At 46.6% G+C, this 57,671-nt stretch carries 56 protein-coding genes and 1 riboswitch (1 of these 57 running past the window's edge); of the genes, 3 read left to right on the top strand and 53 right to left on the bottom strand.

The genetic code is table 11. From position 1 onward, the window contains the following. The 29 genes from Q9R46_RS26765 to pth all read right to left on the bottom strand — a co-directional run. Positions 1 to 31, bottom strand: the 5' end (the start) of a protein-coding gene (locus Q9R46_RS26765) for an aminotransferase class IV (RefSeq protein WP_311282420.1). It extends 863 nt beyond the left edge of the window; 31 of the gene's 894 nt are visible here — the first part of the coding sequence; it begins with the start codon at positions 29 to 31; the stop codon falls past the left edge of the window. Position 32: 1 nt separating this feature from the next. Further along, a complete protein-coding gene (pabA, locus tag Q9R46_RS26760; RefSeq protein WP_145336421.1) occupies positions 33 to 611 on the bottom strand; it encodes an aminodeoxychorismate/anthranilate synthase component II in 579 nt (192 codons plus the stop codon). A gap of 90 nt (positions 612 to 701) precedes the next feature. Next, positions 702 to 2,315 carry an anthranilate synthase component I family protein gene (locus Q9R46_RS26755; protein WP_311282419.1) on the bottom strand — a complete coding sequence of 538 codons (1,614 nt, stop codon included), beginning with the start codon at positions 2,313 to 2,315 and terminating at the stop codon, positions 702 to 704. A gap of 254 nt (positions 2,316 to 2,569) precedes the next feature. Further along, on the bottom strand, positions 2,570 to 3,508 hold the full coding sequence (cysK, locus tag Q9R46_RS26750) for a cysteine synthase A (RefSeq protein WP_145336417.1): 939 nt from the start codon (positions 3,506 to 3,508) through the stop codon (positions 2,570 to 2,572). A 584-nt stretch (positions 3,509 to 4,092) separates the two neighbouring features. Further along, positions 4,093 to 5,043, bottom strand: a complete 951-nt coding sequence (locus Q9R46_RS26745) for a peptidyl-prolyl cis-trans isomerase (RefSeq protein WP_311282418.1) — start codon at positions 5,041 to 5,043, stop codon at positions 4,093 to 4,095. A 23-nt stretch (positions 5,044 to 5,066) separates the two neighbouring features. After that, entirely contained in the window at positions 5,067 to 5,984 is a 918-nt protein-coding gene (hslO, locus tag Q9R46_RS26740; protein ID WP_145336414.1) for an Hsp33 family molecular chaperone HslO, read from the bottom strand. Between the two features lie 77 nt (positions 5,985 to 6,061). Beyond that, positions 6,062 to 6,832, bottom strand: coding sequence for a type III pantothenate kinase (locus Q9R46_RS26735; RefSeq protein ID WP_145336412.1), 771 nt, complete (start codon positions 6,830 to 6,832; stop codon positions 6,062 to 6,064). Positions 6,833 to 6,838: 6 nt separating this feature from the next. Continuing rightward, positions 6,839 to 7,705 carry a carboxylating nicotinate-nucleotide diphosphorylase gene (gene nadC / locus Q9R46_RS26730; protein ID WP_311282417.1) on the bottom strand — a complete coding sequence of 289 codons (867 nt, stop codon included), beginning with the start codon at positions 7,703 to 7,705 and terminating at the stop codon, positions 6,839 to 6,841. Continuing rightward, on the bottom strand, positions 7,702 to 9,339 hold the full coding sequence (gene nadB / locus Q9R46_RS26725) for an L-aspartate oxidase (RefSeq protein ID WP_145336408.1): 1,638 nt from the start codon (positions 9,337 to 9,339) through the stop codon (positions 7,702 to 7,704). The genes nadC and nadB overlap by 4 nt, the downstream gene beginning before the upstream one ends. A gap of 34 nt (positions 9,340 to 9,373) precedes the next feature. Continuing rightward, the gene (gene nadA / locus Q9R46_RS26720) at positions 9,374 to 10,312 is read right to left on the bottom strand and encodes a quinolinate synthase NadA (RefSeq protein WP_311282416.1); all 939 of its coding nucleotides are present in this window, start codon (positions 10,310 to 10,312) and stop codon (positions 9,374 to 9,376) included. A gap of 294 nt (positions 10,313 to 10,606) precedes the next feature. After that, positions 10,607 to 12,649: an ATP-dependent zinc metalloprotease FtsH gene (gene ftsH, locus Q9R46_RS26715; protein WP_145336404.1), complete on the bottom strand. Its 2,043-nt coding sequence runs from the start codon at positions 12,647 to 12,649 to the stop codon at positions 10,607 to 10,609. 100 nt (positions 12,650 to 12,749) lie between these two features. Further along, complete coding sequence (gene hpt / locus Q9R46_RS26710) at positions 12,750 to 13,289, bottom strand: hypoxanthine phosphoribosyltransferase (RefSeq protein ID WP_090924626.1); 540 nt, start codon at positions 13,287 to 13,289, stop codon at positions 12,750 to 12,752. Between the two features lie 52 nt (positions 13,290 to 13,341). After that, the gene (gene tilS, locus Q9R46_RS26705; RefSeq protein WP_311282415.1) at positions 13,342 to 14,781 is read right to left on the bottom strand and encodes a tRNA lysidine(34) synthetase TilS; all 1,440 of its coding nucleotides are present in this window, start codon (positions 14,779 to 14,781) and stop codon (positions 13,342 to 13,344) included. 43 nt (positions 14,782 to 14,824) lie between these two features. Next, positions 14,825 to 15,772 (bottom strand): protein kinase domain-containing protein, encoded by a 948-nt coding sequence (locus Q9R46_RS26700; protein ID WP_311282414.1) that lies wholly within the window; start codon positions 15,770 to 15,772, stop codon positions 14,825 to 14,827. Continuing rightward, positions 15,756 to 16,508 carry a VWA domain-containing protein gene (locus Q9R46_RS26695; protein ID WP_145415425.1) on the bottom strand — a complete coding sequence of 251 codons (753 nt, stop codon included), beginning with the start codon at positions 16,506 to 16,508 and terminating at the stop codon, positions 15,756 to 15,758. The genes Q9R46_RS26700 and Q9R46_RS26695 overlap by 17 nt, the downstream gene beginning before the upstream one ends. An 81-nt stretch (positions 16,509 to 16,589) precedes the next feature. Further along, on the bottom strand, positions 16,590 to 19,097 hold the full coding sequence (gene spoIIE / locus Q9R46_RS26690; RefSeq protein WP_311282413.1) for a stage II sporulation protein E: 2,508 nt from the start codon (positions 19,095 to 19,097) through the stop codon (positions 16,590 to 16,592). Positions 19,098 to 19,598: 501 nt separating this feature from the next. Beyond that, positions 19,599 to 20,126, bottom strand: coding sequence for a S1 domain-containing RNA-binding protein (locus tag Q9R46_RS26685; protein ID WP_090924622.1), 528 nt, complete (start codon positions 20,124 to 20,126; stop codon positions 19,599 to 19,601). A 198-nt stretch (positions 20,127 to 20,324) separates the two neighbouring features. Beyond that, complete coding sequence (locus Q9R46_RS26680) at positions 20,325 to 20,660, bottom strand: septum formation initiator family protein (protein WP_145336394.1); 336 nt, start codon at positions 20,658 to 20,660, stop codon at positions 20,325 to 20,327. After that, the gene (yabQ, locus tag Q9R46_RS26675; RefSeq protein WP_311282412.1) at positions 20,653 to 21,246 is read right to left on the bottom strand and encodes a spore cortex biosynthesis protein YabQ; all 594 of its coding nucleotides are present in this window, start codon (positions 21,244 to 21,246) and stop codon (positions 20,653 to 20,655) included. Before yabQ ends, Q9R46_RS26680 begins: the two co-directional genes overlap by 8 nt. After that, positions 21,243 to 21,527, bottom strand: coding sequence for a sporulation protein YabP (gene yabP, locus Q9R46_RS26670; protein WP_090924619.1), 285 nt, complete (start codon positions 21,525 to 21,527; stop codon positions 21,243 to 21,245). The genes yabQ and yabP overlap by 4 nt, the downstream gene beginning before the upstream one ends. A gap of 168 nt (positions 21,528 to 21,695) precedes the next feature. Then, positions 21,696 to 21,974: an RNA-binding S4 domain-containing protein gene (locus Q9R46_RS26665; protein ID WP_090924618.1), complete on the bottom strand. Its 279-nt coding sequence runs from the start codon at positions 21,972 to 21,974 to the stop codon at positions 21,696 to 21,698. Then, entirely contained in the window at positions 21,974 to 22,246 is a 273-nt protein-coding gene (locus Q9R46_RS26660) for an HU family DNA-binding protein (RefSeq protein ID WP_090924617.1), read from the bottom strand. The genes Q9R46_RS26665 and Q9R46_RS26660 overlap by 1 nt, the downstream gene beginning before the upstream one ends. 304 nt (positions 22,247 to 22,550) lie before the next feature. Continuing rightward, on the bottom strand, positions 22,551 to 24,044 hold the full coding sequence (gene yabN / locus Q9R46_RS26655; protein WP_311282411.1) for a bifunctional methyltransferase/pyrophosphohydrolase YabN: 1,494 nt from the start codon (positions 24,042 to 24,044) through the stop codon (positions 22,551 to 22,553). 306 nt (positions 24,045 to 24,350) lie between these two features. Further along, positions 24,351 to 26,126, bottom strand: a complete 1,776-nt coding sequence (locus Q9R46_RS26650; RefSeq protein ID WP_311282428.1) for a putative polysaccharide biosynthesis protein — start codon at positions 26,124 to 26,126, stop codon at positions 24,351 to 24,353. 224 nt (positions 26,127 to 26,350) lie between these two features. Further along, entirely contained in the window at positions 26,351 to 26,893 is a 543-nt protein-coding gene (gene spoVT, locus Q9R46_RS26645) for a stage V sporulation protein T (protein ID WP_090924614.1), read from the bottom strand. A gap of 343 nt (positions 26,894 to 27,236) precedes the next feature. Then, on the bottom strand, positions 27,237 to 28,382 hold the full coding sequence (locus tag Q9R46_RS26640; protein WP_311282410.1) for a peptidylprolyl isomerase: 1,146 nt from the start codon (positions 28,380 to 28,382) through the stop codon (positions 27,237 to 27,239). Continuing rightward, positions 28,366 to 31,893 carry a transcription-repair coupling factor gene (gene mfd / locus Q9R46_RS26635; RefSeq protein WP_311282409.1) on the bottom strand — a complete coding sequence of 1,176 codons (3,528 nt, stop codon included), beginning with the start codon at positions 31,891 to 31,893 and terminating at the stop codon, positions 28,366 to 28,368. Before mfd ends, Q9R46_RS26640 begins: the two co-directional genes overlap by 17 nt. Positions 31,894 to 32,232: 339 nt before the next feature. Further along, the gene (gene fin, locus Q9R46_RS26630; RefSeq protein ID WP_090924611.1) at positions 32,233 to 32,463 is read right to left on the bottom strand and encodes an anti-sigma-F factor Fin; all 231 of its coding nucleotides are present in this window, start codon (positions 32,461 to 32,463) and stop codon (positions 32,233 to 32,235) included. Between the two features lie 108 nt (positions 32,464 to 32,571). Then, positions 32,572 to 33,132, bottom strand: a complete 561-nt coding sequence (pth, locus tag Q9R46_RS26625) for an aminoacyl-tRNA hydrolase (RefSeq protein ID WP_145336384.1) — start codon at positions 33,130 to 33,132, stop codon at positions 32,572 to 32,574. A gap of 116 nt (positions 33,133 to 33,248) precedes the next feature. Here pth and Q9R46_RS26620 point away from each other — a divergent pair, with 116 nt between their 5' ends. Next, the gene (locus Q9R46_RS26620; RefSeq protein ID WP_090924609.1) at positions 33,249 to 33,449 is read left to right on the top strand and encodes a hypothetical protein; all 201 of its coding nucleotides are present in this window, start codon (positions 33,249 to 33,251) and stop codon (positions 33,447 to 33,449) included. A gap of 104 nt (positions 33,450 to 33,553) precedes the next feature. Here the strand turns inward: Q9R46_RS26620 and Q9R46_RS26615 are convergent, their stop codons facing one another. The 13 genes from Q9R46_RS26615 to Q9R46_RS26555 form a co-directional block, all read right to left on the bottom strand. Then, the gene (locus tag Q9R46_RS26615; RefSeq protein ID WP_017691370.1) at positions 33,554 to 34,507 is read right to left on the bottom strand and encodes a ribose-phosphate diphosphokinase; all 954 of its coding nucleotides are present in this window, start codon (positions 34,505 to 34,507) and stop codon (positions 33,554 to 33,556) included. A 99-nt stretch (positions 34,508 to 34,606) separates the two neighbouring features. Beyond that, a complete protein-coding gene (glmU, locus tag Q9R46_RS26610; protein ID WP_397386426.1) occupies positions 34,607 to 35,998 on the bottom strand; it encodes a bifunctional UDP-N-acetylglucosamine diphosphorylase/glucosamine-1-phosphate N-acetyltransferase GlmU in 1,392 nt (463 codons plus the stop codon). 354 nt (positions 35,999 to 36,352) lie between these two features. Further along, positions 36,353 to 36,637, bottom strand: coding sequence for a septation regulator SpoVG (gene spoVG / locus Q9R46_RS26605; protein WP_017691372.1), 285 nt, complete (start codon positions 36,635 to 36,637; stop codon positions 36,353 to 36,355). Positions 36,638 to 36,825: 188 nt separating this feature from the next. Next, positions 36,826 to 37,653, bottom strand: coding sequence for a pur operon repressor (purR, locus tag Q9R46_RS26600; protein WP_145336380.1), 828 nt, complete (start codon positions 37,651 to 37,653; stop codon positions 36,826 to 36,828). Positions 37,654 to 37,750: 97 nt separating this feature from the next. Then, positions 37,751 to 38,605 carry a 4-(cytidine 5'-diphospho)-2-C-methyl-D-erythritol kinase gene (gene ispE, locus Q9R46_RS26595; protein WP_145336378.1) on the bottom strand — a complete coding sequence of 285 codons (855 nt, stop codon included), beginning with the start codon at positions 38,603 to 38,605 and terminating at the stop codon, positions 37,751 to 37,753. A 148-nt stretch (positions 38,606 to 38,753) separates the two neighbouring features. Then, entirely contained in the window at positions 38,754 to 38,930 is a 177-nt protein-coding gene (locus Q9R46_RS26590; protein WP_090924606.1) for a small, acid-soluble spore protein, alpha/beta type, read from the bottom strand. Between the two features lie 219 nt (positions 38,931 to 39,149). Then, positions 39,150 to 39,425, bottom strand: coding sequence for a biofilm formation stimulator Veg (gene veg / locus Q9R46_RS26585; protein WP_145336376.1), 276 nt, complete (start codon positions 39,423 to 39,425; stop codon positions 39,150 to 39,152). A 198-nt stretch (positions 39,426 to 39,623) separates the two neighbouring features. Then, positions 39,624 to 40,520 carry a sporulation peptidase YabG gene (yabG, locus tag Q9R46_RS26580; protein WP_090924604.1) on the bottom strand — a complete coding sequence of 299 codons (897 nt, stop codon included), beginning with the start codon at positions 40,518 to 40,520 and terminating at the stop codon, positions 39,624 to 39,626. A 57-nt stretch (positions 40,521 to 40,577) separates the two neighbouring features. Further along, positions 40,578 to 41,480, bottom strand: coding sequence for a 16S rRNA (adenine(1518)-N(6)/adenine(1519)-N(6))-dimethyltransferase RsmA (gene rsmA / locus Q9R46_RS26575; RefSeq protein WP_397386425.1), 903 nt, complete (start codon positions 41,478 to 41,480; stop codon positions 40,578 to 40,580). A 4-nt stretch (positions 41,481 to 41,484) separates the two neighbouring features. Then, positions 41,485 to 42,030, bottom strand: a complete 546-nt coding sequence (rnmV, locus tag Q9R46_RS26570) for a ribonuclease M5 (protein ID WP_311282405.1) — start codon at positions 42,028 to 42,030, stop codon at positions 41,485 to 41,487. Positions 42,031 to 42,185: 155 nt separating this feature from the next. After that, entirely contained in the window at positions 42,186 to 43,370 is a 1,185-nt protein-coding gene (locus tag Q9R46_RS26565) for a resuscitation-promoting factor (RefSeq protein WP_311282404.1), read from the bottom strand. A gap of 269 nt (positions 43,371 to 43,639) precedes the next feature. Continuing rightward, positions 43,640 to 43,893: riboswitch (cyclic di-AMP (ydaO/yuaA leader) on the bottom strand. 241 nt (positions 43,894 to 44,134) lie between these two features. Then, positions 44,135 to 44,902 (bottom strand): TatD family hydrolase, encoded by a 768-nt coding sequence (locus tag Q9R46_RS26560; protein WP_311282402.1) that lies wholly within the window; start codon positions 44,900 to 44,902, stop codon positions 44,135 to 44,137. A gap of 378 nt (positions 44,903 to 45,280) precedes the next feature. Next, positions 45,281 to 46,558 (bottom strand): HD domain-containing protein, encoded by a 1,278-nt coding sequence (locus Q9R46_RS26555; protein WP_311282401.1) that lies wholly within the window; start codon positions 46,556 to 46,558, stop codon positions 45,281 to 45,283. 328 nt (positions 46,559 to 46,886) lie between these two features. On the opposite strand from Q9R46_RS26555, the gene Q9R46_RS26550 reads away from it, so the two are divergent. Next, positions 46,887 to 47,141: an AbrB/MazE/SpoVT family DNA-binding domain-containing protein gene (locus Q9R46_RS26550; protein WP_017691383.1), complete on the top strand. Its 255-nt coding sequence runs from the start codon at positions 46,887 to 46,889 to the stop codon at positions 47,139 to 47,141. A 234-nt stretch (positions 47,142 to 47,375) separates the two neighbouring features. Here Q9R46_RS26550 and rsmI read toward each other — a convergent pair whose 3' ends face one another. The 10 genes from rsmI to Q9R46_RS26500 all read right to left on the bottom strand — a co-directional run bounded on the left by rsmI (position 47,376) and on the right by Q9R46_RS26500 (position 55,815). Next, the gene (rsmI, locus tag Q9R46_RS26545) at positions 47,376 to 48,260 is read right to left on the bottom strand and encodes a 16S rRNA (cytidine(1402)-2'-O)-methyltransferase (protein ID WP_311282400.1); all 885 of its coding nucleotides are present in this window, start codon (positions 48,258 to 48,260) and stop codon (positions 47,376 to 47,378) included. After that, a complete protein-coding gene (locus Q9R46_RS26540; RefSeq protein ID WP_145336364.1) occupies positions 48,261 to 49,040 on the bottom strand; it encodes a tRNA1(Val) (adenine(37)-N6)-methyltransferase in 780 nt (259 codons plus the stop codon). A gap of 75 nt (positions 49,041 to 49,115) precedes the next feature. Beyond that, positions 49,116 to 49,484, bottom strand: coding sequence for an initiation-control protein YabA (locus Q9R46_RS26535; RefSeq protein ID WP_090924596.1), 369 nt, complete (start codon positions 49,482 to 49,484; stop codon positions 49,116 to 49,118). Between the two features lie 28 nt (positions 49,485 to 49,512). Then, a complete protein-coding gene (locus Q9R46_RS26530; protein ID WP_090924595.1) occupies positions 49,513 to 50,313 on the bottom strand; it encodes a PSP1 domain-containing protein in 801 nt (266 codons plus the stop codon). A gap of 114 nt (positions 50,314 to 50,427) precedes the next feature. Next, positions 50,428 to 51,399: a DNA polymerase III subunit delta' gene (gene holB / locus Q9R46_RS26525; protein WP_090924594.1), complete on the bottom strand. Its 972-nt coding sequence runs from the start codon at positions 51,397 to 51,399 to the stop codon at positions 50,428 to 50,430. Between the two features lie 9 nt (positions 51,400 to 51,408). Next, positions 51,409 to 51,852: a YaaR family protein gene (locus tag Q9R46_RS26520; protein WP_090924593.1), complete on the bottom strand. Its 444-nt coding sequence runs from the start codon at positions 51,850 to 51,852 to the stop codon at positions 51,409 to 51,411. A gap of 359 nt (positions 51,853 to 52,211) precedes the next feature. Beyond that, entirely contained in the window at positions 52,212 to 52,541 is a 330-nt protein-coding gene (locus tag Q9R46_RS26515) for a cyclic-di-AMP receptor (protein WP_047914178.1), read from the bottom strand. Positions 52,542 to 52,603: 62 nt separating this feature from the next. Continuing rightward, positions 52,604 to 53,251: a dTMP kinase gene (tmk, locus tag Q9R46_RS26510; RefSeq protein WP_311282399.1), complete on the bottom strand. Its 648-nt coding sequence runs from the start codon at positions 53,249 to 53,251 to the stop codon at positions 52,604 to 52,606. Positions 53,252 to 53,727: 476 nt separating this feature from the next. Then, a complete protein-coding gene (locus Q9R46_RS26505; RefSeq protein ID WP_311282398.1) occupies positions 53,728 to 55,440 on the bottom strand; it encodes an aminotransferase class I/II-fold pyridoxal phosphate-dependent enzyme in 1,713 nt (570 codons plus the stop codon). Between the two features lie 189 nt (positions 55,441 to 55,629). Beyond that, positions 55,630 to 55,815, bottom strand: a complete 186-nt coding sequence (locus Q9R46_RS26500; protein ID WP_090924590.1) for a sigma factor G inhibitor Gin — start codon at positions 55,813 to 55,815, stop codon at positions 55,630 to 55,632. A gap of 413 nt (positions 55,816 to 56,228) precedes the next feature. On the opposite strand from Q9R46_RS26500, the gene Q9R46_RS26495 reads away from it, so the two are divergent. Beyond that, positions 56,229 to 56,753 (top strand): hypothetical protein, encoded by a 525-nt coding sequence (locus tag Q9R46_RS26495; RefSeq protein ID WP_145336358.1) that lies wholly within the window; start codon positions 56,229 to 56,231, stop codon positions 56,751 to 56,753. A gap of 288 nt (positions 56,754 to 57,041) precedes the next feature. Here Q9R46_RS26495 and Q9R46_RS26490 read toward each other — a convergent pair whose 3' ends face one another. Then, positions 57,042 to 57,482 (bottom strand): hypothetical protein, encoded by a 441-nt coding sequence (locus tag Q9R46_RS26490; RefSeq protein ID WP_311282397.1) that lies wholly within the window; start codon positions 57,480 to 57,482, stop codon positions 57,042 to 57,044. Positions 57,483 to 57,671 lie beyond the last annotated feature (189 nt).

Below are 57,671 nucleotides of genomic sequence, written 5' to 3'. Positions count from 1 at the left end.
CCAGTTCTCCGTTAATCGCGGCATATTGCATATTATACGTTCGCTTTTTGCTGTGCTAGGAAATTGCGAAGCATCTGGTGTCCATGATCTGTAATAATGGATTCCGGGTGGAACTGTACCCCTTCAATCGCATACGTTTTGTGACGCAGACCCATAATCTCTCCCTCAGCGGTTTCCGCTGTAATCTCCAGACAATCCGGCAGGCTACTGCGTTCCACGATCAATGAATGATACCGAGTTGCCGTAAACGGAGAAGGCAGCCCTGTAAATACCGATGTACCCTGGTGATGCATCTCCGATGTTTTGCCATGCATCATCCGATCCGCCCGAATGACATTGCCTCCAAACGCCTGCCCGATTGCCTGATGTCCAAGACAAACGCCAAAGATGGGAATGCTTCCTTTGAAATGATCGATAACTGCCAAGCTGATCCCCGCTTCATTCGGAGTGCATGGACCTGGAGAAATCAGAATATGATCCGGTGCCAGTGCTTCGATACCTGCCAGATCAATCTCGTCATTGCGGCGAACTTCCACCGTCTCCCCCAATTCACCCAGATATTGAACCAGGTTGTAGGTAAAGGAATCGTAATTGTCGATAACCAGAATCATAGGTCTGCTCCTCCTCATATTCCACCGCAGATTACGGCGGATGCCTTGTTTATTTTAACTAATTTAGTTTGATTGCTTCATTCTGTCTCTTCATGTGGTTTCTGCTCGCGTCGGGATTACCCCTGCTGATGCCTGCGCTGTGTCAGCCTCGGCTCGTTCACTATAGTTCACTGCTCGCATCATTGCTCTAGCCTTGTTGGAACACTCCTTGTACTCGCGATATGGATCGGAATCAATGACAATACCTGCACCAGCCTGTACATACCCCGTTCCATCCTTGATTGCAAGAGTGCGTATGACGATATTCAGCTCCATATTTCCACTGTAGTCCATCCATCCAATGGACCCTGTATATGGCCCACGTCTTACCGGCTCTAGCTCTTCGATAATTTCCATCGTGCGTACTTTCGGAGCACCCGTTATCGTTCCACCAGGAAACGTTGCAGCAATGACATCAAACACAGTCAATCCTTCGGCCAGCCTGCCTTCCACCTGTGAAACCAGGTGCATAACATGCGAATATCTCTCGATTGTCATTAATTCAGGGACATGAACCGATCCATACGCAGCAATCCGCCCGATATCATTGCGCTCCAGGTCAACCAGCATAATATGCTCGGCCCGCTCCTTCTCACTACCAAGCAGCTCATCTGCCATCGCCCGATCCTCTGCTTCATCTCGTCCTCTTCTTCGTGTTCCGGCGATGGGCCGCGCACTGACTTTGCCGTTCTCGACTTTGACGAGCAATTCTGGCGATCCACTGACCAGTTGGAATTCGGGACTGCGAAGCATCCCCATATAGGGTGACGGGTTCACAATACGTAACCATTCATAGATATGCTCGCTACTGGATTGGAGTTGCTTTTCATGTCGCAGGGACAGATTAACCTGAAATACGTCGCCTTGCCTGATATACTCCTGTACTTTACGCACAGCTTGTTCAAAATCTTTTTGTGGAAAGGATGTCCTCCACCCCTCTGTTTCGCGTTCGGATTCTTCTCTTCGGAGGGCAAGATGAACCTGTCTGTGACGGAGCTCCAACGCTTGCTGTTGCTCCTCTGCCTGAGCAAAACCCATAATATGAAGCCAGCGTTGCTGCATGGCTACAGCACGTTTCCCAGCCGCAGCGTAGAGACTCTGCAGATCGGTCTGCTCCTGCTGTTCAGCACTTACCTCCAGATGCACCATACAGAAAAGAGCCTGCTGCTCATGGTCATATGCCCATATTTCCTCAAAACGCATCCACCAGTAATCTGGAAGTGCAGGATTATCTTCAGCAATCGATGGCAACTTCTCCAGTGATCTGGCTACATCATAGCTGAGGTACCCGGCGCAACCGCCTGCAAAATCTGGTGCTCCATCAACCTTGGGTGCTCGGTAAGGTGACGTCCACCGTTTTAACACATCCAGCGGTTTACCCCGATCTGTTCGACTTTTTCCTTGAAACACATCATGAATTGTAGCTTCCTGCCCTTTGCCGGAAACGATGGATACCGGATTTAATCCGAGGAAAGTATACCTTCCGCCTTTGCCATTCTCCAGCACAATTGCGTTAGGAGATGCTTGTTGCCACGCTGCCTCCCACGTTAGCGGTAAACCGCCATGATACGGTCCCTCATCGGACTTCGTTATATAAGGAAGCATGGTCCAGCCTTGTCCAGCCCATGCTTCCCAGTCGGCGTATGTTGTCATCAGGTGTGTCATTGCGGCCCGCCGCCCTTTCCTGTGTCACTATATAAGTTGACTATATAATTTACACAGTCACCCCAATGGCAGATAAGCTGTGCAAACGAGTGTTCAACTTATGTAGTTCTTATTGTTTGATAGTATACTAAAGCGCCGTTGCTTTTAAAAGCATTACACAAAAAATCCTCCCCACCCGTCAGGGCAGGAAGGATACATATAAACCGTTCAGAAACATCAAGCTTATCCGGTAAAAGATAAGTCCTGTGCCTGAATTATGCCTCGAAATTGTAAAGCGGAGTGCTCAGATAACGTTCGCCGTTACTTGGCACGATAACGACAACGCGTTTACCTGCGCCCAGTTGTTTTGCTACTTGTAGTCCTGCGCGAATCGCTGCACCGGATGAAATACCGGATAGAATCCCCTCTTCTTTTGCAACAGCACGAGCGGTTTCAAATGCATCATCATTCTCGATGTGAATGATCTCGTCATATACTTCTTGATCCAAAATTTCAGGAATAAAGTTTGCGCCAATTCCCTGAATTTTGTGAGGACCCGGTTTACCGCCAGCCAGAATTGGTGATGCTGCCGGCTCTACGGCTACAATTTTGATCCCAGGGAATGCTTCTTTCAACACTTCACCCGTACCTGTGATTGTTCCGCCAGTACCGATTCCCGCAACAAATGCATCGAGCGTACCGCCTACAGACTGGATCGCTTCAACGATTTCAGGACCTGTCGTTTCGCGGTGAATCTTCACGTTCGCTTTGTTTTTGAACTGCTCCGCCATGAAGTAGGACGGATTTTCTTTCAATAGCTCTTCGGCTTTTTTGACTGCGCCATTCATTCCTTCTGCTCCAGGTGTAAGTACAAGCTCGGCACCATAAGCACGAAGCAGGTTACGACGCTCCAGACTCATCGTCTCAGGCATTACAATAACAGACTTGTAGCCTTTAGCAGCAGCAACCATCGCGAGGCCGATCCCCGTGTTACCGCTTGTTGCTTCAATGATCGTACCGCCCGGTTTCAGCTTGCCTTCTTTTTCCGCTTCTTCAACAATGCTAATTGCGATCCGGTCTTTAACACTTGATCCCGGGTTCTGGTATTCCAGCTTCACCAATACTTCAGCACTGCCTTCAGGTACGATATTGTTCAAACGAACAAGCGGAGTACCTCCGATGAGTTCAGTTACGTTATTAACTACTTTAGCCATATGAATGCCCTCCTTAGTGGTATAAATGATACTTATATAAGTTAAACTAAAGATTTACACCTTTCACTCCAATGACAGAATAACCTTCCAATCGCTGTTATCCCCAGATTTTTTGATCCCCTTTTAAAAGGGAAAATCCGGTGATAAAGGCGAACGCTTCGCTTCTCCAGGTTTTTTCTGTCCTCTCCGTTATTGTGTAAAAAAACGTTCAACTTATATAGTTCCTGTAAGCTTATACGATGTGTGCGAATGAGCCTCTGGATGTTTATGAAGAACTGCGGAAATCCGGTGATTATCCGTTCCTTTCTGCATAAGAACCACGCATACAGGTATCAGGCAGCGCCGAGTTTTCCGAAAGTTTCTTTACTACATTGAAAACATCTAAATTCATGCATATCATGTGATGATGTATTTATATCCGAGTAAATGAGTAGGTTTTTGATTATTTTCATCTTATCAACGTTACACGCCATTGTCAATATGAGTACTCAAAAAAATACTTTGCCTTGGGCCCTGAGACCGTAGACAAAGTATTTTTATCAAGATGCCACTTCTATAAGACAGGAAATTTGCCAATCTTCGTTTCAGGAGGCAGGAATCTCGGAGATAATCACGGCCTCGTATTTATCGCGCAACATCTGTTCCACCTGTGGAAGTGGATCAGCCTGACTTAAGGCCAGCTCCATACGAATCTCTTCATGTACTTCCTTTGCTGACTGCTCCTGGCGTTCGACTTTGTCATTCAGTCTGATGATTGCATAACCGTCCTCAACTTTCACTGGACCAGCAATATCACCGATTGACATATTTGCAGCCTGTTGCAAAATGGATTTAGGTTGGAACGGATCGTTCTGATCGATCCACCCTAGTTTACCTCCCGCATCTCGGGAGTAACTATCCTCTGATTCGGAGCGAGCCATTTCTTCGAAATCTTTCCCGTTCCGAAGCTCCGTCAACATAGCCTCTGAATCAGACTTTTCTTTTACCACAATTATGGACAGATCGTATTTCTCAGGGGTGATATAGTCTTCTCGATGCTCTACCCAGTATTTTTGAATATCGTCATCCTTCACCTGTATACCTGCGGTAGCAATCTTTTCGAGCAGTAGACGGTAACCTGCCTCTAATTCGAGATCCTGTTTCGACAGGCCAAGCTGTGATTTCATGGCATCATAGTATGACTTCTCTGAATCATATCCATCCATCGCTCCAGCCATTTCTCTTGCGATCTCTTTCGGAGTAACCACCAAATTGCGTTGAAGAGCTTCTGCATATACTGCTTTCCGGTTCAGCATCTGTAGGAGGATCTCACTACCATAACGTCGTTTTAATGCATCCGTCCAAGCTTTATCTGTGATCACTTCACCATTAATCGTCGCAACCGTACTTCCCTCTTCCTTGCTCCCATCATGAGGTGTTTCTGCATCTTCTTTTCCCTGATGCAGCACCTGCATCGCCATGAATGTACCCATCACGAGCACGCCAAGTGTCAAAATAACGACCGCCGTCCATAATCCTTTTTCCTGTCTGGTCATACCTCATCCCGTCCCCGCATCGATCAATTCTTAGCTTGTTCTAGGATGGCCTCTAGCTGCTCTTTGTTAAAATCATACGCTTCATTACAGAATTGGCAGACCACTTCAGCCTGCCCTTCTTCTTCAATTAATTGCTCCAGCTCGGACTGACCAAGACTGATTAAGGTTTGTTCCAGACGTTCACGAGAACAACTGCATCTAAAACGAATATCAAGTTCGCCCATGACTTGCACATCCGGCAGGAGACGACGTAACAATTCCTCTAGCTCGAGTCCTTCGTTCAACAAGGTTGTCACCGGAGGCAAGGCACCAATAGCATTCTCGATTTCTGTAATCTCGGGATCAGTGAGACCTGGGAGAAGCTGAATAATAAATCCGCCTGAAACGATAACCGAATTATCCGTATCAACCAGCACACCCACGCCAACAGCAGAAGGCGTCTGTTCTGACTGAGCAAAATAATACGTAAAGTCTTCGCCCAGTTCACCCGAGATAATCGGAATGCTACCACGGTACGGGTCTTTCAGTCCCAGATCCTTCGTTATATTAATGAAACCTTCTGTACCCACCGCCCCAGCTACATCCAATTTCCCAAAACGATTGCTTGGCAGATGTACATGCGGATTTGAAACATAGCCGCGCACCTCACCTTTGGCATTAGCATCAGCTACGATCTGGCCTATTGGGCCATCACCGTTCACTTGAATAGTGAGTTTTTCATCACCTTTCAACATTGCCCCCATAATAGATGCGGTCGTTACTGTACGCCCCATAGCTGCTGTAGCCGTGGGAAACGTATCATGTCTTCTGCGTAGCTCTTCTACCAGTTCTGTGGTCTGAACGGCAAATGCTCTTACCTTTCCATTCATTGCTGTACCACGGATCAACCGGTCATGTTTGTTGTTGTTTTCCAAGTCATTCAGCCTCCTTTGGCGTGTCATTTTAATATCCTAACAGAAAAAAACGGCTCAACATTTAAGCTGTAATCCCAGCCTGCTGTATGCCGCCCTTTGTATGTCTACCTTTCTCGGTTCCGCTCGTAGATGACACGTAGCCCCTCAAGCGTAAGCAGTGGATCAACTTTCTCAATGCTACGGGTTTCTTCTGCAATCAGAGTAGCAAGACCTCCTGTGGCAATAACCATAGGCTCGGCCTTCATCTCTTCGCGGATTCGTTCTATGATGCCGTCCACTTGGCCGGCATAACCATAGATGATGCCGGACTGCATGGCATGTACGGTATTGCGCCCAATCACCTTCTTCGGCTTCTCCAGCTCAATTCGCGGTAGCTTCGCCGCTCGCTCGTAAAGCGCTTCGGTAGCAATGTGAATACCAGGTACAATTGCGCCTCCCAGGTAATGGCCTTTCTCATCAATACAGTCAAATGTTGTGGCTGTACCAAAATCAACGACCACAAGGGGGCCGCCGTATTTTTCCACGGCCGCCACAGCATTCACGATCCGATCCGCCCCTACTTCACGGGGATTCTCATATCGTAGATTCAGGCCGGTCTTGATACCGGGTCCAACCAGCAATGGTTTTTTTCCCACATATTTCACACACATCATTTCAATGACACTCACCAGTGGCGGAACCACAGATGAAATAATTACACCCTCGATGTCGCGGGCAGAAATACCTGACATATGAAATAAATTATAAATCAATACGCCGTATTCATCCACTGTGGACTGACGAGATGTGCTCAGACGAAAATGATGCAATAGTTCACGGCCGTGATATACCCCGAGCACGATGTTACTATTGCCCACGTCTACGACTAAAATCAAAGAGGTTCACCCCTCTTTCTTTTCGTTTAGATCCAGGCTGATATCCAGGCTCTCAAAAGAATAGGTTAACCTGCCAACCGAAATTACATCCACACCCGTTTCCGCTATTCCGCGAATCGTTTCAAGTGATACATTGCCGGATGCTTCTATCTTCACATGCGGAGCCTGTTCACGAATCAGAGCGACTGCTTCTCGCATCCGATCAGGCCGCATGTTATCCAGCATAATGATATCTGCGCCTGCTTGCAAGGCTTCCTGTACCTGGGCCATGTTTTCCGTTTCAACTTCAATCGTCATCGTATGCGGAATAACTGCCCGTGCTCGCTCAACAGCTTCTGTAATGCTGCCTGCGCCTTTAATATGATTGTCTTTGATCATAACGGCATCATACAGTCCAAACCGGTGATTGGCTCCGCCACCCACACGTACAGCATACTTTTCCAGCAAGCGATGACCTGGTGTTGTTTTGCGTGTATCGACAAGTCTGGTCTTCAATCCATCAAGAGCATCCACGTAGGAACGTGTTCGGGTAGCAACACCGGACATACGCTGTAACAGATTAAGTGCGAGCCGCTCCCCAGTCAGGAGCGAATGTGTACTTCCTTCAACTTCAGCCAATATGGTGCCAGGGATAACTATATCGCCGTCATTTACCTTTGCCGTATAACGGAGCTCTGGATCCACGACATGGAAAACAAGCTCAGCAATCGTCATACCCGCTATGACTCCATGATCTTTGGCATGAATCACAGCCTTGGATTCACTGCCTGCCGGAATGGTCACATTCGTTGTGACATCACCTGCACCTACATCCTCGCGCAGCCAGCCTTTGATCGTCTCAATTAGTTCCTCATTATATCCGTTCAGTATCATGACATCCATTCCTCCACAATCGCTTGTTCTCGCTGCTGCAGACTATGCTTCTGCCATATTATATCGTCTCGTGCAGGGAAGTCCTCACGGTAATGTGCTCCTCGGCTCTCCTCACGGTGTAGCGCTCCGCTGGTTACAAGCCACGCACAAGTCAGAAGGTTCGCATACTCCAGTTCTTCCCTTTGTGTAAGTTTCTGATCGAAAAAAGACAACTCCTGCTGCAATTTATCTATAGCCTGCCTCAGATTAGTTCCATTTCTTCGCAGACCCACTTGACGAACCATCATCTTTTGCAGACGTAAACGTCTTTCCGATACCGGCTTGGAATGCTGCTGCTCTTTCGCATCGTTAATGTTCTTATTTTCTGTGCTCGGAGATTTTACATCTCTCCCCAGTGTCCCTTCGAGCGGCGGCAACGAATGAATACGTTCCACGATTCTGCGGCCAAATACAATCGCTTCAGATAAGGAATTGCTCGCTAGTCGATTGGCTCCGTGCACGCCGGTAGAGGATACCTCGCCACAGGCAAATAAACGGGGGATACTGCTCTCACCACTCAAGTCCGTCTTTACTCCGCCCATCATATAATGAGCCGCAGGCGCAACCGGAATCCAATCCGTAGTCATGTCGAGACCGTAACGCATACAAGTTTCATAAATAGTAGGAAAACGATGTTTCACCATCTCCGGCTGCTCATGGGTAATGTCGAGGTACACAAAGGTGCTGTTTGTCAGTTCCATCTCGCTGACAATCGCTCTAGCTACAATATCACGAGGCGCCAATTCAAGCTGCGGGTGATATTTCTCCATAAAACGCTCACCCTTCACGTTGCGAAGGTAAGCCCCTTCCCCGCGTACCGCTTCAGATACCAGGAAGCGGGGTGCTCCCGGGTAACATAAGGATGTCGGGTGGAACTGGATAAATTCCATATCACGAACTATAGCCCCCGCACGGTATGCCATAGCTACCCCGTCAGCTGTAGCTACATCGGGATTAGTTGTATAACGATACAGCTGTCCCGCCCCGCCCGAGCAGAGCACTGTTGCTTTTGCTTTGACAAATACCTTTGAGCCGTCTTCTTTCAGAATCAGAGCGCCGATACATTCTCCTCGATCCGTAATCAAATCCACCACAAAGTGCTCATCCCAAACGTCAATGCCCGAATGCTCGTGAACCTCAACGGCGAGCGCTCTTACGATCTCATATCCAGTTGCATCCCCATTGGCATGTAAAATACGGCGGTGGCTGTGCGCACCTTCCTGCGTCAACGCCAATTCGCCGTTCTCCAGATCGAACAATGTCCCCAGACGGATCAGTTCTCTGACACCGTCCGGGCCCTCATTCACCAAGACTTCAACCGCCTCGGATCGGCACAAACCCGCTCCGGCAACAAGAGTATCTTGCAAGTGGTACGCAGGAGAATCATCTTCAGCAATAACAGCCGCAATCCCGCCCTGCGCATATCTGGTGTTACTCTCAAGCAAAGACTTCTTCGTAATCATCAGAACACGATGCTGTTCGCTAGCCTTAATTGCGGTAAACAGGCCAGCAATGCCTGAACCAATCACCAGTACATCGGTCTCTACCATCGGCAGCGCAGAGAGGTCGAAATCATATATATATTGCGGTATCATCGTTTCACCTGTCTCGGAGCAAGAGTAACGCATGTTACTTCACCAGTAACATGCGCTCTAGTGATTCTCTGGCTTTATCAGCAACAGCAGGAGGGACATAAATCTGCGGTTTCATCGTTTCCAGGCATTTGACCAGCTTCTTCAGGTTGTTAACCTTCATGTTTGGACATACCAGGAACTTGGTTGCAAAATGGAACTGTTTATCCGGACTGTCGAGGCGAAGCTGATATCCTGTACCATCCTCTGTGCCGACAATGAATTCCTTCGTGGAGGATTTTTTGCAATATTCCAGAATCGCTGTTGTACTACCTACAAAGTCACCCATTTCTACAACTTCAGGGCGGCATTCAGGGTGCACTACAAACTCAGCATTCGGATATTTAGCCTTCATCTCAACAACATCTTTTACCGTGAGCATATCGTGTGTATTGCAGTATCCTTCCCAGATGATCATCTTCTTGTCTGTGTGCTGCTGTACATAATGCCCCAGGTTTTTATCAGGTACCCAGATGATTTCCTCTGCATCTACGGACTGGATTACACGAACAGCATTGGCTGATGTACAGCAAATATCTGTTTCTGCTTTGATCTCAGCCGAGGAATTAATGTAGGTGACTACCTTGGCGTTCGGATGTTGTGCCTTCAACTTACGTAATCCGTCCACGTTCACCATATCCGCCATCGGGCACCCAGCACGTTCATCAGGAATCAAAACGGTTTTATTGGGAGCCAGAATTTTAGCGCTTTCACCCATAAAATGAACACCGCAGAATACAATAACGTCTGCATCTGTTTGTGCCGCCTTCTGGGCAAGCAGGAAAGAATCTCCGCGAAAATCTGCGACTTCCTGTACTTCATCACGTTGATAATAATGAGCAAGAATAATAGCATTACGTTCCTTCTTGAGTTCCATCAGCCGCTCACGCAGCTCACGATTCATCTCAGCCTTGCGCTCTAAAGCCAGAGCTTCCACCTGTGATCCTCTCCTTATCGGGACAGCGTCAAGCGCTGTTTCATGGGCTAACCTGTGTCGTTATGTTCGCTGGTGAAACGAATCACAAGCGGTTTAACAACTAATGTACACAACGTTCACGACTCTGTCAATAAATGAAAAAGGGCAGGATATACTCCCTTATCCCCCTTATGCTGTCCGGTTCGCCATTTAGCTCTTGATTATCTGTTTCTTCTACGAATGAATAATTTCTACAAAAAAAGAGAGCCACGAGGGCTCTCTTATCTTTCCGATAGCATGACCGGACATGTGATATTAAGATGTCGGTTTCGTACCGCCATCGTTTGGATCATTGCTGCCCTTATCCAAGTCAGGAGCTTCATTCGGAATATCACCAGCTGGCGGCTCAGATGTTTCATCTTTACCCTGAATGCGTACGCGAACATCACCGATGTTATCAATGATTGGCTCGCCGCCTTCATTTGGCGTACCTTCTCCCGAATTGTCACTATCTGCTTTTGGTGTCAAGGAACCTGTTTCGATCAACTGCTTGATCTGATCCATTTCCAACGTTTCCACTTCAAGCAATGTTTCGGCAATCAGATGCATCTCTCTTGTATGTTTTGTAAGGAGGGCTTTACACTTTTCATAACATTCGTTAATAAAGCGCTGCATCTCTTGGTCAATCTCATATGCGATGGAATCCGAGTAATTCTGCTCATGACCGATATCCCGTCCAAGGAATACCTGTCCTTGTGAACTTCCGAATTGCATTGGACCCAGTTTCTCACTCATACCATATTCCATAACCATGCTGCGCACGATACCTGTCGCTTGTTGGAAGTCACTATATGCACCGGTACCAATCTCACCGATAAACAATTCTTCCGCCACGCGACCTCCGAGAAGTCCGGTTACTTTATCCAGCAACTCCTGTTTGGTAACGAGCATGCGGTCTTCTTTTGGCAACATGATTACATATCCACCCGCACGTCCGCGCGGAATGATGGTCACTTTATGTACCATATCAGCATGTTCCAGGAAGTATCCTACAATGGTATGGCCTGCTTCGTGATAAGCAACAATGCGTTTCTCCCGATCACTGATGACACGGCTTTTCTTCTCCGTACCAACGATGACACGGTCAATCGCCTCATCCACTTCACGCATGGAAATATCTTTTCTGTTACGGCGTGCTGCGAGCAATGCCGCTTCATTCAGCAAGTTCTCCAGATCTGCACCCGAGAAACCTGTTGTACGCTTCGCAATAATGTCCAGTCTCACATCTTTCGTGAGCGGTTTGTTACGGGAGTGTACTTTCAGAACAGCTTCACGGCCTTTAACATCTGGACGATCCACTGTGATTTGACGGTCAAAACGGCCTGGACGCAACAATGCAGGGTCTAGAATGTCTGCACGGTTCGTGGCAGCAACGATGATAATACCTTCGTTTGCACCGAATCCGTCCATCTCAACGAGCAATTGGTTCAGGGTTTGTTCACGTTCGTCGTGACCGCCACCAAGACCAGCACCACGCTGGCGTCCCACTGCATCGATTTCGTCAATAAAGATGATACAAGGCGCATTTTTCTTTGCATTTTCGAACAAGTCACGTACACGTGATGCACCGACACCGACAAACATTTCAACGAAGTCGGAACCGGAAATGCTGAAGAATGGTACACCTGCTTCACCGGCTACAGCACGAGCAAGCAAAGTCTTACCTGTACCTGGAGGACCTACGAGCAATACGCCCTTCGGAATACGTGCCCCAACGGCTGCGAACTTCCGAGGGTCCTTGAGGAAGTCTACGACTTCAACAAGCTCTTGTTTCTCCTCGTCTGCACCCGCCACATCTTCAAATGTTACGCGCTTCTTCTCTTCATTGTAGAGGCGAGCACGGCTTTTACCAAAGTTCATTACTTTACCGCCGCCGCCTTGAGCCTGATTAAACAGGAAGAAGAACAGCAGGAACATAATGATCAAAGGAATAAAGGAAGTCAGCAACGTTAACCAGATGCTGTCACCCTTCATTGGTTCCTGATGATATTCAAATTTGTTAGCTTCACTTGCAGCTACAAGTTCGGTAATTGCCTCATCCGTAGGAGGAATATACGTTGAGAAATTTTCTGATTTGGCCCCATCAGGTGCTTGTTTGTATCGGCCGGTCACGAGATATGTCTGACCGTTGAATTGAACAGTCACTTCGGCGATATTGTTGGCTTTAACCTCAGCACGAAACTGATCATATCTAGGGTTTTCTATAACATCGTTTCCATCTGTGATAAATCTAACTAAACCCACCACAACTAAAAAAAGAATCAAATAAAAACCAGAATTCCGGATGAACCGATTCATCCCCTACCTCCTCTCGAGACACTTTAATTATTTTAACATAGCCCGACATGGCTTCTCAATAGAAGCCAAGAACAGCTCAAGGCTTCGGCCTTACTGGATATCAGCTTGTGTAGATTTCTGGTTTTAGAATCCCAATATATGGAAGATTCCGGTATTGCTCGGCATAATCCAGACCGTACCCCACGATAAACGCATCAGGGATATCAAAGCCCGTGTAGTGAGCTTCCAGTTCCACTTTGCGGCCGGATGGTTTATCGAACAATGTTACCACACGTACAGTTTCAGCACCGCGGTTTTCCAACAGTTCAATCAAATAGCTGAGGGTCAGTCCGCTGTCGATAATATCTTCGACAATCAGAACTTCACGTCCTTCAACGGATACATCCAGATCCTTGATGATTTTGACAACACCGGATGACTTGGTAGATGCACCATAACTGGATACGGCCATAAAATCCATCTCAACCGGTACCGTTATGTTCTTAACCAAATCAGCCATAAATATAAACGCACCTTTGAGCACACAAATGACCAAAGGGTTCCGGTTAGCATAATCGGCACTGAGTGTTGCGCCTAATTCCTTAACCTTACTCTGAATTTCTTCTTCACTGATCAATACTTCCTGAATGTCGTTCTGCAACTGTGCGAACCTCCTAAGTTATACTATGAAAGCCTTACCTGAACCATAACCACTACCCCTGAATCGCTGAATCGCCTACAGTCATGTACAGGATTGCGGAAGTGCTCTCCCTGACAGGAGCCATATCGGACCGGCGAACACCCGGTAACCAGATGACATTGCCTGCTCCATCACACACCACAGGAATGCGTGGTCTGACAGATGGGGGAATTTTCTCGTCGATGAAAATATTTTTCACCTTTTTGCTCCCGTTTAATCCCATTACCTTCATGGTATCTCCAGGTAACCGTGATCGTACAACCAGCGGCATCTGAAGCTTATTTGCATCAAATGCGGCCTGATCAGCCGATTCCGGTACATGATAGTTTTCGGGACTCATCGGCATCAACCGGATATATCGGTTAATCTCGGTGAGTGAAAGCTCATAAGTTCCGCTCCATTGTGCAAGACGATACTCGTAAGATTGATCCTGTGCACTTGCCCGTTCGCCAAAAGAGATCAGACCATACTCCCGGGCACATACGAGTGTCTGTCCTATATCCAGGCTCCAGGTCGTCTCCTCGGTCTCCATGACCTTGCGCCGAATAGTTTCAATACGGGTAAAGTCGACAAAATCACTGTCCAAAGGCAGATAATTCAATATTAGTTTAATCAACCTTCGTTGTAAAGCGACATGTAACTTCAAGAAGGAAGGCACCTCAAAGGTCTGCCTTCCGCCGTTCACCTGCACTAGACACCTGTATGTGTCATGAGTACTCTGCTCCATGAAATCGTCTTCGTCACCCACAATTTCGGCAAGTCGATTCAGTGACGGCGTGAGTTGTCCATTATATTGCCCCAAAAATGGAAGCACATCCAGACGAATCGCATTACGCCGATATTTTCGTTGATCATTACTCTCATCATGAAAATAAGTAAAACCCTTAGTAATACAAGCTTCTACAAGGTCTGTCTTGTTTATACGAAGGCATGGTCGGATAAGTTCCACATTTTTTTCACGACGTTTGAACTTCATACCTGCAAGTCCCGAAAGCCCGCTACCTCGAAGCAAATGCAACATAACTGTCTCTGCCTGATCATCGGCATGATGTGCCAGGGCAATACTTGCTGCCCCATATTTGTCAGCCACTTCATGCAAAAAGGCGTAACGCCGGTTCCTTGCTGCCTCCTGTGGACCCTGACCTGTCTGTTTCATATAGGAAGGTATGTCCGCTTTGACCCACTCAAATGCAAGGCCAAGCTGACGTGCCAAATCCATCATCTGACGGGCTTCTTGATCCGACTCCGTCCGAAATCCATGATGTACATGGGCACAGATCAATTCGAGCGGCACATGTCGCTTGCTGATCTCATGCATGATATGCAAAAAAGCTACCGAATCCGGCCCGCCCGATACAGCGATGACAATCCGGTCCCCGGGAACCCATAACTGATGCTCTTCCGCTGCATCCAGTACGTTATTCACCAGTGTCTCCCAGCGCGAAGCTTCCATACCTGTTCCTCATTCCTTGCGTTATGTATATGCACGCCCAACATCAAAAACGTAGTGCATAGATAAGTACACCGATAAGTAGAATTACCGATAGAGCAAATGCATTTTTCAGCCATCGCGGTGTGCTGCTTCTGGAACGCCGGCGCATCTGTATAGGACGTGCCATCAATTCCTTCCACGATTTTGCAGCATGGTCTGCATTCTGGAATTGTCCCCGTAAGGCCACAATGATCCACTCACGAAAAGGAGCCAGCCGTTCGCTTTTTTCCACCAACATCACAAGTTGATTCACATTCCGCAATTGCGGGAGTCCATCTGTAGCCAAAGACTTCAGCGCGTCCGCTTCCAAAATGTGAATCATCAAAAGCGCATAGGCAAACACATCATATGTAGCATCTGCAGTTCGGCTACCTGCATTCCAAAATCCCCGGTCATACCATTCCGTGAACTGTTTAACACTTCGTCCAATGGACGTTACCCCGCCATAATCAATCAACTCGACATGACCGTAATCGGATACGAGTACATTTTGAGGTTTGAGATCGCCAAATACCCAGCCTGCCTGATGTAATTGAGCAAGTCTCTGCAACAATCTTAATCCAACCAGCAGTGTCCAGTCCGTTCCCTGACGCCGAATGAAATGATGGAGAGCCTCCCCCCGAACGTAGCGCATCACATAAAAAGGAATATCCCGTCCACGAACGGCATAATCATCCACATCTTTAAGATAGGAAGGAATGCCGCTCTGCCGAAGGGCTTCATGATTACGCTGTAACTGAAATGATTTGAGTACATTGATCTCCGATTGCAAATCGACCGGATCAAAACCCATTTTGAGCGCATAATGTTTGCCATTTTCTCCACGCTGGACGAGGAAAACAACCCCATTGGCGCCTCTGCCCAGCAACTTTCGAATCGTATACCGACTTCGGTTCCATTTCCCCGTAATGACGGTTCCCGGCGGGAAAGAGGCATCAGACAACGTTGTCACCGAGCATCCCTTCTCTTTCAATGCGATAGTTCCCTTCTATTTCCTGCTGTTCCTCCAGTGTACCATAACGGTAAAAATCAATCACCTTCTGAATTGCAGGGCCTGTCGGCGTTGCCCCCTTTGTCTGCAAGCGTCCGAACAAGGAACGAACACGTCCGGGATCATCGGTCCAGTCGATGTCCATTACCGCATCCTCTCCGCTGTGGCGGCCTGGAAAATGAAATACAGATAAACGACTTTTGCCTACTCGTGCCTGCAGGCTTAACATCAAATCCCGAATCCCTTCTTCTACTGCTGCCAGTTTCGGTTTCATACTAGCACTGACGTCAATCAGAAGCGTGACCTGCAGGGCGGCATTTTCTGTCAGATTGTCAATCACTTCCACAACCTGCGAGCGCTGGGATGGTTCCAGATCCGTTACTGTCTTGGTCCCCTTCTCTCCCAAAATTTGTGTTAACTCTCTATTAACCGCCTGTTGAATGGTCTGAACCACTGTTTTTCTCGTCATCATCTGCATCGTATGCGCAAGCTGTCTTGTACCTACAATCTGACTAATGCCTCCGCCAGCTCTCGCAATATCCTCAATCTCCCGACTACCCAGCTCACCAATCGTGCCATAATCAATTACACCTACGACATTGACTGTAATACCCTCTTCGCGTGCCTCCGCCGCTGCCAGTACCGGGCTTACCCCCACATTGGAACAACCGTCGGTGATCAACAAAATTTGTTTCATCCGATATCCCTCCGTTTTTCGTACTCTCCAACTCTATGACTAGCATTGCCACATTGAAGAGAGTTCAAACGGATTCCCGGCTTAACTTACGGTGCGCGGACGCTCCATACGATTAATACCAGGTACACGCAAGGTGGCCCATTCCGGGCGATAATGTTCAACTTTACCCACCACAACAGTCATGTCATCCAAAATCTCCTGCTGCTGATAACGAATAACACTCTCAAGTAAGCAATCTGCAAGTTCTTGCGGATCATCCGTATGAATATCCTGAATAAGCCGTTTCATCCATAGCTCTTTATTGACCGCGTATCCTGGAGCATCGTAGATTCCGTCTGTCATCATGATCAAGATATCACCCGGCTGTAACTGAAGGGTAACCAGATCGACCTCAATATCTTTAATGATCCCAATCGGTAGATTGCTCGCTGAAACTTGAATAACCTCCTGCCCACGTTTAATAAAGCTTGGGGTCGAACCAATTTTCATAAACGTTGTCTCTGCCGTATATTCATCGATCAGTGCCATATCTACTGTGGCATACATCTCCTCTGGAGAACGCAGCATCAGCACCGAATTGACAGATTTGATTGCTAATTTCTCGTCCATGCCCGATTGAAGCAGTTGCTCCAAAATATTTAATGCAGCACTGCTCTCCATACGAGCCCGTTCCCCGTTGCCCATCCCGTCACTAAGTGCCACTGCAAACGTACCGTTGCCAAGCTCCACAGTGCTGAAGCTGTCTCCCGACATCACATCGCCTCCTTTGGCGGCGGCAGCTACACCTGTTGTAATCTCAAATGTCTTCGCTGAACCGAAGGTCACGGTGGCCAGTCCCTGACGGGGATCAGTCATGGTCTCATGCAACACAGCAATATGCTCGTCCAGCACGTTAGAGATCAGCGGAGCGATCATTTTACGGCATTCATCAAATCCTCTTGTATAAGCATGTACAATCTCAATCTCCACGTTGCCAGCTTCCAGATTGATAATCTCTATAGAATGAATGGATAGTCCCAATGACTCCAGCGCATCCCGAATTTCTTCTTCCTGCTGTACCATCTCCTCGCTTTCGCGTTGAATTTCTTTGGCCAAGTCTTCCATCACCTGGGATACTCCGGACAGTTGCTCAGCAACCAGCTGACGGCTATCCATAATCTGGCGTTTCCATTGCATATTATGCTGATGCAGGCCATATTGGGCACGCATCACTTCAAGTACCTCCTCCGGCTTGGCACAGACCCGGTTCCATTCTGCCGGAATTTGTTTACCTGACAGCTCCGGGTCTGCCTCAATGGAACTCATCACATCGGTCATATAGCTATACGTTTGAATAAATTTCGCATCCCAGCACTGTGCACGCTTAAAGCATCCTGCACAGGTTCCCTCAGCAACTGCGTTCATAAAGTGATCCATCCCGCCTTCTTTGTGTACCGGCTCCCCCGTACCGGACATCTGATCGAAGCTGCGTGACAACTGACGGAATACCTGTGAGAAGCGCGTTACTCGCTCGGCCGTAATATCCCGAATACGTTTCGCATATTCATGCTGGGATCGGGTATGATCCTGTGTGCCTGGTACGTACTTGGAGATGGCTGTGAACATGCTTTTTGGTGTTAACATAAACAGCACGATAGCTGTGCACGTTTCCCACAAGGAATTCATCACGTCACTCGGACCGCCCAAATATATTGATAGAATAGATGAACCTAGCAACATCCCTAGGGCAACCCCCATACGTTTTCCTTCACGAAGCATACCCGCTAACATTCCGGCAAAAGCAAGCAGACTCATCTGATACACAGCAGACATATCGGCGAGACTCAGAATCAGCCCTGTAATCACTCCTACCGATGCACCCAGGGGGGCTCCGCCCACCAGCGCAAAGACGAGAATGAGATAACGGGAGAGCATATGCTCCACCGAAAGAGACTGAATGGTCCACCCAACTGCCCCGGTCATCACGGAAGCCAGCAGGATGATCAGGCACAAAATCTCCTCGTTCTTTAGGCTAAACTTTTTTTTTCGATACGTAAAAATGGGGATGGCCTGAATGAATACAAGGGTTAATACGAAACTTAGCACGGAATCCATGGTTAGCATCATCATCGCATACCAACTTAACGAAGGCCCAATCACAACGGCGAATAGCTTCACCATAAAAGTTGTCGTAAACACCATCGCTGGTGCATAAGATAATTCAGCACGGTCGTAAGACTCGAGCCCTCTGAACAGCAGATAGAAGATGGCAATCTCAGAGGCCACAATTAGAGAAACCGGAAATGGTGCAAACAGACTCCCTGCGAGTAATGCCGCACCAACGGGGATGATATAATCCCTGCGCATAAAAGCAATCACGGCAAAGTATGCAATGGCAAAAGGAGATAATTCATTCAGGATCATCGCCTTTCCCAGTAAGAATCCCATAAAAGTAAGTAGCAACACCCACTTGCGAGATACCATAGCCTGGACAGCCTTGCGGGAACCCAGCCATTGTTTCAGACGTACCGACAGCTCCTCACGAGCTGTAGCGCCTCCCTTGCCTGTTTTCATCCCCGGAAATTGAATGACATTCCACTTCTCCATCATGCTCAAGGCACCCCATTCGATTAATATGATTTCGTGTTTCACTCTCGATGGTTCTGATTATAGATAGAATAGAAGACGTAGTTTGTCAGAATAGCTGGACGAGCTTCGAAAAGTTTACGACAAAAGAAACCGCTATGGCGCGGTGGTGCGAAACCCTCGGCCTTATTGCGCTTTCTAGCATTTTTAAGCAGACTGTTGAACAGTGGCATGTCTGATTTTGAACGGGAAGTTAGAGGGTGTCGTCATGATCTGAGCAGAATAACTGGAGAATGCCATGGAAACCTGTCGGTAAAAAATGGAAGACGACAAATGTTCTTATTCTCCCCTGCACAATGTAAATCATGAAGAAATCGTGTCGCGTCTTACCTAAAAATAAACTCCTGACCGATGTTTCATCGAAATATGAATGCTGGTCATCCGATTATATAAAATAAGCACAAAAAAACCGTTAGCCAGCAGGCTAACGGTTTTAATTATATATTCAAATCAGGTTGAAACAGATTACACACGCTTAGCGCCACGGCCACCACGTTTGCCTTCTGTATTCTTCTTGAGCGAAGAGATCCGTTCCTCGCTATCTTTCAGGAAGCGTGACATTTTATCCTCAAATGAAGGTTTGCCTGCTGCGGGCTTGAAAGAACGGCCTCCGCGGTCACGGTTAAATCCACCGCCGCCACCACCACGACCTTGGCCACCACTTGGGCCGCCGCCGCTGAATCGTTCGCGATCTCCTCCACTGCGTTCCGGTCTAGGAGCTCTTGGGGGTCTGGATTGAGTTTGTTGCTCTACCGGTTTGTCAACAGCCTGTTTGATGGAAAGTCCGATCTTGCCGTCTTTGTCAACGTTGATAACCTTTACTGTGACTTGGTCATTCAGCTTCAGGTGGTCGTTGACATCTTTGACGTAATTGTCGGCGATTTCCGAGATGTGAACGAGACCCGTGACACCTCCTGACAGATCCACAAATGCTCCAAAATGCGTGATTCCTGTCACCTTGCCCTCTAACTTGGTGCCCACTTCAATTGCCATAGAATAAAATGATCCTCCCTTAAAAATATACAACCCGATTTTTTGATTGCCAAAATCATGCTGTGCTAAATGTAATTATACCTTATGCCATAAACCAAGGTCAACTGAGCACTACCCCATTGTTAAGCCTATTTTTTCCGGTTTACGCGCATCAGACTCATGGAAAACAAACCTTGCTCAGCAAAAGACTGGATTCCATCAGTTCCCTGACCCTTCGACCTGAATTGGTGTTTCTTCAGGAAGATAGTATCCTTTTTTCCGTGCCAGCTGTCCTATGTATTCAGGGTCCTTCAACCGACTGACCTCATACTTCAGCTGCTCGAGCTGTTTCTGCGTATCCTGCTGCGAAGTTTGCTGTGTGGCCAAGTAATCACTCTTGTCCGAAATTTGCGCATTCTGTACAAGAAACGTATATCCTGCCCAGATCGCAAACACAGCAACAAATGTTAACCAAAGCATCAGACGCCTTCGTGCACCAGCAGACTTTCCCTGATTAGCTGGGCTCTTCTTACTACCCACAGGTGCTCTACTCATTCCCCGGACGACCTCCTTGAAACCAGCGTTTCCATATCGCTGCAATTCTTGTACCCGCTTGGATCATCCACCCAGGCGTTACCCAATATCTCAGTAGCGGCCTAAACATCCAGCGGAACAATTTGCCGAAAGGGATTAAACATTGTAGCACCACCTTGCCCAGGAATAGCAGGATCGCGATGACGAAACCAAATAATACGCGAACCAATCTGTATATTCCCTTCGCTGGCACAACAATCAGGATGTTAAGGATATGTCCACACCACTGGATGAGTGTTCTCGCGAGTTTAATTAACATTACCACAAAACGCTGGGTTGTAACACTTAAAAGCCAAAAATAGAAGCAAACTCCGATAATCAGCCCCAAAAAGACATAAAACCGCAACTGTCCGTGGTTTCCGGCATACAACATCCGGAAAACGAACAGTGCGGAAGCGACCCAATACAGCAGGTCTAACGTATGGATGCTCCACCTTGGAAATTGCAGCTGTCCTGACAGTACCCGGTAACTGTCATAAGCTACACCCATCACAACTCCCGATAACACCATCCATGTCAGTGTGATCCACTGCGCATCCAGAATCATCGGAACATCTTGCCAAACAGGCCTTTACTGTTTTTGGACTGGGAACCGGGATCGAGATACTGAAGTGAACTAACCGTACCTTCAATGGATAAAAGACCTTCCTCCAGGCTCAGGTTTTTGATATGTAAATTGTGCCCCCGGATCGTCAGATGCCCAAGTTCGGTCTGCAACAAAAACTCCTCACTGTCAAAGCTCTCCACATTCGAAACCCCTGTTAGATCCAGCAGTTTCCTGTTTTGCATGTTTAGATAGTGTTGTTTAGCTTTTCCGTGCTCAGCCATGGCATGTACCCCTCCTTCTTTAGTACATAGCTTATGGATGAGAAACCCGGATTAGAACTCCTGTCTCTTTGATCTTTCCATTTGTCTCTGGGAAAAACATAAAAGCGTTCTCCCTTTAATAGGAGAACGCTTCATTTAAATGATATAAAGATGTATCAGAAATCCCTGTTACCAATCCATCCCGTTATCCTTGGCAATCGGCTCTTCCTTAACCAAGGTATAGAGGCTGCTTGCCTCATCCTTCTTGGTACTCTCAGCAAGACGCTCCACCTTCACGGTGACTAGCTTCTGACCGAACTGAACCGTCAGCTCATCGCCTACCTTTACAGCAGCGCTGGGCTTGGCTTCCCGTCCATTTACAAGAACACGTCCCTGTTCAGAAACGTCCTTGGCTACAGTACGGCGTTTGATCAACCGAGATACCTTCAGGAATTTATCAAGACGCATTATTTTACAGCTTCTTTAAGTTTGTTACCTGCTTTGAATGCAGGAACAGTGGACTCAGGAATCACAATCTCATTCCCTGTTTGTGGGTTACGTCCTGTACGACCAGAACGTTTGCGGGTCTCAAAAGTGCCAAAGCCGATCAATTGTACTTTGTCTCCGCTGGCAAGTGCATCTGTAATTTCTCCTAAAAAGCCGTTCAATACGGACTCGACATCTTTCTTTGTCAAACCGCTTTTGTTTGAAATGTTGTTGATCAGGTCTGTTTTGTTCATGTTAAAAGCCTCCCAAATTAAAAAAAAAGTATCTGCGAGCCTTGGCTGTTTTAGAATAACCAAGTTGATTCTCGCACGGTTACTACACATGTATTCTGGCTTTCATGCTAAATTCCTGCCTTGACCAACGACTTTTTTTAACTTATGCCGTTGCATGACAGAGAATCATCTTAGTCCAGTACCCGATATGATGTCTCTTCAAACACCAGACTCAATATAATGCTGAACACATGTTCGTATCATCATAACACACTGCCGAGCCTGATGGAATACGGTGTCTGGGTATTTTTACACATCAGTAAAATCAAAGCCCGGCCTTCTTTGCCTGTTGCCAGAACCGTTCCATCTCTTCTACCGTACTTTCCGCAGGTGTTTTGCCCTGTTCACGCAACCGATCCTCAATGTACTGAAACCTTGCCACAAACTTGCGGTTCGTGGCGGCAAGAGCCTCCTCCGGATCTGTATCAATGAAACGTGCCACATTCGCCGTGGCAAATAACACATCACCGAGTTCCAGCTTGCGTGCTTCTGCATCGTGCCCTTGTTGTACCGCTTCTCTGAGTTCAGCCAGTTCTTCTTCGATCTTGGCAAAAACGCCCTCCACATCATCCCAGTCAAAGCCAACCTTCGCGGCTTTCTTCTGGAGCTTATATCCTTTCATAAGTGCAGGCAGATCACGGGGGATACCGTCCAGTACAGAACCTTTTTCTACGTCCTGGCCTTTACGTTTTTTCTCCTCTGCCTTCATCTGTTCCCAGTTTTGCAGGGCTTCATTCGCGTCTTCCGCTTGATTATCGCCAAATACGTGCGGATGGCGGAAAATCAACTTGTCATTAAGTCCTTCTATAACGTCATACACGTTGAATGTGCCAACCTCTTCCTCCATCTGAGAATGCAACATAATTTGCAACAACAGATCACCCAGTTCTTCTTTCATGTGATCCGGGTCATCCTCATCGATCGTTTCAATCACTTCGTATGTCTCTTCAATCAGGTTTTTACGAATAGACTGATGTGTCTGCTCCTGATCCCATGGGCAGCCACCCGGACTGCGAAGAATGTTTACGATCTCGTGCAATCGCGCGAAAGAACGGCGACGTAATGCATCATCTGTATTTTTCGGCAAATAGATCAGCGACAGGTTACCATATCCGGGGGTACGATCCAACTCATGCAGGGGTACCTTATGAATGACTTCCTGATCTTGTACGCCAAGTGCATGGCCCACAAACACCGGATAATCATCCGGGTATACTTCCATTAGACATAGCTTCACATCGGATGCAGTAAAACCATCATAGACTTGTCCAATCAACGTATGAAGCTGGGGTTGTATCAGTTCGGGACTCAGGCTACTGGCATCGAGCAGTTGAAAGCCTTCAATAGGGTCGAATCCCAGTCGGATAAAGGCTTCATCCAGGAAACTCTCTCCGCCCATAATGCGTAACGAGATGCCCTGCTGCGGACAACGTTCCTTCAAAAGCCGTACACTGGCTTCGGCTACCATTGGATGGCCTGGTACGGCATAGACAATCTCTGCACCTGCATCCCCGTTACGAGCCGCCTCGATCAATTGGTTCGCAATCTCATCATATACTTCCGGGAAGGAGGATTTGGACTCATAGATCGTGTCAAACGACGTCATCTCTAGTCCTTCCTGCTGTAAATCATTCAACACTGGATGATCCAGTGTGCGTACATATAAAGTGGTTGCATGTTTCATTTTTTTAATGATCCCTAATGTCAGTTGGTCTGCATCTCCAGATCCTAAACCCACTACTGTCAAAGCTGCACTCATTACACTTAACCTCCATCCGAACCATCCTGCTTTTCCGGGCTACCTCTAACTCATGTAACATTTCAATGTGCGCATGAGCATCTCTCTTTTTTATCTGAACAGGATGGCGCTCAATAATTAAACGTATTATACCAGAATCTGTCGATATCCTATAATTGCATCTGCGTGGCTGCTTCATGCTGTTCAGTCGCACTGGCCCTCCATTAACTTGTAAGGTTGCCAGACAGACTGTAAAGGTACCCACAAGCGCAGCGGTACCATAAGCATGCGTAGCAGCATCTATACACCGTAGCAACTGTGATTTGGCTAGCGCAGTACACGCAGTCTGCGCAACAGCTTCGCCAGACGCGGCCCCAGCTTCGGTAAGGCCGCCAGCTCTGCGGCGGTCAGTAACCCTGTCCGGGCCGCGGCCAGCACAAACACGGCTGCGCCTGCGGCAATGCCCAGCAGGCTCACGCCCATCGCAGCCGGCCGATGCGTGGCTGCGATGCCCAAACCGCCGAGCACTGCTTCGGTGGCCCAGGCCATGCCTAGCGCCGCCAGACTCATGGCGGCGATTACCAGCGCCGGCTTCGCCAGGACGGCGCCAGGGGCAGGGCGCATGGCGGTGAGCCGCGCCAGAAGCGCCACATTCAGGCCAGCCGCCAGCATGTAGGCGGCTGCACCCGCAAGTGCCGCGCCGCTGATGCCCAGCGCCGGCACAAGCATGACGTTCAGCAACACCTTGACGCCTGCGGCGGCCAGCATGCTGAACGCAGGAGCACGCACGGCGCCGAGGCCCTGCAGCAGCGCCGCCGCGATGATGCTGACGGTGCTGCCCGCAGCCGTCAGCGCCATATACCGCAATGCTTCGGTGCCTGCGGCATCCCCGTACAGCATGCGGTTAATCGGATCTGCCAGCACCGCAAGACCTGCGGATGCCGCCAGACCGATCAGCCAGAACCAGCGTAGCGCCAAGCCTGCTTGCTGTCTGACGGCTTCTGGCCCGCCCTTGAGACGCGCTTCGGCCATCGCCGGAATAAACAGCACCGAGAGTGACGTGGCAAGCATCGTCACCAGCTGCACCAGCGGCAGTCCACGGTTGTAGATGCCAAAGGACACCATCGTTTGCACGTCGTCCAGCCCTTCACCGCGTAGCAGACGTGGAACGGTAAAGGTGTCCACCAGATTCATCAGGGGCACTGCCAGTGATCCAAGACAAACCGGAATGGCATAGATAAGCAAAGTACGTATCCATTCGGCATTTGAGCGTCTGATCACACGAGCTTGACCGCTTCTTCCAACTACCGCAACGTCATGTTCCACTGCTCCGGTATTTGAGCGTTCTCGGGAAGCATTCGCGGACAGTCTAGTCTGACTAATCTCCCTCGGTTGCTCCAATTCCGCATAAAACACTTCTGAATCCAAAGACTTTTCACATACTGCCTGCTCTTTCCACCGATGTCTATATACGAATCCCAACATGACGATAAGCCCCGCACATCCTCCGGCTACCGAGCCTAACATTGCCCCTGAAGCAACTGTTTCAAGCGAAGCATCCTGTCGAATCAGCCACAATAACACCACAATCATGACCGTTACCCGCACCGTCTGTTCGACCACCTGAGATACAGCTGTAGGCACCATCTGTTGCATCCCTTGGAAGTATCCACGTAAACCTGTCATCAGCGGAACACATAACAAGGCTAAGGATGCCGCACGGATGGAAGGAATCACATGCTGATTTCCAATCAGACCTGCGATCCAAGGTGCACTTCCATACATCACCACCGCGGTAATCATGCCTAATCCGCCGAGCAGCATCGAAGATAATCGTATAATCCTTCGGCTCTCGTCTGGTCTGCCAAGGGTGTTCTGTTCAGCTACGAATTTGGATACAGCCAAAGGCAACCCAGCCGCAGCCAGCGTAATAATGAGCATATATAACGGATAGACCGTGTTGTAGATACCGAAGACACCGTCTCCCCCCAGATTTTGAAGGGGTATCTTTTGAAAAGCACCAATGATTTTGGAGATAATGGCGGCAAGCCCCAGGATAAAAGCACCCTGTAGCAGCCTTGTTCCTGAAGATGGCTGTTTTATCAATTTCCCGGTTCCTTCCATGTGTATTCTGGCCTTCAAACGAAGCATAAGGCTTTCTTTGCTATTATACCTGCCAGAAGGCACACAATACGAACATCCTCTGATCATCAACTTGTGATCAGATGTCATCGGAGTACCTGTGTAAACACCTGTAGTTCATCTTATATGTAAAAAGCAAAAACTCCCGTATGCCCGGTTCAGGCTCACAGGAGTCCATCTGCTATCTATTGTTCCATTTGTTTGCCGAGGAAGCCTGCAGCCGTCTCAGCCATTTTAGTCTCCATCTGAGACATTTTCACGGATTCATCCTTGTTGAACAGGATAACGGTTCCGATGGGATCACCACCAGAGATAATTGGCGCGATAACAAAAGAGGATAACGTCTCGTCATGATCTTTGCTAAGCTCATAAGTACCATTGGTTGCTTCCATAATCGTCTTACGGTTTTCCATGCAACTCTCCACAAGGCTGCCAACCTGTTTATCCAAATACTCTTTCTTGGAGCCGCCTGCCACCGTGATAATGGTATCCCGGTCAGAAATCATCGTAACGTGACCTGTACTCTCATACAGCGATTCTGCATATTCTTTGGCAAAATCACCAAGTTCGCCAATAGGAGAATATTTTTTAAGAATAACTTCTCCATCCCGATCCACAAAAATTTCAAGCGGATCTCCCTCACGAATACGTAACGTACGACGGATTTCTTTAGGAATGACCACACGACCCAGGTCATCTATACGGCGGACAATACCAGTAGCTTTCATTTACATGTTGCCCCACTTTCTCGAGAAGATTTTTCAACTACTGTTCCTTAATGGGTAGAGGAAAGTCCCAGAACGTTTAGTGTGATTTCTTGACCATAGTATTCATCTGTTCCCATATCCTTATACATGCTTTGCGGAATATCGTGAATTAACTTTTTTATAAAGTGACAAAAATTGTCTCTCTACTCGTTTGCGCTCCATGTAAACAAAAAACGAAGCAACAGAAAGAACCGTGGTTCTCCCGTGCTTCGTTATAGGTTGTCCATATTACAATGAGTATAACCCGTTTCAGCGCACTTCTTAGGCTTCCCTGAGACGTATGTTACAATCGCTGTAAATCAAACTATTTACTGCTTGTACCTTCTTCGGTTTTTGCATCTTTATCTGTTCCTGTAGTACCTTGATCGGTTTTCGCATCCGTACCTTTTGAATCGGTTTTTGATTCATCTGTTTTCGTGCCTTCTGTTCCAGTACCTGTTGTACCTTCAGTAGTGCCTTCCTCTTTTTTCTCCGTCTTAGGAAGCTTCACTTCTTTAACGATTTTGTCCAGCTCTTTTTGCATAAACGTATCGATCTCTGCAGCAGCCAGCTGGCTTTTCAATGTTTCTTTTTGTTCCGCTGTCAACTTGGAGAAGTCCGCTTCTGTGCGAGCTTCCACTTTCATAACGTGGTAACCGTACTCTGTTTCAACAGGATCACTGATTTTATTCAATGGCAGTGTTTTAGCAGCTTCTTTGAAAGCTTCTACCCAAGTTGAAACAGGTGTATCTTTATACAATCCACCATCAGGTACAGACCTAGTGTCATCTGAATATTTTTTCACGATTTCAGCAAAATCAGTTCCGCCTTCAAGTTTCGCTTTTACTTCTTTCGCTAACTTCAATGCATCTTCTTTCTTACGTTCTTTCTGTGTTTTTGAATCCGTGAATCCGATCAATACGTGACGTACAGAAGCGGTTGTGAACTGATCCTTGTTTTTCTCAAACTCTGCCTTGATCGCATCTTCGGTTACGCCTGTTTCTTTATCTTTGATTACTGTCATGATCCGAGTCATGTAGTCTTTAATATTCTGGTCTGTCAAATTTTGAGCTTTCAACATCTCAGTCCATTGCTCTTCCTTCACGGAAGCCTTCATTTTGTCGAATTGTTCGGATGCTGTTTTGGCTCCGGCCGTTTTGGCTTCTTCACTTGCTTTGCCACTCAAATATTCATAAGCAATTTCTTGCTTCACCAAGTATTCCTTAAAATCATCCATATCCATCATCTGTGCATACTCTGGATAGAGGAATTTCATAACACGTTGTTCCATGTCGAATTCATTCGCTGTAATTGTGCCACCATCATACGTAGCTACAACAGCGCTGTTATCTGTCGATTCTGGTGCTTTTGCTTCTTCCTTCTTGCCACATGCGGCAAGCAAGGACAGGGACAGTACTGCTACCATACTTACGGACAGCACTTTTCCCGCTTTTTTATACTTTGCTAACATCTTTTAGTTCCCCCTTTGATTTAAAAGCAGTCTTCATGGACTCCAGAAACTTTTCTACCAGCTCCATCAGTTGCTTATCCCCAAGACCCTTGCCTTTGACATGAATCAGCATATGGGGTCCTTGTTCAAATTGTACACGTCTTTCGAACTGATTTCCAATGTGCGCGATTTTTGACAGCTCGAAGGCATGTTCACGTCCTTCATAAAACTTGACCGTGAGATCATCTCCACGCTGCGTGATGGACTCAATACCGTAGATTTTGCCATATACTTTGAGGCGGGCCACCGCCATCAAATTGATTACAGCCTCTGGCAGATCACCGAATCGGTCAACCAATTCGTCTTCGAGTTCCATCGCGTCATCGAAGGAAGCAATAACAGCCACCTTTTTATAAATCTCAATCTTCTGAATACTGTCATAAATATAATCGGATGGCAAGTAGGCATCGATACTGAGATCTAGCGTTGTATTCCACTGATCGGAAGGAACAGGCTCTTCGCCCAGCATGGTAACTTTACGTTTGTTGATCTCTTCTGCCAGCATCTGTGAGTACAGATCGAACCCGACGGAGGCGATAAAGCCATGTTGCTCTGCTCCAAGCAAGTTACCGGCCCCGCGGATGGACAAGTCTCGCATCGCGATTTTGAAGCCCGAACCAAGCTCTGTGAACTCCTTGATCGATTGCAGACGCTTCTCGGCAACTTCCGTAAGCACTTTGTCCCGTTGGTATGTGAAATACGCATAGGCAATCCGGTTAGACCGTCCTACCCTTCCACGCAACTGATACAGCTGGGAAAGTCCCATTTTGTCTGCATCATGCACAATTAGTGTATTTACATTTGGAATGTCCACACCTGTTTCAATAATACTCGTGCTTACCAGTACATCATACTCTCCGTCCAGGAAGTCGAGGATCGTCTTCTCCAGCTCGGTTTCTGTCATCTGTCCATGTCCAACGCCCACTTTGGCTTCTGGCACCAGATCCGAGATTTCGGCTGCCATCTCCTGAATGCCTTGTACCCGGTTGTAGAGATAATATACCTGACCACCACGGGCCAGCTCACGCTCAATCGCCTCACGAACAAGCGCCTGGCTATGCTCTACCACGTAGGTCTGAACGGGGAAACGGTTCTCTGGCGGTGTCTCAATAACGGACAAGTCACGTACACCCAACATGGACATGTGTAAAGTACGCGGAATCGGGGTTGCCGTGAGGGTCAACACGTCCACGTTTGTTTTGAGCTTCTTGAGCTTCTCTTTATGTGTTACACCAAAACGTTGCTCCTCATCGACAATAAGCAATCCCAGATCTTTAAATACCAGATCCTGTGACAGCAAGCGATGCGTACCGATAACAATGTCTATTGTACCGGCTTTGATACCTTTGGCCGTCTCATTCTGTTCCTTGCGGGAACGGAACCGGCTAAGGACATGAATATTGAACGGATAACCGGAGAAACGCTCACGGAACGTTTCATAGTGTTGCTGAGCCAAAATTGTGGTCGGAACCAGTACCGCCACCTGTTTGCCCTCGATTGCCGCTTTAAATGCAGCCCGAATCGCAACTTCAGTTTTCCCGTAACCAACGTCTCCACACAATAAACGATCCATGGGACGGTTTTGTTCCATATCTTTTTTGATTTCTTCAATCGCGCGCATCTGATCACGTGTCTCGTCGTAAGGGAACATGTCTTCAAATTCCTGCTGCTCTGCGGAATCCTTGTCGAACCCATAGCCTTTAGATGTTTGACGTTCTGCGTACAGCTTGATCAGATCATCAGCGATATCCTGAACGGATGAACGAACCTTATTTTTAACCCGTGTCCACTCGTTACCGCCCAGCTTGTATATTTTCGGCTCCTTCTCTTCGGAACCCACATATTTCTGAATAAGATCAATCTGTTCAATCGGAACAGACAATTTGTCGCCGCCTGCATACAGAATGTGCATGTAGTCTTTGTGAATACCAGCAACCTCAAGCGTACCAATCCCGAGGTATTTACCAATTCCGTGGTTCTGGTGAACGACATAATCGCCCACTTTCAGCTCGCTATAGGATTTGATACGCTCGGCATTATCGATGTTTCGAATCGGTTTACGGGCTTTACGCTGCTTCTGTGAGAACATCTCACCTTCTGTGATCACCGCCAAATGAATGGACGGCATCTCAAATCCCGTTTGCAAATTGCCATTCAGCATCTCCGGCTCAGGAATGTCGTAATCCTGCAATACCCGGCGCATCCGGTCCATCCGTTCCTCGCCATTCGCAAGCATCAACACCTGAACACCGGCTTTCTGCCAGCGTTCCATCTCCGCCTTCAGCACGTTCATCTGTCCGTGGAAATCCTGCATGCCCCGACTGATAAAGTTCAGAATATTCTGTGGCTGGGTATGCGGAACCTGACGCAGAAAGATCGACATAAAGATGGTCTGGAATGGACGCTCATAGAGCAAATCATCCCCATCTGCCGATAACGGCAGATCTGGCAAGGTTTTTCCATTTTGCATCAGATGCAAGTTCCACTCCGATTCGTCTCTGTCCAGTTGTTTCGAGGTTTCCGACAATCTCGCCGGCTCATCCATCACTAGAATGGTATCTTCTGGCATATAGTCATAAATCGTTTTATTTTCAGGATAAAGCGGGGAGATGTATTTGTACATTTCCGAAAAATAGACATGCTGACGCAGCAACTCAATCTCCCGATGCATCTCTTCCCGAAGGCGCAACTTTGCCTGGCGATCCGTCATTTTCTCCAACTGCTGTTCAAGCAAAATGGCAGCCGTATCCGCTGCCTTCCCCATACGTTCCCGATCAGCGATTAATTCTTTACATGGCAAAACAGTAATTTCCTCTATCCGTTCAATGGAGCGCTGATCCGCAGGGTCAAATGTACGAATGGAATCGATTTCGTCGTCAAATAACTCCACCCGATATGCAATCGATGAAGTCACTGGATAGAAGTCGATAATGCCTCCACGTACACTCATCTCTCCGCGAGATTCAACTCGCTCTACCCGTTCATAGCCAAGCGTTACCATCTCAAGCAAGAACGAATCCAGTTGAAGCGTGCTGCCTTGCTTAAGCTGGATATGTGCATTTGCCATGACTTCCGGCAGTGGAACATAACGTCTTACCCCTGAAAAAGGAATGACAACAATGCCCCTGAAACCCTGAGCGCAACGGACCAATACTTCTATGCGCTGAGCGAGTGTTTCCGGACTAGATACCGCCGCCTCAGCAGCAACAAGTTCATTCGCAGGATAGATCAACACCTGATCTGATGAAAGCGCTTCCTGCAAATCTTCCGCTATTTTTTGTGCAGCAAACATATTATGTGTCACGACGAGCAATGGTCGATTCATCTCTTGGTGTAGCGTAGCCAGCATAATCTGACGAGCCGAACCGGATAGGCCCGAAACCAATTGCTCCTTCATGCCGGATTTAACCCCGGCTGTAATGGACGCAAAGTCCGGATCTTTGGAAAAAGCCTGTATGAGTGCTTGTAACAAAAGGGGCACCTCTCTTATAACTTTCTTGATTATAGATTATGCACATCAATGTGCAGCATCTTCGGTCATTGGAATTTTTAAAAACTGGATACTTATTCCTTTTTGTCCTGTTTCATCATAAAGGATTACTCCAAACATTTCCACATCTGTTCCTACAGGACCACTCTGAATTCTATTACAAAGTTGAATACACCATGGATTCTGTTCCAACTGAAAAGAAGCCTCAGCAGGCTGCCAAGGCTATAAAAAGGGCAAACCGCTGTAACCGCGGTCATCCTCTCTGTCATTTTTCAACATTTATCCATTCAATTGCATGAATTGAATCCCTACAGGCAATAGCTACTGGAGCGGATTTGCAAGCAGGCTCAGCTCGGGGTTGTGTTCCAGCGCTTCCTTACAATAATCGCATGTAATTCGAACGGTAACATCACCACCGGAATTATACGCTATTATATCCCTCCGCTCGTCGGGGGTCAAGAAATGAAAACCGAGCTGTGCTTCCGTAATTTTAGCCGAATCAATCTGGCCAATAAAGGTACGGCAATGCCGACATACATAATTCACTGACATAATTATGCCTCCTGAACATGGTTTATACATCCAGTATGCCCAGGTTGTCCGAATCAAAGTCGTCACTTTAATTTTTTTCCAATGTAAATGCCATATTACTGGAATGCATCAGCCGTTGAATTTCGCCATCGTTTGCTCAAACGTATTCGTCAAACTATATTCCAGCGCATCACATGTTTGCTCAATCGTCTGCTCCAGCGCTTCTTTTTCTTTCTTCATGAACGTTGACAGTACGTAATCTACAATGGCATGTCCTGGATCAGGCCTTGATATACCCATACGAACCCGGTTAAACTGCTGTGTACCTGTGTGCTGAATAATGGACTTGATTCCATTATGTCCACCGGCACTGCCCTGATAACGCAATCGCACCTTGCCGATTTCTGTATCCATATCGTCGTATACGACGATTAGATCTTCCAGACTTACTTTATAAAAATCCATGTAAGCTCGTACCGATTCACCCGAAAGGTTCATATAGGTCATCGGTTTGATTAGCACCGTCTTGACGCCGCCAATGTTACCTTCTCCGATCAGTGCTTTACACTTGTTCTGTGTAATCGAAATGTTATGGCGATCTGCCAATCGATCCAGTGCCATAAAACCGATATTATGCCGGGTTTTGGCATAGTTTGAACCTGGATTTCCAAGTCCGACAATCCACTTCATCTTGTTCCCTCCTTCGAGCATCCATTAGGTGAAGCATGGACTTCGAATGTTATATTTCATATAATATCAGGAAAGTACGTATTGAACATTTATCCACCTAGGAAGGTGAGCGGGTTTTGCGCGAAGATAACGGACAACTGACTCAACATAGTGACTTTATTTATCATTTGGAACATCACGTGCCTGTGCAAGTGTACGACCGTGACACCCATATCGAGATTGGTGTGATTACCCGTTTCGATAGTCAATTTGTCGAAATTGCCGATACACTCTTTCACAGACGCCGTTTCCGTTTTATTTCCCGCCCGGGATATTAATGCGCCAGGCGGTTTTTTATCACATTAAAAACGGCACGCCGACAGGGGTTACATTTTCCGTTCAACCGGAAGACGTAACCCCTCTACTACTTTATGCAGACATCCTATTCAATTTCAAACAGCTTGCTGATTGACAATTCCTCATGAACCCGGATGATCGCTTCCCCAAGCAATGGTGCTACAGAAAGCACTTTTAGCTTGCTTGTTGGATTTGCATGTGTAATTGGAATTGTATCCGTTACGATGACTTCCTTCAGCGGCGCATTTTCCAAACGTTCCATCGCAGGGCCAGACAATACCGGGTGAGTACAGCATGCATATACTTCCTTCACGCCGCCTTCCATCAGAGCATTCGCTCCCAGTACAATTGTTCCGGCAGTATCAATGATATCATCTATCAGAATCGCTGTTTTGCCTTCGATATTACCGATAATATTCATAACTTCGCTGACGTTCGGCTCAGGACGACGTTTGTCGATAATCGCAAGTGGCGCATTCAGGAAATCAGCCAGTTTGCGCGCACGAACCACACCACCGTGGTCAGGCGACACCACAACCGGGTTTTCAATCTGTTTCGAGCGGAAATATTGAGCCAGAATCGGCACGCCCAGCAGATGATCGACCGGAATGTCGAAGAATCCCTGAATCTGCATCGCATGCAAATCCATTGCGATTACACGTGTTGCGCCTGCTTTTTCAATCAAGTTGGCAACCAGCTTGGCCGTAATCGGGTCACGTGAACGTGCTTTGCGATCTTGGCGTGCATAGCCGTAATACGGAATAACTACGTTGATTGTTTTGGCCGATGCACGTTTCAATGCATCAATCATGACCAGCATTTCCATCAGATTGTCATTAACCGGCAAGCAAGTTGACTGCACGATATATACGTGGCAACCACGAACACTCTCGGAGAGTTTCACTTGAATCTCGCCATCACTAAAGCTGGTTGTATGAGATTCACCCATAGGAATCCCGATATAATCAGCAATTTGATGAGCAAGCTTGGGGTTAGAATTGCAAGTAAATATTTTTAATTTCGAGTCAAAATAAGTCATAAAATAAAAACCCTCCGTGCTGGTTCATTGGAATCTATAAGCGTCTGCGACATGTCGGCACCTCCCGGATAACGGGAGGCAATTAGCTATCAAAACCCCTTATTCGGTTTTAGCGTTTTGTTTCTTGGCTTTCGCACGTCCGCGGATTTTTTCCGCGTAACCTGCTTTGTTTTCCTGACGTGGACGAGCAATCGCCAGATCATTCTCAGGAACGGATTGTGTCACGGTGGAACCTGCAACGACATAAGCGCCTTTTCCAACCGTAATCGGTGCAATCAAATTGACGTTGCTGCCTACAAAGGCATCATCCTCGATCTTGGTTACAGCCTTATTATATCCATCATAATTGACCGTTATTGCCCCGCATCCAACATTTACGTTCTTGCCTACCTGTGCATCCCCGATATAACTGAGATGTGACACTTTAGATCCTTCATCAATTGTAGCATTTTTCACTTCAACAAAGTCACCAATTTTTACGTTTCGACCTAACTTAGTGCCAGGACGCAGATTGGCAAAAGGACCTACGGTCGCATCAGGGCCAACTTCTGCCTTCGAAAGCACCGAATGTTTAATTGCGGCACCATCTTGTATGATGCTGTCTTCAATGTCTGCATGAGGACCGATATGACATGCCTCGCCAATCGAAGTAGTACCTTTAAGAACGGTTCCCGGATACAATACCGTATCTGATCCAATCGTAACATCTGCTCCGATATATGTCGATGACGGATCAATAATAGTTACACCGTTCAACATATGACGGACAGCCAGACGCTCGCGCATATAAGCTTCAGCCTGCGAAAGTGCAAGTCTGTCGTTTACTCCGATGGACTCCGCAATATCATCAGACATATAAGCCTCAACCACTTCACCTTCGCTCTTGAAAATGCCAACCACGTCTGTCAGATAATATTCACCTTGTGCGTTCTGGTTAGTCACCTTCTCCAGTGCGGCGAATAACTTCGCATTATCAAAGCAGTACGTGCCCGTATTAATTTCCTTTACGGCATCTTCCTGCGGTGTGCAATCCTTTTGTTCCACGATTCTCTGTACAGAACCATCTTCCCCGCGGATCACGCGTCCATATCCCTTTGGTATATCAAGCTCAGCTGTGAGAACTGTAGCAGCTGCGCCTCTTTCCTCATGAAGCTTCATCAGACCTTCCAACGTTTCGCTGGTAACGAGAGGCGTGTCGCCACAAACTACAATCGTTGACCCATGTTCATTGCCGAGCAGGGATTTCACCTGTTTTACAGCATGCCCTGTTCCGAGCTGTTCCGCTTGAAGTGCGTACTCCGCTCTGGAACCTAAAAATGACTGCACCGCTTCGGCCCCATGTCCGACAACAACTACGCTGCGTTCAACGCCTGCGCGAAGTGCTGCATCCAGCACATGTCCAACCATCGGTTTACCGCATACGGGATGCAGTACTTTGTACAATTTGGATTTCATTCGTTTGCCCTGCCCTGCGGCAAGAACAATTGCCATGCGTTTCAAAATTAACGACCTCCTGTTCTGAAAATCCCATTGAATACCTTACACATTCATCTCCAATGAGAATCATTCAGCCGGCTTCAAGCCGGTCTTGTTCATCGCCTGCTGTCTCTGTAATCACGCGTAACAACAGATTCACGATCATGCCATGACCTCATATGTTACGCCGTGTACCCGCGAGCTTAACTGAATCCCAACGATTCCTAAGATGCCGCTCTGCAACCGAACGCAGGACGCGCTCCGGTTCTCTTTTGAATAAACTCAATACTGAATATATCTTATTCCGGTCAAAAAGAAAAGAGAGCCATAAGACATGGCTCTCTTTTCCTTCGAACCCCAATAATGTTCTCAGGCACCTTCTTCAATGACTTCTTCCTCAGTAGCTGCACGATCGTACTCAGTTAATACTGCTGCCTGAATCTTCTCGCGCGTACCAGAAGAGATCGGGTGGGCGATATCACGGAACTCTCCGTCAGGAGTCCGCTTGCTCGGCATTGCAACAAACATTCCGTTGTTACCATCGATGACACGAATGTCATGAACGACGAATTCGTTATCGATGGTAATGGATGCGATAGCTTTCATTCTCCCTTCCGAGTTAACGCGGCGGAGTCTGACATCCGTAATTTGCATGTGTGTGTTCACCACCTTTTTCCATCAGAACTTGGTGTATAATTCCACACAGCCTATACGAACTCCTTCTTTTCACGACCATAAAAATATCCTAATTTCAGGAATTTTTTTATTTAATACACAATTCGACAACGTTAGTGCCAGGTCGATGGAAAAGAACCTTTCCCGACATGTAATTCGTCATTATTCTACAGGTTAAAATAGTTACCTGGCGAGACAGAAATGTGTCTGGTCTTGGCATCAACCGCTGTCAGCTTCGCGAGAGATACATAATCCGTCAGCAGACGTTCCTCTGAATCTACGGAACCGGATTCCACCAACACGCCAACTCCCGCCACCGTTGCATTGAACTCTGCGAGCAGATCAATCATGCCTTGAACGGTACCTCCGGCTTTCATGAAATCATCCACGATAAGTACACGGGAATGCTCTTTCATCGCCCGGCGAGATAGGGACATGGTATGCAGACTTTTGTGCGATCCCGATACATAATTAATACTTACGGCCGATCCTTCCGTAGCCTGATGGTCCCTGCGAACGAGTACAACAGGAAGGTTAAGCTGGGCTCCAGTCGCATAAGCTAGCGGGATGCCTTTGGTTTCCACCGTCATGACTACATCAATATTCATATCGCCAAAAGCCGTTGCAAAGATCTTACCCGCTTCATTCATCAGGGCCGGCTGTCCAAGAAGATCTGACATATACAGATACCCTCCCGGTAAAATCCGATCCGGCTGCGCAAGCTGCGTAGACAGCCGCTCAGCAAAAGCAAGAGCATGTTCTTCCGATACTTTCGGAATCCACTTCACTCCACCAGCAGCACCTGCCAGCGTATGCAGTTCTCCCGACCCACCTTCTTCGAACACTTCCTTGATAATAGCCAGGTCCTCACTGATGGACGATTTGGCAGCACCATAACGTTCGGCAAATGTGGTGAGCGGAATCACCGTATGTGGTCTGGATAATAAGTATTGCGTCATTTCAACCAGCCTTGCGCTTCGTTTTAACTTCTTCACAGAGATCCATCCTCACGATCACGGAAACATCCAAATCCGAATAATTATTTAAAAATATACCACCTTTATACGTGTTTGTACATTATAAATAGTAAACTTACGTTAACAACCTTACAGCGTAGACCTCTTTGCAGAACCCCCGAAGTCCGTTATAAATACGTGCCACTTTGGCTTCCTTGGACACAAGTCCGAATACCGTTGGTCCACTGCCAGACATCAATACTCCGTCTGCTCCAAGACGAATCATCGCATCCTTGAGATGCTGCACTTCCGGATACAGCTTGAGCGTAACATCCTCCAAGACATTGCCCATCTGATTGCAGACCTCTGTAAAGGATTGACTTCGAATGGCCTGTTCCATTCGGGATGCACTTGGATGCCGAACAATCTTGTCACTACGGAATCGTCCATATACATCTGCCGTAGACACATTGATTGGAGGTTTGGCTAAAATAACCCAGCATTGAGGGGGATTAGGAATTGGGGTTAACTTCTCCCCTCGCCCTGTTGCCAGTGCAGTGCCGCCTGTAATACAGAACGGAACATCCGAGCCCAGTTCTGCACCCAGCTCTTGCAACTCCTGATCCGGTATATTCAGCCGCCATAGACGGTTTAATCCACGCAACGTTGCTGCCGCATCACTACTACCTCCGGCAAGGCCAGCAGCTACAGGAATTTTTTTATCCAGATGAATGTGGACCCCTGTACGCACGTTGTAACGTTCCTTAATCAGTCTTGCCGCCTGAAATGCCAGATTCTTCTCATCCAGCGGAATATAACCCGCCTGGCTTGAGATGACAATCGTATCTCGAGGAAGTTCCGACATCTCCAGTCGATCAGCCAGATCAACCATCGTCATGATCATTTCAACTTCATGAAATCCATCACTTCTTTTATGTAGGACATCCAACATCAAATTAATTTTAGCAGGCGCTTTTTCGTAAATTTTCAAGACGTTCACCCGTCCTCACCTTTTCCCTAAGACAACTTAACATATTATATCAAAATGGGACTGTCAAGTCATTTGTATTCCACATCTATGGGGAAAAAGCGGGGTGATTCCTGAGAATTGCCCCGCTCTCCAATCTGGATGAACCTGATTATGATTTACGCGCTGCTTGCTCAGCCATTTGAATCGCTCGTTTCACCATGTTACCGGCATCCTTGGCCTTAATTCCGCCCCAACCTTCCTGCTGAACGGTATCATAGAAACCCAGATCCTTCGCTAGTTCATACTTCAGTTCTTCGGACATGACACTTCTTCTTCTCCGACTCATGAACCATCCTCCTCCAGATCTTATTCAAGACACAATGAGTCCTGCAATTCGAGGTTGTTCACCCCCAAGCCCCAAGTTCTGGTTTAACATCCCCGTCTTAATAGGGAGCTTTCCCATGACCTGTGACCTGTCCACATAGTATGCCGCCTGCATTCCGTAGTCATTCCTGCAATACAAAAAAACGATCCACCTATAGGTGAATCGCCCGTAAACCAATGCTTACGTCTCCATGTTGTAAGAGTTAGTCTCACTGCCCGGGTCAAAGACCATGACTTCCACAGACTCCGTAAGTATATCCGCATAGCTGTATGATACTCGCTTGAAGGTTTCTTGTTCCTCATCAAGCTTTACAATAAAAACAGAAGGGTACGTTTCTTCCAATACACCCGTACGCTCAATCGTCTTACGGCGGCCACCATTAGCCCGCAGCGTGATTTTCTGACCAATATGTGCATCGAGATTGCGTTTGATATCCAACAGCGTATTTTTAGCCATTGTGGACGTCCACCTCTTTTCTTGTCCATTATACTGTATTTTACAGTCATTGTCAAATCAAAGCTAAATATTATATCAGCACTAAAAAGTCGTTGTCAATGAATTTTTTCGCAAAATAAAAAAGCCCTTTTCAGGGCCTTTTTCGAATCGCAATCAGAACTTCACATGACTTCATTATTGTGTTGCCACATGAATAAATCATACTGCGGATGGATTCACTTTTAGCGTAGATAGATCATTAAGTCCCGGCAATCCTACCCGGTAACTTCCCTTCGTTTCCACACCGCCTACACCTTGGATGCCGCTAATCGTGTTATGCAGTATATCATTCATGTTCAAGGTATCACGAACAGATGTGAAAGAAGCCTTAGCAGCCACGTAGACCGGATCAAGTGCATGGATGAGAATTCGCCCAGGCGAACTAGCAAAGTTCGCACCCGCACGTAGCAATGCCTCAAAGTGGGACTGACATGCTCCAGCAATAATCGTAAGTGCATCCAAGTGGCGCTCGTATTGCCTTGCAACCTGAATAGCCGAGACAAAGTTTTGTGAATTTTTATAGCTCCCCAGACTGTAGAGGTCATAGGGCTGGCGTGTCTTTAACACACCGTCATGACCGGTAATCACAACGATATCCGGACGAACCTTGGGTAGCAGACGATATAACGTATCAGCCATCGCGGACTCATGTACATACTGCCCTTCTGCAGGAACACGAAGCTGTTCGTACAGGTTCATACTTTTCTTCAGATAATTCGGGTCGCCATCCAAATGTAGCACCTTACCGGGCATTTCAAAATAGGCGGGTTCTTGCTGTGCAGTCCATTCCTGCATCAGACCTTCCCGGTTACGCTCAGCCTGCTCCATGCGATTCTGCTGCAAGCGTGAGAGTGTCTGATGAGCCTTAATATGTGCCTGACGTGTCTTAGCGCTCTGTGGTTCATAAGGAACCTGTATCAAATCGTTCACCGGGGAGTCTGCCAAGAGCCGGAACTCGGTCCCTTTAATAACCGCAGCATCCGACTGGAGTCCTTCTACCCGGAAAGTCACATCGCCGCCGTATGACTTCCGAACGACCAAGTCTCCGATATTCATCACCATTATCACCTCTACCCCATCGTATGGGCAGAGACCCGGATTGGTTCATTGAAATTAAAGCTCGCCGCGAACCCCGGCCTCCCACATCACGGTGCTAAGGGTAGCGTATTCCTGCAAACTTAACGTTTCGCCGCGTCGAGAAGGCTGAATGCCTGCCTGTTCTAACAGGAGGTCTGCCTGTTCCCTGTTCTCCTTGGTGAAGAAACGAGCTTTGAGATTATTCGAGATTGTTTTTCTCCGCTGGGCAAAAGAAGCCTGTACCACCTCGAAATAGTGTGCTTCGTTCGGAACCTGTACTGGTGGGTGCTCACGCACCTTCAGCTTAATTACTGCAGACTCTACATTCGGCTGCGGGATAAATACCGTAGGCGGCACAACACAGACCAGTTCTGGCATACTGTAATACTGCACGGCGATGCTTAGGCTACCATAATCTTTGGAACCTGGTGCAGCCGCCATGCGCTCGGCTACTTCTTTCTGAATCATGACCACAATGCTATCCACTGGCAACTTTTCTTCCAAAAGCTTCATCATGATCGGGGTCGTTACATAATAGGGCAAGTTCGCTACTACACTTACCTTATCAACGGAGGCAAAGTCCGTGGCAAACAGTTCTGCCAGATCCAGCTTGAGTACATCTCCGTGATGAACCCGTACATTCGGATAAGGCCCCATTACCTCTCCGAGAATCGGGAGCAGACGCTGGTCAATCTCTACCGCCGTAACCGGACCTGCCACACGAGCCAGACGCTCTGTGAGCGCACCGATGCCCGGTCCGATCTCCAGCGCACCTTTGGATTCGTCAAGATCGGCAGCGCCGACGATTTTGTTCAATATATTTTGATCGATCAAGAAGTTCTGACCCAGACTTTTTTTGAAAGAGAATCCATGCTTTTGAATAATTTCTTTGGTACGTTTGGGTGTTGCTATTTCAATGGTTTGCTCCATATCCTTCATATGCTCACATTCCTTCACGTTCAATTTGCGCTAGTGCAACGGAGAACTCTTCTCTTGTAATCTGGAATACACTCAGCCGTTTATGGAACTGCTTGCCGTTACAATACCCGATACCAAGCAGGTTGCCCATCTCCATACGACGTGCGGCTGCTTGCGGGTGTATGATCAATCCTGCTTCAATGAGGTCCTCCCAATCGATTAGACTAGGTGCACCCTCATAAGATGTGTGTACGCGAGCAAGCGCATGACGAATCGCTTCCGGTGAAGCGTTCTCTACGCCGATATCTCCTTTACGCGTTGCATCTGCCTCGGGAATGAAAGCATGTTTGCAACCTGGAATCTTATTGGCAATAATTTTACGGATACGCTCTCCCGCATGATCCGGGTCCGTCAGGATAATGACGCCGCGTCTCTCCTGGGCAAGTGCAATTCGTTTCAGAATACGCTGATTAATGGCAGAGCCTCCGGTTTCAATCGTATCCGCTTCTACCGCCCGACGAATCGCTACCGTGTCGTCACGGCCCTCCACAACAATCACTTCTTTTATCATGTTCCTCTTCTTCCTTTCTAACGCAAAAAGAAGAGGAATATCCTCTTCTCTGCCAAACGGCGGAGGAGACTGAATTCAGACTCCCCCGCCGCATATTCCGCATGAATCATTCATGCAACTATTTTATAGCATTCCCATTTCAAAGTAAAACGATTTTAGTTTGCTTCCGGCTTAACTGGACCAATCACATAGACCGTTTTGCCTTTTTTACGTCCGAAATTCAGGGCATGCTTCACACTGTCATAATAAACGTCAATTTTGTTGCCTTTAATAGCGCCGCCTGTATCTTCCGCACGACGGAAGCCTAGGCCCTCAATGTATACCCACCAGCCGATTGGAATGACCTTGGGATCAACTGCAATAGTGCGCCCCTCCGTTACACGAGTACCGGAAGCTGTTTTTGTACCAATACCTGGCTCTTCAGAAGAGTAGGCTGTCATCGATACATTTTTCAAAACTTTAGAGTATTTAAAAGAATTCCCGGAGACCGTAATCACCTTGCTGCCCGAGGCAGATGTTTTCTTCGAGTTCGTTGTTACAGCTTTTTTGGCAGTTGAAGTTTTGGCAGATACCAATTGAACCTCAGGTTCCTTCACAACCGGTTTAGCCTTCGTACCTACCGCGATCACTTTATCTACACGATTGGAGGCGACCGTTTTACCTACCACTTTTTTGGAGACGAGTTCTCCATCTTGAAATACCTTTTCGATATGTTGCACGATTGTGCCTTCCTTGCCTTTCACTACAACACGGTTATCCCCTTGGAACAAACTCGGGTCTGCCGTTTTCACAACCTTGTAAGCAATCGGTTGTTTCACATCCACTGTATGCTTTGTTACACGCACTACACGAATCTTCATATCCGCTTTAATTGCGGTTCCGAGCGCTGGATACACTTTATCATGATTTGCCACTTCAATTCCTGATTGCTGAATTACACCCTGTACCGATGAATCGGTTGTATAAAGAGTCTTGGTGTCTCCGTCTGCCGTGATTTTAACTGGAACGGCCCGCTCAATAATGATTCGGTCTCCGTCGGTAATCGCCCCATTCATGGGCATGGATACCTTGTCGTGAGGGCTGACTGTGATTGACTGCTCCTCCAGCATTTCCTGAAGCATTCCTGTACGAGTCTCTACCACTTGAGCTTTGCCGTCAATAACCAGTGAAACCTGCTTCCCGGCCTGACCGTAAACGACTAACAAGATCATGATTGCAAGCGCAATTGAGAATATCGCGATCAATGCCATTTGACGCAAGTTCTCATGCTTCCACCGCAACGCGAAAGACTTACTGGATGATCGTGACTCATGGGTCTCTTCTGGTTGGAATATGCCCACTTCTCCGTCCTCCTTCATAGCCTCGCCGTCTAAAGTAATGCATGATGTCTTTGACGCGACTATAACAATTTTTCTACAGAACGCAGATCAGAGATAATGATCGGTTCTGCACCATGAACCCCTCTTCGCAACATGATGTCATCCTCCTGAATATCTACCGTATGATGACAATATTTCTTTTATTCAAAACAAAAAAAGCCAAAGAAAGAGTGTAAGAGACCCTTTCGTGGCTTCCGAATGATTTTGAATATCGGAAATTCATGCACGAGGTTGCCTCTCTTTTTCCGCTTGCGAGGTTAGCTGTCGGGTTCGGGCGAAAGAGAGCCGCCCTATCTTAGGTCACCCGCTCATGGCGGACGCCCTTGAATTCACCCCGAGACCCAAAGAAGAAATCAAATACGGCTTCGCAGAACATTCCGCTGCTTTTGGGTCAGCGAACGATGCGCATCGGCTAGAATCACCGATGTTTAAGCCCTATTGGTTCCCCCGCTCTCCGTTAACGGAGACTCAGCGAGATTGATTCATGAAAGTAATGTTGTCTCATCGGAAAGTGTCCCTTTGTTCATCCCCCGAACATCTGTCCAATTTTCCGCGCAACAATTCACTGAAAAGATGATATCCTGTTTTGATGCATGTTGTAAAGCGTGGATCAAGTACGTTTTTCTAAATATTTGGTTAAAATATTGTAATATTCTGCAATTATTCGAAGCAAAGAGCAAATTAACTCTCTGTATCTCCCTTTTTCACCCGATTTACTCGTTTTCTTATTGAATCCCAAATCGTTCCATGGCATTTTTGGTGGTAATTGAAGCAATTTCCTCTACCGAAATGCCTTTAATTTCCGCAGCTGCTTCAGCAACCAGACGTACATGTGCTGTCTCATTTCGTTTTCCACGATAAGGATGAGGTGTCAGATACGGGGAGTCCGTTTCTAAGAAAAATCGATCCATCGGAACCTTGGCGAGCACTTCTTTCGGTTGCTTGGCATTTTTGAACGTGATCGGTCCTCCAAAGGACAGATGGAAGCCTAAATCCAGACACATTTTCGCCGTTTCCCAGCTACCGGAGAATGAATGCATCACACCTCCAACCTCACCAGCCTTCTCCTCACGTAAAATACGCACAATATCCTCATGAGCATCCCGATTATGGATGACAATGGGCATACTCAATTCACGTGCCAATGCAATTTGTTGTCGTAATACGCGGTGCTGTACCTCCTTAGGAGAAGTGTCCCAATGATAGTCTAGACCGATTTCGCCAATTGCTACCACTTTCTCATGTTTGCACAATGATGCAATCCATTCGAGATCACCCTCTTGCATCGTAATTGCATCCACCGGGTGCCAGCCTACAGCTGCGTGGATAAAATCATACGTTTCGGCCAGTTTCATCGTTGTTGGAATCGTCTCCCGATTAAAGCCAATATTAATCATGCGAGTCACTCCCGCCTGAACGGCCCGCTGAATCATGTCCTCTCGGTCTTCGTCGAATTGTGGTGCATCCAGATGAGTATGTGTGTCGAATAACATGCTTTCTCGTTCTCCCTTCATGTCGAAAGTCAAATGCCGAAGATTTGTTCATGGGAACTCCTCTTATTCTTGTACAAGAATTCTTTGCGTTTGAATTTCAAATTTATTTTTTTGCATCATTAAATGATTGGGACAAGCATCAATTTCAGTATTTTCAGTTTTAGCACTCAAGCTACTATATATAGAAGAAAAATAAAAAGTCAAATCAAAATCTGGCAAGGAAAGGCGTTAGAAACTGTATAATTACTCACTCGAATTACAAAATTATGTCGATCTACACATCCTCCCCATTAAAGCAGATTAATGTATCATGTAAAATAGCTCTCTTGGAAAGTCTTTTGATATCAAAATGTTTCATCCTGTTGCATCGACTCAAGCTTACAGAAAATAGGGGCGTATATGGGACGGTAATTCATGAAGGATGGCATCCACCTTGTTTTGCGGATAGTACAGATGATGTTTGCCCAGATGAAGTCCACTGATGGAACGAACAATGTCAGAAACCTCTGACAGCTCATGCAACTTGTCCTGCCGATCGAGCAGAAGAATTTGCTTATCTGTGGATTGATCTGGACGAAACACATCATACGGATTATCCGTCGGAAAATCAATTTCAAGATCATACTCGGGATTCAATCCTGCTTGTACAAAAGCTTCCCGAATCTCTTCAATGATGTCCAAGTCGATCTGTTCAAGTTCCACATATTTATATAACCTGCGATCCATAAAACGTTCGCACAACTCACTTAGAACAGAATCGTCCTCCTTACGCCACTGCATAAAAGCTGTTTGAATTAGCGATTCGTCAAGCTGCAGATATTCATTAACTGAAACTTCTCCATCAAACAGTTTGGGCAGTGGCTCTACCATGAAACGGAACGGAAAACCCTGCTTTACAAGTTCTTTAGCCCGCTTAAAGATTTGTCGCAATATAATCTCGGAGCTACGCGTCACAGGATGGAAGTAAATCTGCCAGTACATCTGGTATCGTGACATCAGGTAGTCTTCCACAGCATGCATACCAGACTCTTTGACTACGATTCGTCCATGAAATGGACGTAGCATGCGCAGAATACGGTCCAAGTCGATCGTGCCATAATTTACTCCTGTAAAGTAGGCATCCCTGAGCAAGTAATCCATTCGGTCCGCATCAAGCGGACTGGTTACCAGGTTCACGACAATCGGTTTATCATACGTCTTCTGGATAACGGAAGCCACTTTTTCATCAAAATCAGGAGCATACCGTCTTAGAATCGCCCCTACTTCGGTATCACCCTTGATAATGCGGCATGTCCAATCCTCATGATTCATGTCAAAAGCCTCTTCAATGGAATGAGAGAATGGTCCATGTCCGAGATCATGAAGTAAGGCGGCGCACAACGTCACCAGCTTTTCTTCCTTGGGCCAGTCCGAATAGTGGCTTCGTTCAAACTGAGAGATGATTTTTCGGGTAATTTCGTATACACCTAACGAATGGGAGAACCGACTGTGCTCTGCCCCGTGGAAAGTAAGATAAGATGTCCCTAATTGACGAATGCGGCGTAGCCTCTGAAATTCAGGTGTATTGATCAATTGCCATATAATCGGTTCTTGCACATGAATATAATTATGTACCGGATCTTTAAATACTTTTTCTTCCGTCAGACGATGTTCCATTTCGATTCACTCCTTTGAAATTGTTCTCTTGCCATAAAGAATAGCGCGTCCAGCTTCAATTTTCACCAACAATTCGACATATAGTGACGAATTTTGTCGAATAAAGCACTTTTGTCGTTTTCCAAATCGACAAAGCTGACATGGATGTTTAAATACGAAAAATTGCTTTCAATCCCTTACCACCAGCAAACTTAAGAAAAATACCCTTTATTTTAAGCTAATTTTAAGGTTGACTGTTTTGGGAATCGTTGGTATGATGGGTATCATAAAACATAAAATAATGTCGAATAATGACAATGATAGTTAGCTGAGAGGAGCACTGATTATAATGATGAAATCAACAGGTATTGTAAGAAAAGTGGATGAACTGGGACGGGTAGTTATTCCAATCGAATTGCGTCGTACGCTCGGTATTGGCGAAAAAGATGCTTTGGAAATCTACGTTGATGGTGAGCGCATCATGCTCAAAAAATACGAGCCAGCTTGTATCTTCTGTGGTAACGCTGAGAACGTAACTTACTTCAAAGGTAAAATCGTTTGTAACGAATGTATTTCTGAAATCCCTGCACCTGTAGCAAAATAAGAAAAACAAGTATACTGGAATTATTCCAATCGTTAATTCTAACCTTTTTATACTTCCTTATCGCCTTCCTGGTGTGATATCACCTTGGAAGGTTTTTTTCTAACCTTAAGAGCAGACACATATCTTTCACATTTTGGTGTGCTGCTCTTTTTACATTTTAAGGTTATATTAAGCTTGTTTTTAATCTCTCTTTAAGGTAATTACAACTAATTTTGGTATTTTTAAAATTTTAGACTACCCAATCAACGCATTATATACGTCCCGTTTTGCCAAACCTCGATCAGCTGCTGTTTTTTTCATCGCATCTTTACGGCTGTTTCCTTCATTTTCATAGTGCTCCACATGTTCTTCCAGCGACAAAACCTGCCACCAAGCCTCCCGTTCGGCCTTACGTTCCTCTTCCCTGATCCCTTCAACCAACAAACAATATTCACCTAGAGGCGGGTGCTCTTCGAGCCATTCTATACATTCCTTCAGGCTACCTCTAACAAATTCCTCATGCCGCTTGGTCAACTCACGAGCCAATACAATGGAACGTTCACCCAATATTTCCTCTAGATACATTAACGTTTTGCGAATCCGGTGAGGAGACTCATAGAATAGCAACGTACCATTCGACTCATCGAAGGCTTCCAGTACCTTACGCATGTCCTTTTTCTCTCGTGGCAAAAAACCACCGAAGGTAAACCTTTCCGTTGGTAATCCGGATACGATCAGAGCAGATAATGCTGCATTCGGACCAGGAATCGGTATGACCGTAATTCCGGCTTCAATCGCGAGCTTTACCAGATCAGAACCTGGGTCAGAAATAGCCGGTAATCCGGCATCACTGACCAGTGCCAAATTTTTTCCTTCTATTATATAGCGGATCAGTTCAGGGCCACTTGCTCCCTTATTGTGCTCATGATAGCTAAACAGCATCGAAGGTGTAATCTCAAAATGAGTGAGCAACTTACGCGTCTGACGAGTATCTTCAGCGGCAATAATCTCGCAGGCCTGTAATGTCTTGATGGCCCGGAAGGTCATATCCTCCAAGTTTCCAATCGGTGTCCCAACCAAATATAATTTACCTGTATATTCGGACTGCTCATTAAAGCTTTTCTGGACTTGTAAAGACATCTAGTTTCCTCCTTCCTTGGAGCGTTCAACATCCTGCTGACCATAGTAGATCTCCATTATTTCATCACAATAGCTTCCCTGTTCATTGTAAACAATAAGTGGCGGCAACATGCGTACCTCTGGCTTGCCATCTTTCATCGCTTCAATTAACACCATGTTCGCCTCCAGATGAGCACGCGGATGCACCATACGAATACGTTTGGGTTCCAGCTTGTATTCGCGCATCAATGATATGATCTCACCGAGACGTTGCGGTCTATGAACCATGGATACTTTTCCACCATTGCGCACAAGACGATTGCATGCTTGAATGACTTCCTCAAGGGTACATCCGATTTCATGACGTGCCATCGCCTGATGGGTATTCATCTTGAGGTCACTTCCATTCAGCGGCATGTATGGGGGATTCACTGTAATGGCATCATATACTGCATGTCCTGTTTCTTTAACCAATTCTCGCAAATCTCCCTCACGAATATGGATGGACTCACCCAATTCATTCAGCTGCACACTCCGGCGTGCCATATCAGCAAGTCGTGGCTGAATCTCAATGCCTTCCAGACTTGCCTGCGTACGTGTTGTCAGTAAAATAGGAACAACCCCATTTCCTGTGCACAAGTCCAGAACACGCCCACGTTTCGGAACAGAAGCAAATCGGGCCAGCAATACAGCATCCATAGAAAAACTGAACACCTCATCACTTTGAATTATTCGCAAATTATGAGAGAGCAGATCATCAATCCGCTCTGAATCCTGTAAAAATACTTCTTGGTCTGTCATAAGGTACTCTCATCCTCCGGTACGTTAAACGTTTATAACCTTGAAAAAAAACCGTAGGGAATCCCTACGGTCACTTCATTTATTCAAAAAAGACAGGCAGAACAGACAATCGCCTTCCGTCCGCAAGTGTCCGTAATAGACGTTGCAGATATGGAATCCTTCATGATACAGCCGAGCCAGGTTATCATAACCTTCGCCAACTACATCTTCACCTGGAGCTGGACCTGCAGGTCTTGCGACAGGAGCAAGAGCAGACGAGATCGGCAGATCTGCTGGCGCTTCACGCTTAAGCAGTTTGCGTAACTGCTCATTTTCGATGGTAAGCCGCTGATTATCTTCCAGCAACTCTTTCACAATCATTTTTAATTCTGCTAAATCACCGTGCAACTGACCCATTTGGGTTTCCATTTCATGAATGTGCGTAAACAGATTTTTCTTTTCCAAGTTTCCACCCCGAAGCAACCTTTATGGTTTACTTGATAACGACGTCATCCAGCGGAAGTTCTTTGACTTTACTGATGTCGAACAGTTGAACATGCACCGTGCGGTTACCGGCATTAATCCCGACAACTTTGCCTTCACCCATTGAGGTGACGACCAGTTTGCCTACAGCTGGCAACTCTTCTCTCACGCTCTCGTAATTATCATGCTCAAATTTCAGACAGCACATAAGTCTTCCGCACAACCCTGAAATTTTCGTCGGATTCAGTGACAGGCTCTGATCTTTAGCCATCTTGATCGACACAGGCTCAAAATCTCCCAGCCAAGAGGAACAACACAACACACGGCCGCAAGGCCCTATTCCACCAAGCATTTTTGCTTCATCGCGAACACCAATCTGTCTCAGTTCGATTCGTGTACGGAAGATGCTTGCCAGGTCTTTGACCAGCTCGCGGAAATCGACTCTGCCCTCTGCTGTAAAATAAAAAATAATTTTATTGCGATCAAACGTGAATTCTACATCGACCAGCTTCATTTTGAGGCCATGGTCTCTGATTTTATTTAAACAAGTGCCGAATGCTTCTTTGGCTGCACGCTTGTTCTCATCCACCACACGGGCATCTGTATCGCCTGCAACGCGGATAACCTTTTTGAGCGGCAAAACCACATCAGCCTCGCCCACTTCCTTCTTGCCCACGACAACCTTACCATACTCAACCCCTCGTGCCGTTTCCACGATCACGCAGTTTTCTTTCTCAATGGGAAGGTCCAGGGGATCGAAGTAATAAATTTTGCCCGCCTTTTTGAAACGGACACCCACTACACTGTACAAAAAATTAACCCCCTTGTAAGCCAACCCCACTTCGTCTGAAGCCCTGACTTCTTAGGGAACCCGCCGAAGTTATAACCGTTTGCATAGGATTGGAACTCACGCGATCCTCCACTCTTATGCCAAACCGATCAAAAATTGCTCCAGACAAAGCTGGCCATTGACATTAAAACGCAATTTTTTTCTGCATGCCGCGGCCAAATCCATATAGGAGACCCACTGCTCTGTGCTACGGGTATGTGCCAACTGAGACAGCATGTCTAACTGATCTATAAAAACGATATGTTCATGCCTACCATACTGAACATACAGCATGTCCCTGAACCACAAATGGAACAAACTAAGCAGCATGTCCAGGTGTTCCGAGAGTCCTGTTTTGAAAAGCTTCTGCTGTGCCGAGATCAAAGATGTACTTCCTCTGCCCAGGGACTCCTTCCCTAATTGTAACATTACGTTTCTAATTTCTGCAAACCAATTCTGCTGGAGAATTTCTCTACATGCTTCCAATCCTGACGCTAAATGGACGGCAGACCGTGCAAGATTCGCAGGATAACCTTCCTCAATCAACGATTGAAGCATTTCCTCCGGATTCAGTGCACTGAACGGAACCATCTGAGAACGTGAGCGAATGGTAGGCAACATGGCTTGTCCATTATCCGTAATCAGAATTCCTACTGCTGGAACTTGAGGTTCCTCCAGAAACTTCAACAAGCTGTTTGCCGCTTGAACCGTCATTTTCTCAGCTTGCTCTATAATATATACTTTGGGATGCCCCGCCTCTGAACGGTAAGAGAAAATGCGTTGCAAATCCCGAATCTGATCTATTTTAATGTTATTTCCATCCGGCGCAAGCATCGTCAGGTCTGGATGGTTTCCGTGTTCTACTTTGCGGCATTCAAGACATTGCCCACAAGCATCATCCTCAAGCTCTGTGCAGAAGATTGCCTTGGCGAACGCCATTGCTGTCTGTAACTGCCCACTTCCAGATGGACCGCTAAACAAATATGCATGACTGATGGCCTGACGTCTCAAACTGCTCTGCAACAACTGCTTGGCTGCCTGCTGGCCCATAATCTGTTGAAAAGACATACTTCCTCCTCAGAAGCTTAAATTAATAAGCATTCCCCGAATTTCTCCTACTTGTTGCAAAAGAGAGATTTTCCCCTCTTCTGTATCCAGTAATTCATCTGCCATGGATAATAGAGCCGAGTCAATCTCATCAATAAGCTTATATCGTTTGCCCCTGCCCCGGCGATCCCAACCCCTTGTCTCTTTCATTGATACACCGCGGCGGACCGTCTCTTCCAGAAATCTTTTGACAAGCTGTTTATATGCTTTCAGTTCACGAATCGTCATGGATCGAGCCAAACGATCACCCTGAAGCTGGATTTCGCTTAATCGGCGGTTGAGCTCTGCTTGGGAAGCACGTTCTCCCTGGTGATTCATCATATCAGAGAAGTTTTTGGATTGAACCGGCTTTGAGCCTGAATCATTCGTATTGATTCCAGTCTGTAGCGGTCTGAATCCAGGATTGATTTTCATGGACACGCCTGCTTTCTATCATCGTTAGGCCAATCGCACATCAGCACAGAGCGCATTGCGCCTGTGCGTAAGATGGACCTTATGGGTTGTTGAGATACACTGTATATATAATGGTAGAAAGATGGTCTCTTATCTACGATTGTATTCTAAGTCGCCTCTCCCAAAAGAAACATATTACTGTGGAATCAAGTCTCCTTTGGGAGAGAGTGTGCCGGTTCTTGTCATCAAGAAGGGCGCTCCATAAGTGGCACGTATGCATACCGGATACGTCCTTTTACATCCTTCGTTATCATCATGCAAGATGCAGTCATGCTATCGATAAATGAAAAACACTCATGGAGTTCATCTGTGCAAACGGATTAGAAATGCTCGAAACGATCTACTGGAAGAACAAATACGGTTGCTCCACCGACTTGGACCTCAACAGGTAGCGGCAGGTAAGAGTCGGTCGTTCCGCTCATCGGTGTAACCGGAGTTACGAGCTGTTCACGAACCTTACAGCTGCTGCGAATGACATTCATAACGGATTCGACTTGACTATCATCGACACCGATCATAAACGTCGTGTTGCCTGCCTTCAAAAATCCACCGGTACTGGCAAGCTTCGTTGCCCGAAAATTCGCTTTGACCAATGCGCTGGATAATCGGTTGCTGTCTTTATCCTGTATAATCGCAACAATCAGTTTCATCCTGCATAACCTCCTTTAGAATAAGCACTTCTAACAAAATGCCCTGTCTATATATTAGACAATTACTCGTCAAAATCCTTCAAAATCCCGGCTTCTAGCGACAAAATCATCGCTTTCTCTACCTCATCCGGAGTCTGTGAAGCATCGATAACTTGGATACGCTCCGGAAACTGTTTCTGAAGCAAGAAGTACGCTTCACGTACTTTGCGATGGAACTCCAGGTTCTCCAGATCAAGACGATTGACTTCACGACCATCATGAGCCTCGATTCGACCAAGCCCCTGTTCTGGCTCAATGTCCAGATACAGTGTCATGTCAGGCATCAGATCTCCAATCGCAAAACGATTGATTGCCCACACATTCTCAATTCCAAGGCCTCGAGCATACCCTTGATAGGCCAGACTGCTGTCTACAAACCGATCGCAAATCACGGTTTTGCCAGCTTGCAGTGCAGGCTCTACCTTCTCCGCCAGATGTTGACTACGGGCGGCAGCATAGAGCAGTGCTTCGGTTCGTGCATCCATCGCCGTATGAAGAGGGTCCAGGATGATGTTACGTATTTTCTCTGCAATCTCAATCCCGCCAGGCTCTCTTGTGACTACGTAAGGTATACCCCGTTTTTCAAAATAAGAACCGATTCTGCCGATCATCGTCGTTTTCCCTGAACCCTCTCCTCCTTCCAGCGTAATGAATTTACCTCTGCCCTGCATATGCTTCCCTGCTTTCTGTATTCATTGCTGTATTCATTCATGGCTATTATGCATGTGCCTAGACCCTCTTGCTTCAAGATATGATTTCCTTCGCCCAGAGGTGTATTGTTCAACAACTGCATTTAATAACACAAAAATAAACCAAGCTAGTTTTTCTTTCTATCATACTATAAGGTGGCTTTTCCTCCAACATGAAACGTTAGTCCTTTTTCAACCATACGATATCGTCATCGAAAGTGGAATCAACATTAAACAGTACTTTTGATCCTGTAATTACTTGATTCTACTCCTGAGCCAACATAACATGAACAAGGGATAAACGTGACAATGTTACTGTCGCATATCATTTTGGTTGTTTCCTTATCACATATAAATTCTTCGAACTGTTGATATGCACAGGCAAGATTTTTGGGATGGCTAACCACCCTTGTCATGAAGCATTGAACTGCTTTTCGAGAGCTGCAAAAGTACTTTTCCTATGACTCAGGTTTCATGACTTTTAATTTTTGATACGTATGATCCGATATCCCCTGAAACTTGGCCCCTACTTCGCGTAGAACTCGAATTCGCTCAGTAACCTTTGGACTTATTCGCTCGCCGGGATACACCAGTGGAATACCTGGAGGATATGGAATAACCATCTCCGCCGACCGATATCCTGCGCAGTCTTCAATTGAAACTCCGATCATACCCTTCTCTAAGATTGGTTGCAGGGAAAAGGCCACTGGCTCAGATAAGCGTTCATGTTCTTCTATATTGTTCCACGTGGAAACATAGTTTGGAGGGTCAATTTGAGTTTGAGAATCCGTCCTCACAGACACTGTGGATTCCAGTGAATGCTCCAGCTTGTAGGCAACGTTAATATGCCGTAAAGCCTGTAACACATGCTCCGCATCCTGTAATGTGGAGCCAAGACTGAAGAGCAGGACGACGTACCGTTCGTCGCTCATCTCTGGCACGCAGCCGCAAGCTTCCAGCTGTTGCTGCAGCCCATAACCGCTCAGTACCCCTGTGTCGTCATATATGACGACCTTGAATGGGTCCTGAGCGGTATACCCTTGGCGGCCAGGCATCGCCGCCGGATTTTCATGGCCGTAGGCCGGCTCCTGTTGCAGCGAATCCAAAGGCTGCAACAATTGGAAGCGCGGTAGCTCCGCGAGACCGCGCTTGAATGCTTTCACGGCGGCAAGTCCTGCCGTGAAGGCATCGGCGCCGTGTACATGCAGTAGCCGGCGCGATAGATCAAGCGAAGCCATCACCGGGTAGGATGGGCTTGAGCTTTGCACCATGGCCAGACGTTGCCGAAGCAGGGACCGGTTCAATCGCGGTCCCTGAATGTGCAACATGGCTCCCATGGTGAATGCGGCCAGCATCTTATGCGTCGACTGCACTACACCGTCCGCTCCGCAGGACAGTGCAGATACAGGCAGCTCCGGATGCTGCCCATAATGCGCGCCATGCGCTTCATCCACGAGTAGTGGCATGCCGGCCTCGTGGCAAATCTTAGCAATGGGCGTCAGATCCGCGCCCATGCCATAATAATTGGGCAACGTGACAAATACACCCTTTGACTCAGGATACCTCTGGACAGCAGCCTGAACCGTCTCAATGGACGGCATGACAGCAAGTCCAGATTCAGGGTCGACCCACGGCTCCAGAAATACTGCCCTTGCGCCAGCTAACATCAACCCGTGAATAACCGATTTATGTACATTACGCTGCACCAGCACGATACTTCCTGGCTCATCACAGATCGTTAGTAATAAAGACAGGTTGCCTGCTGTACTTCCTCCAACTAGAAAGAAACTTTCCTCCGCGCCGAAACAATCCGCCGCCAAGTCCTGTGCTTCCTTGATCACTCCCTCAGGGTGGTGGAGATCATCCGTACCCGTAATCTCTGTAACATCCATCTCCATCATGTCTAGATAAGCACGTACGGGTACAACATGGTTGAATGGAGCTGTTCCCTTCAAGTCATAATCTGTTACAACAGAATTCCGCTCTCCCCCTATACCTTTTTGCAGATCATCTCCCGCTCCCTCAAACGATTGCATCCATTGATAATAGACCTGTCCATTTTTATGTCCCGGCACATGAAATGAACGCTGCTTCGAATTACGATATGCGAGCAACGCTTCATATAAAGGAGCCCTATTTTTTCCTACGCTTGATGTATTATGTTCATTCATAAGATATCCATCCTGTAACTGTTATTTTCGTAAAACATGCATCTCTACTCTTTATTTCAGCATACGCTTTCTGCATATGTCAGACAAGGGAATCCCTTCTCCAACAAAAAAAGGCCTCGTGGGCCCATATATAATCATTAATATTAATCATGTGCATTTCTAACTTCATCGTGAAGGATATAACGTTATTTATGCGTTCTTTTGCACCCAAATCTGTTTCATCTGATGAATAAAAAAGTTATACTTCGCATCCTGCGCATCGGTGTGAACCATCTCTGCTTCACAAGCATCACATATGAATTCAGATACAATAAAAATGCCTTCCCTCTTCCGTTGCTCGCAAATGATACATGTGTGTTCGGCATGTTCTTCCATGAACCATCCCACCTTGTTTTACGTTTACTATCAGTATTGCACAGTTTCTATTATTTTAAACATTTTCATAGTGCTTTCTTTCTATAAAATATATATATTCGCCTTTCCCTTAATAGGTGTCTGTACAGAAAATATACAATCCAGTGTTCCGAGTCACTTTTATTCTTGGAACTGCAACCTCGCTCTTTTTCATGAAACAACACATGATTTCCCCATGCAAGTTCATGCTGATGCAAACTACGATATAATAACCTTAAAAAAACTTGGAATTTCAGCCGATATATAAGATATGATAACGATAACAAAGTCGGGTAAGCCACATTGATTATTTTATAGCCATCTCTATCTCTCTATACATATGTATACACCACTCTATCACGTACTCGTAAATTTGAAGGAGGATTTTAAATCGTATGATCGCCGAACCGGAGAATAAGGCAACCTTTTATCAGTATCGCCTTCTGAAAAAAAAAGCTATCGCTCGTAGCGTCATATACAGCTACCTGTGTCTGCCCGTTATCATGCTCTTCTTTAATCTGCTTGCCTTCTCCTGGAACGGCCTCTTCTTTTTTCTACTGGCAGGACCGATTACCGTCTGGATCCATTATGTCATTGCCAGGACTATATTGTTACTCGTTCGTACCTCGTATGCCAAGCGTTGGCACTGGAACCTGCGTATGCCTTGGTTTGGCTACATACCAGATCAGCACTTTAGTTACCGTATGTTTGTCCGAGTTCATCTGAATATGAGCTGGATTGGATTGTGCATCATTACCGTGTGCCTGTTATGGTCTCCAGTCTCCTTCACACTTTCCCTTATATTCTGGCATCTGTGGTTGCTTGGACCACGCCTGTACGTAATACTCATTCTATCGCGTGAACGTAAAGACGGTCTTGTTAAATTAAATCATCAAGATATCTCTTATTACTTGCAGTAAAATCGTTCTATTCGCCATCCTTCTTCAAAAAGGTTATCCACTGTGGATAACCTTTTTTTGCTTCCTTCTCTTTTATCCACAACAATAGGCGTATTCCCCCTTCTCCATTCTGAATGATTATTTAGCTTTGCTAACCCACTCTAGCCTTCAATGTGATTTATATCTAAATGAGTCCATATACTGGGATCTTCAACTTGTAGTAATACAAAAAAGCCCTCATCGCTAATGATGAGGACCTCACTTTATAAGAACATCACAATGTTAACTCGTACGCTTTCATACAATCCGTTAGTTCTCTTCTTCCAGTGACTTTACTGTCGTCTGAGTCGTTTCATTTCTGGGAACCATTAACGTAAACGAACCATCATGCACAGCCAACTGTACAATATGGCCATCCTTTGAGAAAACATGTACGTTACTTGATGCATTCGATGAACGCTTTGCTTGCCTTTCTGTCCAACCCCAACTTTTAATCTCGTTAAGATATACCTCAGGCAAACTCGTGCTTTCACTGATTCCAGACAACGTATATCGAACATAATCCATATCCGAATTGTTTTCGGACTGGTCAGATTTATTCGCTACTTTGGGTACAGGGAAACTCTTTTCGTTAACTGCACCTTCATATGAGATCCATACAGATCCTGAAGCTTCACCGCATCCTGTAAGAACAATTGCCAGACAAAGCAACAGAAGTGAGTGGAGTCCTACTCTCCGCCAACTTAACACACACACCCTCCTTTTCACAGCTGCACAATCCAGCTCTTCGGTCAGGTACTTTTAGCATATTTAACATAGTCCTATTATACTGGTTTTATCCTTGCCATCCGTAACAAAAATGTTACCTTCCCATAACGAAGCTGTCAGAGCTTTACGCTTTGTTAGGGGCAGTCTTTTATATTCATATAAATGAACAAA

The organism is Paenibacillus sp. RRE4, from assembly GCF_031844205.1.
Classification (GTDB): Bacteria; Bacillota; Bacilli; order Paenibacillales; family Paenibacillaceae; genus Paenibacillus; species Paenibacillus xylanexedens_B.
The sequence above is the reverse complement of the archived record's forward strand: the minus strand, read 5'-3'. Positions and strand labels throughout refer to the sequence as shown.

Coding starts and splice junctions, on each gene's coding strand:
- nadB (WP_145336408.1), bottom strand. CDS start 9,339: ATGATACCGCAATATATATATGATTTCGACCTCTCTGCGCTGCCGATG.
- Q9R46_RS26505 (WP_311282398.1), bottom strand. CDS start 55,440: ATGAATGAACATAATACATCAAGCGTAGGAAAAAATAGGGCTCCTTTA.
- rsmA (WP_397386425.1), bottom strand. CDS start 41,480: ATGAAGGATATGGAGCAAACCATTGAAATAGCAACACCCAAACGTACC.
- veg (WP_145336376.1), bottom strand. CDS start 39,425: ATGGCTAAAAATACGCTGTTGGATATCAAACGCAATCTCGATGCACAT.
- yabG (WP_090924604.1), bottom strand. CDS start 40,520: ATGAATATCGGAGACTTGGTCGTTCGGAAGTCATACGGCGGCGATGTG.
- spoIIE (WP_311282413.1), bottom strand. CDS start 19,097: ATGATGGAGAAGTGGAATGTCATTCAATTTCCGGGGATGAAAACAGGC.
- pth (WP_145336384.1), bottom strand. CDS start 33,132: ATGAAGTGGATTGTCGGACTTGGAAATCCAGGTTCAAACTATGCCAAA.
- Q9R46_RS26755 (WP_311282419.1), bottom strand. CDS start 2,315: ATGACACACCTGATGACAACATACGCCGACTGGGAAGCATGGGCTGGA.
- yabN (WP_311282411.1), bottom strand. CDS start 24,044: ATGAGTGCAGCTTTGACAGTAGTGGGTTTAGGATCTGGAGATGCAGAC.
- Q9R46_RS26515 (WP_047914178.1), bottom strand. CDS start 52,541: ATGAAACTGATTGTTGCGATTATACAGGATAAAGACAGCAACCGATTA.
- Q9R46_RS26495 (WP_145336358.1), top strand. CDS start 56,229: ATGATCGCCGAACCGGAGAATAAGGCAACCTTTTATCAGTATCGCCTT.
- Q9R46_RS26555 (WP_311282401.1), bottom strand. CDS start 46,558: ATGGAACATCGTCTGACGGAAGAAAAAGTATTTAAAGATCCGGTACAT.
- Q9R46_RS26680 (WP_145336394.1), bottom strand. CDS start 20,660: ATGAGTAGAGCACCTGTGGGTAGTAAGAAGAGCCCAGCTAATCAGGGA.
- yabP (WP_090924619.1), bottom strand. CDS start 21,527: ATGGCTGAGCACGGAAAAGCTAAACAACACTATCTAAACATGCAAAAC.
- pabA (WP_145336421.1), bottom strand. CDS start 611: ATGATTCTGGTTATCGACAATTACGATTCCTTTACCTACAACCTGGTT.
- holB (WP_090924594.1), bottom strand. CDS start 51,399: ATGTCTTTTCAACAGATTATGGGCCAGCAGGCAGCCAAGCAGTTGTTG.
- yabQ (WP_311282412.1), bottom strand. CDS start 21,246: ATGATTCTGGATGCGCAGTGGATCACACTGACATGGATGGTGTTATCG.
- Q9R46_RS26660 (WP_090924617.1), bottom strand. CDS start 22,246: ATGAACAAAACAGACCTGATCAACAACATTTCAAACAAAAGCGGTTTG.
- spoVT (WP_090924614.1), bottom strand. CDS start 26,893: ATGAAAGCTACTGGTATTGTCCGCCGTATAGATGACCTGGGTCGTGTG.
- tmk (WP_311282399.1), bottom strand. CDS start 53,251: ATGCAGGGCAGAGGTAAATTCATTACGCTGGAAGGAGGAGAGGGTTCA.
- Q9R46_RS26590 (WP_090924606.1), bottom strand. CDS start 38,930: ATGAGTCGGAGAAGAAGAAGTGTCATGTCCGAAGAACTGAAGTATGAA.
- rnmV (WP_311282405.1), bottom strand. CDS start 42,030: ATGATAAAAGAAGTGATTGTTGTGGAGGGCCGTGACGACACGGTAGCG.
- glmU (WP_397386426.1), bottom strand. CDS start 35,998: ATGGCAATTGTTCTTGCCGCAGGGCAGGGCAAACGAATGAAATCCAAA.
- Q9R46_RS26520 (WP_090924593.1), bottom strand. CDS start 51,852: ATGAAAATCAATCCTGGATTCAGACCGCTACAGACTGGAATCAATACG.
- ftsH (WP_145336404.1), bottom strand. CDS start 12,649: ATGAATCGGTTCATCCGGAATTCTGGTTTTTATTTGATTCTTTTTTTA.
- tilS (WP_311282415.1), bottom strand. CDS start 14,781: ATGGAAGCTTCGCGCTGGGAGACACTGGTGAATAACGTACTGGATGCA.
- cysK (WP_145336417.1), bottom strand. CDS start 3,508: ATGGCTAAAGTAGTTAATAACGTAACTGAACTCATCGGAGGTACTCCG.
- Q9R46_RS26540 (WP_145336364.1), bottom strand. CDS start 49,040: ATGACAGACCAAGAAGTATTTTTACAGGATTCAGAGCGGATTGATGAT.
- hslO (WP_145336414.1), bottom strand. CDS start 5,984: ATGACACGCCAAAGGAGGCTGAATGACTTGGAAAACAACAACAAACAT.
- Q9R46_RS26640 (WP_311282410.1), bottom strand. CDS start 28,382: ATGTTAGCAAAGTATAAAAAAGCGGGAAAAGTGCTGTCCGTAAGTATG.
- rsmI (WP_311282400.1), bottom strand. CDS start 48,260: ATGTCTTTACAAGTCCAGAAAAGCTTTAATGAGCAGTCCGAATATACA.
- Q9R46_RS26695 (WP_145415425.1), bottom strand. CDS start 16,508: ATGAAACAAATTTTGTTGATCACCGACGGTTGTTCCAATGTGGGGGTA.
- Q9R46_RS26615 (WP_017691370.1), bottom strand. CDS start 34,507: ATGACTTATTTTGACTCGAAATTAAAAATATTTACTTGCAATTCTAAC.
- Q9R46_RS26745 (WP_311282418.1), bottom strand. CDS start 5,043: ATGACCAGACAGGAAAAAGGATTATGGACGGCGGTCGTTATTTTGACA.
- spoVG (WP_017691372.1), bottom strand. CDS start 36,637: ATGCAAATTACGGATGTCAGACTCCGCCGCGTTAACTCGGAAGGGAGA.
- Q9R46_RS26550 (WP_017691383.1), top strand. CDS start 46,887: ATGATGAAATCAACAGGTATTGTAAGAAAAGTGGATGAACTGGGACGG.
- Q9R46_RS26665 (WP_090924618.1), bottom strand. CDS start 21,974: ATGCGTCTTGATAAATTCCTGAAGGTATCTCGGTTGATCAAACGCCGT.
- nadC (WP_311282417.1), bottom strand. CDS start 7,705: ATGATACTGAACGGATATAATGAGGAACTAATTGAGACGATCAAAGGC.
- fin (WP_090924611.1), bottom strand. CDS start 32,463: ATGTCAGTGAATTATGTATGTCGGCATTGCCGTACCTTTATTGGCCAG.
- Q9R46_RS26500 (WP_090924590.1), bottom strand. CDS start 55,815: ATGGAAGAACATGCCGAACACACATGTATCATTTGCGAGCAACGGAAG.
- Q9R46_RS26685 (WP_090924622.1), bottom strand. CDS start 20,126: ATGGCAATTGAAGTGGGCACCAAGTTAGAGGGCAAGGTGACAGGAATC.
- Q9R46_RS26560 (WP_311282402.1), bottom strand. CDS start 44,902: ATGTTATTCGACACACATACTCATCTGGATGCACCACAATTCGACGAA.